The organism is Streptomyces kurssanovii (assembly GCF_040677245.1).
GTDB classification, from domain to species: domain Bacteria; phylum Actinomycetota; class Actinomycetes; order Streptomycetales; family Streptomycetaceae; genus Streptomyces; species Streptomyces kurssanovii.
Genome location: NZ_JBFAQK010000032.1, coordinates 1 through 55,131, shown reverse-complemented (window position 1 = coordinate 55,131; position 55,131 = coordinate 1). Strand labels below are relative to the sequence as shown.

The following is a 55,131-nucleotide window of genomic DNA, read 5'->3' as shown; positions in this document are numbered from 1 at the left end:
AGTGCGCGACCTGCATGTCGAGTTCCACACCCGTGACGGTGTCGCCAAGGCAGTCAACGGCGTCAACTACAGCGTCGACTCCGGTGAGACGCTGGCCGTCCTCGGCGAGTCGGGCTCCGGCAAGTCGGTCACCGCCCAGGCCATCATGGGCATCCTCGACATGCCGCCCGGCAGGATCCCGCACGGCCAGATCCTCTTCCGCGGCCAGGACATGCTCACCATGAGCAACGAGGAGCGGCGGAAGATCCGCGGCCGGAAGATCGCGATGATCTTCCAGGACGCGCTGTCCTCCCTCAACCCGGTCCTCTCCGTGGGCTACCAGCTCGGCGAGATGTTCCGGGTCCACCAGGGCCTGTCCAAGAAGGACGCCAAGGCCAAGTCCATCGAGCTGATGGACAAGGTGAAGATCCCGGCCGCCAGGGCCCGGATCGGCGACTACCCGCACCAGTTCTCCGGCGGTATGCGCCAGCGCATCATGATCGCCATGGCCCTGGCTCTCGAGCCGGACCTGATCATCGCCGACGAGCCGACCACGGCGCTCGACGTGACCGTCCAGGCGCAGGTCATGGACCTGCTCGCGGAGCTCCAGCGCGAGTACAACATGGGCCTGATCCTGATCACCCACGACCTCGGCGTCGTCGCCGACGTCGCGGACAAGATCGCCGTGATGTACGCGGGCCGGATCGTCGAGACCGCCCCCGTGCACGAGCTGTACAAGCGGCCGGCGCACCCGTACACCCGGGGTCTGCTCGACTCGATCCCGCGCCTGGACCAGAAGGGCCAGGAGCTGTACGCGATCAAGGGTCTGCCGCCCAACCTGCTGAAGATCCCGACCGGCTGCGCCTTCAACCCGCGCTGCCCCAAGGCGGACGACATCTGCCGTACGGAGATCCCGGCGCTGGCTCCGGTGACCGAGCAGGACGGCAGCGATCTGCCCGGCCGCGGCAGCGCGTGCCACTTCTGGAAGGAGACGATCCATGGCTGAGCTCAAGAAGACGAACGAGGCCGTGGACGCGACCCCGAACGTGACCGAGGTGGAGACCGTCGAGGTCACCTCCGAGGAGGCGGCCGTCGCGGCGCTCGACGCCACGGTGGAGCGCGGTGAGCCGATCCTTCAGGTGCGCAACCTGGTCAAGCACTTCCCGCTGACCCAGGGCATCCTGTTCAAGCGTCACGTCGGCGCGGTCAAGGCCGTGGACGGGATCTCCTTCGACCTCTACCAGGGCGAGACGCTCGGTATCGTCGGCGAGTCCGGCTGTGGCAAGTCCACCGTCGCCAAGCTGCTGATGACGCTGGAGAAGGCGACGGCCGGCGAGGTCTTCTACAAGGGCCAGGACATCACCAAGCTGTCGGGGCGCGCGCTCAAGGCCGTGCGCCGCAACATCCAGATGGTGTTCCAGGACCCGTACACCTCGCTCAACCCGCGTATGACGGTCGGCGACATCATCGGCGAGCCCTTCGACATCCACCCCGAGGTGGCCCCGAAGGGTGACCGGCGCCGCAAGGTGCAGGAGCTGCTGGACGTCGTCGGTCTCAACCCGGAGTACATCCACCGCTATCCGCACCAGTTCTCCGGCGGTCAGCGCCAGCGCATCGGCATCGCCCGCGGCCTCGCGCTCAACCCGGAGATCATCATCTGCGACGAGCCGGTCTCCGCGCTGGACGTGTCCGTCCAGGCGCAGGTCGTCAACCTGATGGAGAAGCTGCAGGACGAGTTCAACCTCTCCTACGTCTTCATCGCCCACGACCTGTCGATCGTCCGGCACATCTCGGACCGGGTCGGCGTGATGTACCTCGGCAAGATGGCCGAGATCGGCACCGACGTGCAGATCTACGACCACCCGACGCACCCCTACACCCAGGCGCTGCTGTCGGCGGTCCCGGTCCCGGACCCCGAGGCGCGCGAGGGCCGGGAGCGGATCATCCTCACCGGTGACGTCCCGTCGCCGGCGAACCCGCCCTCGGGCTGCCGCTTCCGCACCCGCTGCTGGAAGGCGGAGGACAAGTGCGCCACCGAGGTTCCGCTGCTCGCGGTCCCGGAGCGCTTCAAGGGCCAGGACACCCCGGCCGCTCACGAGTCGGCGTGCCACTTCGCCGAGGAGAAGGACGTCGTCCACGCGGCGTAGTCCCCTCCGTCCGGCGCGAGGCGCCCGTTCCCCCCGGGGAGCGGGCGCCTTCGCCGTGCCCGGCGGGAAGCGGCGGAAAGCGGCGGAAAAGACTTTGCGCCCGCGCGGGCCGGCACCGGAAGGTGTCCGGATGGAGCACTTGACCGACCGGACCGGCCGCCGCATCACGCTGTGCCCGGTCGACGACGACAACTGGCGGGCCGTCGCGGACATCGCGCCGCGTGACGAGCAGCGGACCTTCGTGGCGGCCCTCGCCGCCCGGTACCTCCTGCTGTCGATGCGCGGCGGCGTCTGGACCTCGCTGGGTGTCCTCGCCGACGACACGGTGGTCGGCCATGTCATGTGGGCGTACGACGACGAGGACGGGACCCACTGGGTCGGGGGCCTGATCGTCGACGCGGACGAGCAGGGCAGGGGCGTGGGCCGGCAGGCGATGACCGCGCTGATCAGGATGCTGTCCGAGCGCCCGGACTGCAGGGAGATACGGCTGTCCTTCCACCCCCGCAACACCGGCGCGGCGAAGCTCTACAGCGCCCTCGGCTTCATCCCGACAGGGGCGTTCGAGGACGACGAGACCGTCGTCGGCCTCGCGGTCCGGCAGAGCGCCGCCGGCTGAGTCTCGCGGCGGCGAAATTCCGTTGCGAGGGCGGGGCCGGGGCGCGAACAGTGGCGGCATGCCACTCACCGTCCGGCCCGCGACCCTCGCGGACGCACCCTTCATATGCGCCCTGCTGAACGCCGTCGACATCGCAGAGATCGGCCGGGCGGACACCGCACTGCACACGGTCGAGACCGACCTCGCCCACCCCGAGGTGGATCTCGCCCAGGACTCCTGGCTGGTGCACGAGGGCGGCGACCTCGTGGCGTACGGGATCCTCTGGAGCGATTCCGGCGACGGTGACATCGGCGTCGACCACTACGTGCTCCCCGGCCGGCCGGACGCTGCCGTACTCGTGCTGGAGCGGATCGAGGAGCGCGCGGCGGCCAAGGCGGCGGCGGCCGGCGCGGCACGGGCGGTGCTCCATCTGAATCTCACCGTCCGGACCACGCTGGACACCGCCCTCCTCGACGCCCGCGGCTGGCGCACCGTGCGCCGCCACCAGGTCATGACCCGGCCGCTGAGCGAGGCCGACCGGTTGCCGGAGCCGCCCGCCGGTGTGAGCCTGCGCGACTGCGTGGCCGACGCCGACCACCGGATCGCCCACGCCCTGGTGGAGGAGACCTTCGCGGAACACTTCGACCACCACCCGCGGACCTACGAGCAGTGGCTGGCCGACACCGGGCCACGGGACCGGTCGCTGATGTGGATCGCGAGCATCGAGGGCGAGGGCGACGTGGCCGTCCTGCTGACCAGGGACGACAAGGACGCCATGGGCTGGATCGGGAACCTCGGCGTACGGAAGCAGGCGCGCGGCCGTGGCCTCGGCAGCCATCTGCTGCGCCATGCCTTCGGCACGTACGCCGCCCGCGGCCGGGACACCATCGGCCTGGCCGTGGACACGCAGAACGAGAGCCGCGCCCTGTCCCTCTACGAGGCGCACGGAATGTCCCTGCTCTATGGGATCGACACCTGGGAGCTGGTCCTGACGGTGCCTCCGGCCTCCGGCCGGGTGTGCTGAAAGTGCGTTAGATCCTTTATGGGGTGATATTGGGCCCAAGTCTGACTTGGGATCGAGGAGGCACTCCATGCGCGGAGCCACCCACGCGAAGTGGGCCGCATACGCGATCGCCGTCGCCCTCACGGCGGCGGCGTGCGGCGGCGGAAGCGACAGCGGCGGCAGTGGCGCCGACGGGATCGTGAGTTCCTCCTGGGGCGACCCGCAGAACCCCTTGGAACCCGCCAACACCAACGAGGTGCAGGGCGGCAAGGTGCTCGACATGATCTTCCGGGGGCTCAAGCGGTACGACCCCAAGACCGGCGAGGCCAAGGACATGCTCGCCGAGAGCATCGAGACCAAGGACTCGGTCAACTTCACCATCACCGTCAAGCCCGGCTGGAAATTCAGCAACGGCGAGGCGGTCACGGCCAGATCCTTCGTGGACGCCTGGAACTACGGCGCCCACCTGAAGAACAACCAGCGCAACGCGTACTTCTTCGGCTACATCGACGGGTACGAGCAGGTCCACCCGGAGAAGGGGCAGGCGAGCGCGCAGACGATGTCCGGACTGAAGGTCACCGGTGACCGGACGTTCACCGTCAAGCTGTCGCAGAAGTTCTCCACCTGGCCAGACACCCTCGGCTACGCGGCCTTCGCCCCGCTGCCCAGGGCCTTCTTCGACGACCACGACGCCTGGGTCGCCAAGCCCGTCGGCAACGGCCCCTACGTCGTCGACTCCTACGCCAGGGGCTCCCAGATGTCCCTGCGCCGCTGGGACGAGTACAACGGGCCCGACAAGGCACAGAACGGCGGCATCGACCTCAAGGTCTACACCGACAACAACACCGCCTACACCGACCTGATCGCCGGCAACCTCGACCTGGTCGACGACGTGCCCGCCTCCCAGCTGAAGAACGTGAAGGCGGACCTGGGCGACCGGTACATCAACACCCCCGCCGGCATCATCCAGACCCTCGCCTTCCCCTTCTACGACAAGGCGTGGAACACGGCGGACGGGGCGAAGGTCCGCACCGGTCTGTCGATGGCGATCAACCGCAAGCAGATCACCGACACCATCTTCCAGCAGACCCGCACCCCCGCGAAGGACTGGACCTCGCCCGTGCTCGGCGAGGAGGGCGGCTTCGACCCGACGCTGTGCGGCAAGGCCTGCGAGTACGACCCCGCCGAGGCGAAGCGGCTGATCGCCGAGGGCGGCGGCCTGCCGGGCGGCCGGATCACCCTCACCTACAACGCGGACACCGGGTCGCACAAGGACTGGATCGACGCCGTCTGCAACTCCATCAAGAACGCCCTCGGCGACGACAGGGCCTGCGTCGGCAACCCGATCGGCACCTTCGCCGACTTCCGCAACCAGATCACCCAGTCCAAGATGCCGGGCCCCTTCCGGGCCGGCTGGCAGATGGACTACCCGCTGATCCAGAACTTCCTCCAGCCGCTCTACTACACCAACGCCTCCTCCAACGACGGCAAGTGGAGCAACAAGAAGTTCGACGACCTCGTCGACAAGGCCAACGCGGAGGCCGACCCGGCCACGGCCGTCGAGACGTTCAAGGAGGCGGAGAAGGTCGTCAGGGACGAGATGGCCGCCATCCCGCTCTGGTACCAGAACGGCAGCGCCGGCTACTCGGAGCGCGTCTCGAACGTCGCACTGAACCCGTTCAGCGTTCCCGTCTACGAAGAGATCAAGGTCAACTGACGGCCGAAGGCACCCGGCCCGGCGCGCCCGCAGCGCCGGGCCGCACCCCTTCCCACGACCCCCGGAGCCCTTCATGGGACGTTATGTGATCCGGCGTCTGCTGCAGATGGTCCCCGTCTTCTTCGGCGCCACCCTGCTGATCTTCCTCATGGTCAACGTGATGGGCGATCCCATCGCCGGCCTGTGCGGCGAGCGGCAGTGCGACCCCGCGACGGCCGCACAACTGCGCAAGGAGTTCGGGCTCGACAAGCCCGTGTGGCAGCAATACGTGACCTACATGGGCAACGTCTTCACCGGGGACTTCGGCACCGCCTTCAACGGGCAGGAGGTCACCGAGCTGATGGGCGAGGCCTTCCCCGTCACGATCAGGCTCACCCTGGTGGCCGTCTTCTTCGAGATCGTCATCGGCATCGCCCTCGGAGTCGTCACCGGCCTGCGCCGCGGCCGGCCGGTGGACAGCGGCGTGCTGCTGCTCACCCTCGTGGTCATCTCGGTGCCGACGTTCGTCACCGGCCTGCTGCTCCAACTGCTGCTCGGCTACAAGTGGGACATCATCGACCCCTCCGTCTCCACCGACGCACGGCTCGACGAACTGATCGTCCCCGGCCTGGTGCTCGCCTCCGTCTCACTGGCCTACGTCACCCGGCTGACCCGCACCTCCATCGCGGAGAACAGCCGCGCCGACTACGTCCGCACCGCGAAGGCCAAGGGCCTGCCCAGGGGCCGGGTCATCCGCAAGCACCTGCTGCGCAACTCCCTCATCCCGGTGGTCACCTTCATCGGGACCGACGTCGGCGCCCTCATGGGCGGTGCGATCGTCACCGAACGGATCTTCAACATCCACGGCGTCGGCTACCAGCTCTACCAGGGCATCCTGCGCCAGAACACGCAGACCGTCGTCGGCTTCGTCAGCGTCCTCGTCATCGTCTTCCTGGTGGCGAACCTGCTGGTGGATCTCCTCTACGCCGTCCTGGACCCGAGGATCCGGTATGCCTGAGCCGCAGCAGAATCCGCACTTCGACGACCCCGCGCACTCCGCCGTCGCGGCCACCGGAGCGGGCGGGGCGGCCAACCTCGCGATGGCCGAGGGGGAGACGCTGGAGCAGGCCCCCGGCGGGCCCGACGGCACCGGCCCCGCCGACAAGCCGCGCAGCCTCTGGTCGGACGCCTGGCGGGACCTGCGGCGCAACCCCGTCTTCATCGTCTCCGCCCTCGTCATCCTCTTCCTGATCGTCATCTCCCTGTGGCCCTCGCTGATCGCCTCCGGCAACCCACAGAGCTGCGATCTCGCCAAGGCACAACAGGGCTCACAGCCCGGTCACCCCTTCGGCTTCAACGGGCAGGGCTGCGACGTCTACACCCGTACGGTCTACGGCGCGCGGGCCTCGGTCACCGTCGGTGTCTGCGCCACCGTCGGTGTGGCGCTGCTCGGTTCCGTGCTCGGCGGACTGGCCGGCTTCTTCGGCGGTGCCTCGGACGCCGTGCTGTCCCGGCTCACCGACGTCTTCTTCGGCATCCCCGTGGTGCTCGGCGGCCTGGTGCTGCTGTCCGTCATCACCAGCAGCACGGTCTGGCCCGTGGTCGGCTTCATGGTGCTGCTCGGCTGGCCGCAGATCTCCCGCATCGCCCGCGGTTCCGTCATCACCGCCAAACAGAACGACTACGTGCAGGCCGCCCGCGCGCTCGGTGCCTCCAGCTCACGGATGCTGCTGCGGCACATCGCCCCCAACGCGGTCGCACCCGTGATCGTCGTGGCGACCATCGCCCTGGGCACCTACATCTCGCTGGAGGCGACGCTGTCCTTCCTGGGCGTCGGGCTGAAGCCGCCGACTGTCTCCTGGGGGATCGACATCTCGTCGGCCTCCCCGTACATCCGCAACGCCCCGCACATGCTGCTGTGGCCCGCCGGAGCGCTGGCGATCACGGTGCTGGCCTTCATCATGCTCGGCGACGCGGTACGCGACGCCCTCGACCCCAAGCTGCGCTGACCGCCCAAGGAGCCGCCATGCCCGCCACGTCCTACGAGGCCGTGATGTCCGCGGAACCGGACACGCCAGGCCGACTGCTCGACGTACGCGACCTGCACGTGGAATTCCGTACCCGCGACGGCGTGGCCCGAGCGGTCAACGGCGTGAACTACACCGTCGACGCGGGCGAGACGCTCGCGGTGCTGGGCGAGTCGGGGTCGGGCAAGTCGGTCACCGCCCAGGCCGTCATGGGCATCCTCGACATGCCGCCCGGCAGGATCACCGGCGGCGAGATCCTCTTCAGGGGCCAGGACCTGCTGACGATGCGGGAGGACGAACGGCGGAAGATCAGGGGCGCCGGAATGGCCATGATCTTCCAGGACGCCCTGTCCTCCCTCAACCCCGTCCTGAGCGTGGGGGACCAGCTGGGGGAGATGTTCATCGTCCACCAGGGCCTGTCCCGCAAGGACGCGAAGGCCAGGGCCGTCGAGCTGATGGACCGGGTTCGCATCCCCGCGGCCAAGGAGCGCGTCGGCCAGTATCCGCACCAGTTCTCCGGCGGGATGCGCCAGCGCATCATGATCGCGATGGCCCTCTCGCTGGAACCGGACCTGATCATCGCCGACGAGCCGACCACCGCGCTGGACGTGACCGTCCAGGCGCAGGTCATGGACCTGCTGGCCGAGCTCCAGCGCGAACTGGACATGGGGCTGATCCTGATCACCCATGACCTCGGTGTCGTCGCCGACGTCGCGGACAAGATCGCGGTGATGTACGCCGGGCGGATCGTGGAGACCGCCCCCGTCCACGACATCTACAGGGCGCCCGCCCACCCCTACACCAAGGGCCTGCTCGAATCGATCCCGCGCCTGGACCAGAAGGGGCAGGAGCTCTACGCCATCAAGGGCCTGCCGCCCAACCTGATGCACATCCCGCCCGGCTGCGCCTTCAACCCGCGCTGCCCGATGGCCCAGGACGTGTGCCGGACCGACGTACCGCCGCTGTACGAGGTGAACGAGCAGCGCGGCAGCGCGTGCCACTTCTGGGAGGCGGCGATCCATGGCTGAGGCGATCCTCGAGGTGCGCGACCTGGTCAAGCACTACCCGCTCACCCGCGGCATCCTCTTCAAGAAGCACGTCGGCGCGGTCAAGGCGGTCGACGGCGTCGACGTCGAACTGTTCGCGGGGGAGACCCTCGGCATCGTGGGGGAGTCGGGCTGCGGCAAGTCCACGCTGGCCAAGATGCTGGTCCACCTGGAGCGGCCCACGGCGGGCACCATCCGGTACAAGGGCGAGGACATCACCACCCTGTCGGGGCGTGCGCTGAAGGCCGTGCGCCGCAACATCCAGATGGTGTTCCAGGACCCGTACACCTCGCTCAACCCGCGGATGACGGTCGGCGACATCATCGGTGAGCCGTACGAGATCCACCCCGAGGTGGCCCCCAAGGGCTCCCGCAGGCAGAAGGTCCAGGAACTGCTGGACGTCGTCGGACTCAATCCCGAGTACATCAACCGCTATCCGCACCAGTTCTCCGGCGGCCAGCGCCAGCGCATCGGCATCGCCCGCGGGCTCGCCCTGCGGCCCGAGGTCATCGTCGCCGACGAGCCCGTCTCCGCGCTCGACGTGTCCGTCCAGGCGCAGGTCATCAATCTGCTCGACAAGCTGCAGAGCGAGTTCTCGCTCAGCTATGTCTTCATCGCCCACGACCTGTCGATCGTCCGGCACATCTCGGACCGGGTCGGCGTGATGTACCTGGGACGGATCGTGGAGATCGGCAGGGACGCCGAGATCTACGACCATCCCACGCACCCCTACACCCAGGCCCTGCTGTCCGCCGTGCCCGTGCCCGACCCACAGGCGCGCGAGCACCGGGAGAGGATCATCCTCACGGGTGACGTGCCGTCGCCCACCAACATCCCGTCGGGCTGCCGCTTCCGCACCCGCTGCTGGAAGGCTCAGGAACGGTGCGCGCGGGAGGTTCCGCTGCTCGCCGTGCCACCGCACCTGGAGTCGGTCGAAGGGCCGGCGCGGCACCCGTCGGCATGCCATTTCGCGGAGGAGAAGCATGTGGTGCCGAACGGCCCGGCCGCAGGTGACGGCGGCACCGGAGGCACGAAATCGCTGTGAAGGGCCGCCAGTTCATTTAACACCGACGCAACTCGGGCGTCGCCGGTCCGATATACGGACGCCTCACGCTGAGGAACGTACGGCCGTGCGGGTGCCGTAGACCGGCCGGGACCGCGCCATGCGGACCCGGCCGGTCCTCCCGCGCACCGGCGCCGGTTGTCCTGAACTGTCCGGTCCCCGCCTTGTCCCGCCCATCGCCGCGAATGCAGGATCGTCGATGTGACTCTTACGCGGGGGGCCAGGATCACGGGAGCGGCGCTGAGCGGCGTGCTCGCCCTGATCACGGGAGCGTGGATCGTCAGGGACATCTCGGTGTCCGGCGGGCTCGAGGGCCTGTGGCGCTACTGGGCCTCCGACCCGCGGCGGGAGTGGAGGATCGCCCCGCAGGCCACCTCGCCCCTCGACGGCACGCTCTTCGCGGTGTACGCGGGTGTCGGCGTCGCCGTGCTGCGCTCGTCGGTGGCGGCCTCCGCGCTGGTCGCCGCCGCGCTGTTCACCCTCGCCGTCCGGCTGCCGAGCCTGTGGGTCCTGACCGCCTCCTGGGCGTACCTCCGGCCCACCGACTCGATTCGCACCCGCGCGCTGTTCACCACCTTCGCCGTGCTGGGGCTGGCCGTAGGGCTCGTCATCACCGCCGTGGCGGGACGGCGCCCGGCCGAGGCCGGCGACGAGCAGGGCCCGCGCGCCGCCCGGCACCGCCGGACGCCCACCAGGCCGACCGTCGTGGTGGCCTGGCTCTCGGCCGCGTTCCTGCTCCTGGAGGCCGCCCTGATCACGGCCTGGCAGCTCCGCTTCGGCTACCAGGTCGGGGCAGAGGTGTACCTCGACAGCCTGGTGGGCGGCGAACGGGTCGGACAGCGGCTGCTGGCGCCGCCCCCGGGCTGGCTGGCCGCCACGACCGTCGTCCTCGGCCTGGCGGCGGGCGTGGGCCTGCTCGCCAGGGCCGTGTTCTCCCGCCCGCTGGGAGCCGTCGTCGCGGTGGCCGTGTCCGCCTCCGGAGCGGTCGGCGTGGACGCTGCCGTCCGGCTGCGGATCCTGGAGCACTTCGGGCAGGCGCCACTGGAGTACCAACTGCTCGTCGCGACCTCGCTGTTCGAGCTGGTGGCGGGACTCCTGCTGATCGTCCTGCTGACACGTCGCGGCGAGGACGGACCGGCGGGCGGGCCGGACGGCGCGTACGGGCCGCCGTCGGGTTACGGGTATCCGCAGCCCGCTTCCGGTTACGGCTACCCGCCGGCCCGGCCCGGATACGGGTATCCGCCCTCCGCGCCGCCGGGGTACGGCCACCCCGGGCCGGCCGCACCGCCCGGTTCACCGCCCGGTTCACGGCCCGGCGGCGGGTTCGGCCCGCCGCCGCCGTCGTCACCGCCGCCGAACTGGTAGCCCCTGCTTCACCCGAGGCCCAACGAGCGCTTGAGGAAGTCGACCTGGAGCAGCAGCAGGTTCTCCGCGATCTGCTCCTGCGGCGTCATGTGCGTCACCCCGGTCAGCGGCAGCACTTCGTGCGCCCGGCCGGCGGCCAGCAGCGCCGACGAGAGCCGCAGCGTGTGGGCCATCACCACGTTGTCGTCGGCCAGGCCGTGGACGATCATCAACGGCCGGGCCGGGCCCTCCGCGGACGTCAACCCGCCGTCCGTGACCAGCGAGTTCGCCGCGTATGCCGCGGACTGTGTGTCCGGGTCGCCCAGATAGCGCTCCGTGTAATGGGTGTCGTAGAGCCGCCAGTCGGTCACCGGGGCGCCCGCCACCGCCGCGTGGAAGACGTCGGGGCGGCGCAGCACCGCCATCGCCGCCAGGTAACCGCCGTACGACCAGCCGCGGATCGCCACCCGGTCGAGGTCGAGCGGGAAGGATCCGGCCAATGACCGCAGCGCTTCGACCTGGTCGTCCAGCGTCGGCGTGAAGTCGCCCACGACCGTCTTCTCCCAGCCGGGCGAGCGCCCCGGAGTGCCCCGGCCGTCGGCGACGACCACGGCGAAACCCTGATCGGCGAACCACTGCGAGGTCAGATAGGGATTGTGCGCCGCGAGCACGCGCTGGCCATGAGGTCCCCCGTACGGGTCCATCAGTACCGGCAGCGGACCGTCCGACTCCCGGTGACCCGACGGCAGCAGCACCGCGCACGGGATCCGGCGGGCACCCGCCTCGGTCAGCGCCGGACGGGCACGCAGCACCGGCTGCTCGGCGTACGAGGCCACCACCGCGATCTGCTTGCCGTCCCTGAGCACCTGGACGAGGGCGCCGCTGGCGTCCGTACGCGACGAGGCCAGGACCGTCACCCCGCCGCCCCGCACCGCCGCATGCACTCCGGGGCCGTCGGAGACGCGCTCGACGCCCAGCTCGTTCACCCGGTACACATGGATCTCGCCGGTCTCCGGCTCCCTGGAGTCCGCACCCGCCGACGCGGAGACCAGCACATCGCTCTCGCCGATGTCGACCACCGCGCGCAGGTGCAGTTGCGCGCCGGTCAGCACCCGGTCGCCGACGGCGAGCACCCGCGCTCCGCCCTCGTCCGCGATGCGCACCAGCCGTCCGCCGCCGAAGCCCTGCTCGTAGGACGATTCCGGGGCCCAGGCGGGAACGCCGGAGAAGAGTTCCAGCCACGCGTCGTCCTCGTCCACGTGCACGGTCCGGGTCGTGCCGGTCTCCGGATCCACGGCCAGATACAGCTGGGTGCGCTGGTCCCGCGACTGCACGAGCAGCAGCGGAGGACCGGCGGCGGACCAGTGCGCCCGCGCCAGATAGGGATAGCGCTCACGGTCCCAGGTCACCTCCGTGCGGTTCCCGTCCAGGGCGACGAAGAACAACCGGACAACGGCGTTGGGCGTCCCGGCGGCCGGATAGGCGACCTGGGCGGGCTCCCGGTCCGGATGCGCCGGATCCGCGAGCCACCAGCGCCGCACGTCCCGCTCGTCGGCGCGGGCGACCAGCAGCCTGTCCGAATCCGGTGACCACCAGAAGCCGCGCGAACGGCCCATCTCCTCCGCCGCGATGAACTCCGCGAGGCCGTAGGCGGTGTGCTCGTCCTCCGGCTCCGCGAGGGCACGGTCACCCTCGCCCTCCGCGCCCGTCACGCGCAGCGCGCCGCCGGCCACGTAGGCGACGAGCCGGCCGTCCGGGGACGGCCGCGGGTCGAGCACCGGCCCCGGCGTGGGGAGTTCACGCGCGGTGCCGGCCCGCAGCTCCGTGGTGAACAGCCGTCCCGACAGGGTGAAGGCCGCCAACTCGACCGCCCGGTCCACCGCGTAGGCGACGATCCCGGCCGATCCTTCCCTGCTGCGCTCGCGCCGTGCCCGCTCCTCGGCGGAGAGCTCTTCGGCCGAGCCGCCCAGCAGCTCCCGCGGATCGGCGGCAGGCCGCTCCTGCGGCGGGCCGTGGCCGTCGAGATCGAGCACCCACAGCAGTCCCGAACGGTCCGTTCCGGAGGCCGAGCGCAGAAACACCACGCGTGAGCCGTCCGGCGACACCGTGAAGGCGCGGGGGGCGCCCAGCGTGAAGCGCTGCGTCCGCGCGGACTGACGCGGGAAGGAGAGCGGTTGCGTCGACGTCATGCGACCGAACCTTAGGGGGTGTGCGCCCCCATGTGCTGCCGTGCACCGATCGATGCACAGGCACGGATAGTTATGATCCGTAGCGCAAGGTGGGTATGAACCTCCTGGCACATGTCCTGGCACATGCAACCGGCCCGTCCCGACCGAATATCTGTGGAGGTGAACCGCCGTGGCACTCTCGATTTCGGCGGTGGTGCTGCTGGCGATCGTCGTCTTCCTGCTGATCCGGAAAGCCGGGCTGAAGGGGGGACATGCGGCGGTCTGTGTGTTGCTCGGGTTCTACCTCGCCAGCTCGTCGGTCGCGCCGACCATCACCGAGCTGACGACCAACGTCGCCGGGATGCTGGGGGGCATCAAGTTCTGACCGCCCGTTCTAGGGTGTCCTGTATGAAGGATCTCCCCGACCGCCGTCTGCTCCTCGTGCACGCGCATCCGGACGACGAGTCGATCAACAACGGCGCCACCATGGCCCTGTACGCGGCCACCGGCGCCCAGGTCACGCTGGTGACCTGCACCCTCGGAGAGGAGGGCGAGGTCATTCCGGACGATCTCGCCCATCTCGCTCCCGACCGGGAGGACCGGCTCGGTCCCTACCGGGCCGGGGAGCTGGCCGCGGCCATGAAGGAGCTCGGTGTCACCGACCACCGCTTCCTCGGAGGTCAGGGGTGCTTCCGGGACTCCGGGATGATGGGGCTCGAGCAGAACCACCGCGAAGGGGCGTTCTGGAGCGCGGACGTGGACGAGGCCGCCGCGCATCTCGTCGAGGTCGTCCGTTCGGTGCGTCCGCAGGTGCTGGTGACGTACGACCCCGACGGGGGATACGGGCACCCCGACCACATCCAGACCCACCGGGTGGCCATGCGCGCCGCCGCCCTCGCCGCCGAGCCCGGCTTCCGGCCGGATCTCGGAGACCCCCACTCGATCGCCAAGATCTACTGGAACCGCGTCCCGCGCTCGGTCGCGGAGGAGGGCTTCGCCCGGCTGCGTGCCGCCGGGGCGGACTTTCCCGGTGCCGCCGACATCGGTGACGTCCCCGGTGTCGTGGACGACGCGGAGATCACGACGGAGATCGACGGCACCGCCTACGCGGACCGCAAGGCGGCCGCGATGCGGGCGCATGCCACCCAGATCGTGGTGGACGGACCATTCTTCGCACTCTCCAACGAACTGGGGCAACCTCTCTTCACCACCGAGTACTACCAGTTGGTGGCCGGGGAGTCGGGGGCACGGCCCGGCGAGCGCGAACACGACCTTTTCGCGGGGGTTTCGGCATGAGCAGCGCACCCGGGTCCTGGCTCACCCGCTCCCCGAAGCCCCCGAGGCCCGGCCGCCTCGTGGCGTACGTCGCCCTGGTGATCCTCGGAGCGATCGTCGGCACGGCCGGCTCTCTCGTCCAAGCGGCGTGGCTGCCGGGCGGGTTGGCGCTGGCTCTGCTCGCCTCCGCAGGCCTGTTCATCGGCTCGCGGCGGGCGACGGGCACCCAGCTCGGCGTGGTCTGTTCCGCCGTGGGCTGGCTTGCGGCGATCGTCGTACTGAGCACCGGACGGCCCGAAGGGGACGCCATGTTCGGCGCCGGGATCGGACCGCTCGTCTTCATGCTCGGCGGCATGGCGGTCGCTGTGATGTGTGCCACCATGTCGCGGGCGCCGCAACCGGGCGGCGGCTCGGGCCGACTTGGCGGATAGAACAACGCAGGACCCCAGCAAGCACCCGGTGCGACCGGCCCCCTAGGGTGGGTCGACCCACGGAGTGGGAAGCCCTCGAACTGACCATGCCCGTACGGTCGGCGGAAGGCCGCTTCCCACAGTCCCGGGGTGTTCGTCGGCGGCGGCCAGTATGGTGGTGCGCGCCGCCGAGCCGCCCGCAGCAGTAGCTATCCAGTAAGAAACGGGCGGCGAAGCCAACCGGGAGAACCTGCTTTGAGTCGTGAAACTGACAGTTCGTCCTCCGGCCCCCAGGGGCGCGGTGGAGCCGCGTACCCCTCCGGGACACCGCCGTACGGATCGCGCCAGTATCCGTCGCTGCACCCGCAGGACGCTCCGGAAGAGGCCGCGGAAGCTCCTGAGCAGCAGTCGGAAGAGCCCAGGACCGAGACGACGCTGACCACGCGCATCCGGATCAACATCCCGGGTTCCCGGCCGATCCCGCCGGTCGTGATGCGTACGCCGATGAGCGACGTCGACGCCCGGCCCGCCTCCGGCGGCTCCGGCACGTCGGCGGGCTCCGGCGGGACCGGTGCGCCGGGCGCCTCGGGTGCGCCGGGTGCGTCCAACGGTTCGGGCGGCGCGGGTGCCGCGGAGCGGGAGAGCGAGCGCACGGGCAGCACACCGCGCCCCGGAGCGGCCCGTGAGAGTGGACCGGCGGCCGAGGAGAAGCCCGCCACCAGCGACTGGTTCGCGCCACGCAAGCCGGCCGCGGGTGCGACGCCGGCGGCCGGTACGCCGACGCCGGGCGCGGCCTCGCAGGGTTCGCCGGGTGCGGGTGGCGGTCCGGGACCGTCGCCGGCGCCGGGCAGCGGCCCCGACGGCAACGGCGGTGCGGGCGCTCCGGGTCCGGGCGGTGCCGGTTCGCGCGGGGCCGGTTCCGGTCCGCGTTCGGGCCTCGCGGCCCTCGCGGAGCAGGCAGGTTCCGCCGGCACGCCCTCCGGCCCCTCGGCCCCACGTCCCGGCGCGTCCGGCGGCGGCCCCGGTGCGCCCGGCCAGGGCAACGGGTTCGCCCCCGGTCGCAACACGCCTCCGCTGGGCGTCCGTCCGCCGGGCGCGCCCGGCGGAAGCGGCGGACCGATGGGCCCGACGTCCGGCCCGGCCACCGGCAGCATGCCGGTCGGCCCGCGCCCCGGCGCACCGGTGCCCGGCATCGACATGCCCCGGATGTCCGACGACACCGCGGTGCTCACCCCGCAGAAGCCCGCGCCCGAAGGCGACGGCGGCCATGGTCATGTCTCCGGTGACACGCTCACCAGCGGCATCCCCGTGGTCCCGGGCGGCGGGCACCGCTCGCCCTTCCCGCCGCCGGGCGGACTGCAGACCGGCCCCGGGACGGGTCCCAACCCGATCCTCTCCCAGCCCGGCCCGCAGGCCGGTGACGGCGACTTCTCCGTCCCCGAGTTCCCGGCCGGTCCGGGCGGCGTCGGCGGCCCTGTCGTGCCCGGCCCCTCGGCCGAGCCGGCTCCCCGGCCCGCACCCCGGCCCGCTCCGGCCAAGAAGGGCCGCTCCAAGCTGGTGCTCGTCGGCGCCGGCGTGGTCGGCCTGCTGGGCATCGCGTACGGCGCCGGACTGCTGCTGAACCACTCCGACGTGCCCAAGAGCACCACGGTCCTCGGTGTCGACATCGGCGGAGGCACGAGGGACGAGGCCGTCAACAAGCTCGACGCCACGCTGGGCGAGCGGGCCAAGGCGCCGCTGCAGCTCTCCGTGGGCGGCAAGAAGGCTGAACTCCACCCCGACAAGGCCGGTCTGTCCCTGGACAGCCAGGCCACCGTCCGCGCCGCCGCGGGCAGCGACTACAACCCGGTCTCCGTCATCGGCTCGCTCTTCGGCGGCGAGCGTGTCGCCGAGCCGGTGATCGTCGTCGACGAGGAGAAGCTGAGCGTCGCCCTGGCCGACCTCGCGGGCACCGCGGGATCCTCCAGCGACGGCACGATCCGCTTCGAGCCCAACAAGGCCGTCGCCGTGCCCGGGAAGCCCGGGGAGACGCTGGACGTCGGCCGCTCCATGATCTCGGTCAAGGACGCGTACCGCGCCCAGGTGCAGACCGGACAGCCGGACCTGGTCGAACTCCCGGTCGCCACCCGGCAGCCGACCATCACCCAGGCCGAGCTGGACCGGGCGATGAAGGAGTTCGCGGAGCCCGCCATGTCCGACCTGATCACGATCAAGGCGGGCGGCAAGTCGATCCAGTTCGGCCCCGCGAAGTCGCTGCCCAAGATCCTCTCCATGAAGCCGATCGACGGCAGGCTGGTCGAGGTGTACGACAAGAAGGCGATCGAGGAGCTGCTCGACGGCGTCTTCGACGGCATCATGATCACCAAGGGTGACGGCAAGAAGCACGAGGTCTCGGCGGACGACGTGGCCCAGGCGATGGGCCCGGCACTGCGCGGCAAGACCCCGGCCGAACGCACGGCGGTCATCGAGCTCGACCCGAGCTGAGTCGCTTCACCGACGTGGCCCCCTGCCCGGACCGGGCGGGGGGCTTCGTCATTCACGCCGCGCCTGCGGCACCGGATCTCGTTCGCCGCCGCCGTTCCCGTCCGCACCGGCAAGCGCGCCGCGGGCCCGTCGGTCGCCTTCGGCCGGCCGATCCGGCCTTCCGGCATCACAGGCCGGTCGGAAACACCGTGGCCGTCCGGCGGTGCGCGGGCTATCGTCCGGGCTCACGTCCAGCACGCCCGACTCCTGAGAGTGGATCATGACCAGCCGGCAGCACGCCTCCGTCCCCACCACGACCCTGTGGCGCCCCACCGGCCCCGTCGAGCTGGGGCTCGTGCGGGAGTCGGGGTGGCGTGCGTGGCCGCCGAGGCTGCCGGAGCAGCCGATCTTCTATCCCGTGCTCAACGAGGACTACGCGATCCGCATCGCCCGGGACTGGAACGTCAAGCACGACGGCGCCGGCTTCGTGACGCGGTTCGACGTCGAGTCCGCGTTCGTCGCGCGGTACCCCGTGCAGCAGGCGGGCGGGAAGACGATCCTCGAGCTCTGGGTGCCGGCCGAGGAGCTCGACGAGTTCAACGCGCACATCGTCGGCGAGATCCAGGTCGTGCACGAGTTCCGGTAGGCGCGGAAGCAGACGTCCTCGCTGGGCCCGGGAGCAGGCCGTTCCGGCGTGGCCTCCCGGCAGGCCGGGAGGCAGGCCCCGTTCGCAGGGGCATCGACGGGCCCGGCGGCGGGCTCAGTTGAGCATGGCCCGGGCCGCCCGGGCCCGCCCCCGGATCTCCTCCGCCGCCGTCGGCTCGACCGCGTCCACGACCTCCGCGTACGCGTCCATCTCCGTCGCGCCCGTCAGGAAGTCACCGCGCTGGACCAGCAGTTGGGCACGCTCGAAGCGGAGGCGGGCCGGGTGGGAGGGGAGGAGGAGCAGGAGGTCGAGCGCCCAGAGGGCGACCGCCGAGTGTTCCGGGCGCTGTGCCGCCCAGGCGCGGATGTTGTTGAGGATGCGGGAGATCACCGCGAGCGGATCCGCGGGCGTCAGCATGGACGGGGTCACGGACGTGCCGACGGCGCTCGTGACGAGGAGGTCGGCGTCCGCGCCCGAGAGCACCCGCCCGGCCGCGAACGGGTCGGCCAGGACCTGCCCGGCCGGGTCCTCCGGGTCGCCGAAGCCGACCACGAAGTGGCCGGGAAGGGCCACTCCGTAGACATGGGCGCCCGCGCGGCGGGCGACCTCGGTCCAGACGACGGAGAGCAGGATCGGCAGGCCACGACGGCGGCGCAGGACCTCGTGGAGGAGCGAGGACTCCAGGTGCTGGTAGTCGCCGGCCGTGCCGTGGAAGCCCTCCCGGCCGCCCAGCAGGTCGGCGACGGCCGCCGCCCACGCGTGCGGGTCCCGCAGCCCGTACGGGAGCATCCCGGCCAGGCGGTCCAGCTCGATCTGGGCCGCGTCCATGCCGGCCTCGCCGAGCGACGGGTCGGCCTCCGCGCCGATGAGCAGGCAGAGCAGGGCCACGTCGGGTCGCTGCGAGCGGGCCTCCTGCGCGAAACGGGACCGCCGGTCGTTCTGGTGCATGTGCTCGTACCCCCGGCCTACATCGCCCGGTAGTGGTGGTAGTGGTGATGGACCCGGAAGCCCATACCGGCGTACAGGGCACGCCCCCCGTCATTGTCCGACTCGACCTGGAGCCAGGCAGCAGAGGCGCCCTCTTCGAGGGCCCGGCGCGCCAGGGCGGCCATGATCGCCTTCGCGAGCCCCTGCCGCCGGTACGCCGGGTCCACCTCCACGGCCATGAAGCCCGCCCAGCGCGAGTCGACCACACATCGGCCGATGGCCGCAGGGGTCCGACCCTCTCCGGCTATGGAGGCGAACCACACGGAAGGGCCGCTGCCGAGGACCTTCAGTACATGTGGTCCCGGCACACCGGAGCGCTGGTAGCGCCGTAGCCACGCCTCGTCGAACGAGCGGGACAACGTGACACGGGAAACGTCCGCGTCCAGGTCGCCCACCGCCGCCAGGCCCCCGACCTGTACCTGAGCCGAGACCTCGGCGCGCCAGTCCCGCGCCTCCAACTCGGCGCAGAGCTCCTCCTGCGTGCCGGCGGCGCCTGTCGCTGTCTGCACGTACGCCGGAAGGCCGCGAGCCGCGTACCAGTCCCGCACCCGTGCCAGCGCGTCGTCCAGCGGCATGCCCGGATCACCGAGGGGGAGGACCGAGTTCGCCCGCCTGGTGAAGCCCGCCGACGCCCGCAGTTCCCACTCACCGAGCCGCTCGCTCTCCACCGGCTGCCAGGCGCGCGCCGTGACCCTGCTCAGCTCCTGGAAATCGGCCGCGGGGCCCCGGCGACGGGCAGGCTCGGCGGGTACGACCTTTCCCGCGACGAGAGAGGATTCCGGGATGCGGACGCTCTCGCCCGTCCGGCGTGTGATCACCAGCACACCCCCGGTCCATGATGTGAGAACACCGACCGTGTCGGTGAACTTCGCGACCGGTGCTTCAGCGTCGCTCAAGCGACGGACCGATACGCGTTTGCCCACGTCAGCGGGGCTGATCCTGATTTCGAGCCGTCCGCCCGCAGTGAATTCCACAGCTCTGTGAGCCCCTCCTGTTCGGATCGTTACCAAGAACGGAGATACTAGGGGCGGGCATCGACGACGCCGCGCTCCCGCGCAAGCCAGCCCTTATCGAGGAGGAACGACAGCGTGACCTACGTCATCGCGCAGCCTTGTGTCGACGTCAAGGACAAGGCGTGCATCGAGGAGTGCCCCGTCGACTGCATCTACGAGGGCTCCCGGTCCTTGTACATCCACCCGGACGAATGCGTCGACTGTGGTGCTTGTGAGCCGGTCTGCCCGGTCGAGGCGATCTTCTACGAGGACGACACTCCCGAGGAGTGGAAGGACTACTACAAGGCGAACGTCGAGTTCTTCGACGAGCTCGGTTCGCCCGGTGGCGCTTCCAAGCTCGGCCTGATCGAGCGTGACCACCCCTTCATCGCCGCCCTGCCGCCGCAGAACGGCTGATCCCGTCCGCATGTCCCCGGTCCCGTACGGTTCGTCGTCCGTACGGGACCGAGGCGTTTGACGAAGCGGCCGACACGCCGGGCGACGCACTCGGCCGGCGTATCCGGCCGACACGCCCGGCCGTCGCCGGAAACCGTGTGCGACCCCGCCGTCCGACGCCGTGACCGAAGCCGGAAACGACGCCCGTACCCGAAAGTGAGCGCCGCCGTGCCCGCAGTCTCCTCGCGACTCCCCGTCTTCCCCTGGGACAAGCTCGAGCCCTACAAGGCCACGGCCGCGGCCCACCCCGACGGCATCGTGGACCTCTCCGTCGGCACCCCGGTCGACCCCGTGCCCGAGCTGATCAGGAAGGCCCTCGTGGCGGCCGCCGACTCGCCGGGCTACCCGACGGTCTGGGGCACGCCCGCGCTCCGCGACGCGCTCGTGTCCTGGGTCGAGCGCCGGCTCGGCGCGGCGAACGTGGCGCACACCAACGTCCTGCCGGTCGTCGGTTCGAAGGAGCTGGTGGCCTGGCTGCCGACGCAGCTTGGCCTGGGCGCCGGTGACCGGATCGCCTACCCGCGTCTCGCCTACCCCACGTACGAGGTCGGTGCGAGGCTCTGCGGCGCGACGCCCGTCGTCTACGACGACCCGACCGAGCTCGACCCGGCGGGCCTCCGGCTGCTCTGGCTCAACTCGCCGTCCAACCCGACCGGACGGGTGCTGGACAAGGACGAGCTGACCCGGATCGTCGCCTGGGCGCGCGAGCACGACGTGCTGGTCCTCAGTGACGAGTGCTACCTGGAGCTGGGCTGGGAGGCCGAGCCGGTCTCCGTCCTGCACCCGGACGTCTGTGGCGGCTCGTACACGGGCGTGGTGGCCGTCCACTCGCTCTCCAAGCGCTCCAACCTGGCCGGCTACCGCGCCGCCTTCGTCGCGGGCGACGCGGACGTGCTCGGCGAGCTGCTGAAGATCCGCAAGCACGGCGGCATGATGACCCCCGCCCCCGTCCAGGCCGCCACGGTCGCCGCGCTCGGCGACGACACGCACGTCACCGAGCAGCGCGCCAGGTACGCGGCCCGGCGCACGGCCCTGCGGACGGCGCTGGAGTCGCACGGCTTCCGGATCGAGCACAGCGAGGCCAGCCTCTACCTGTGGGCCACCCGCGACGAGCCGTGCTGGGACACGGTCGCGTACCTGGCCGGTCTGGGCATCCTGGTCGCGCCCGGCGACTTCTACGGGGAGGCGGGCGAGCGTTTCGTGCGCGTGGCGTTCACCGCGACCGACGAGCGCGTCGAGGCGGCGGTCAAGCGTCTCGGCTGAGCGCAGGTCTCACGCGGCCACGGTCGCGGTCCGGTCACGGCACGGCACGGTCCGGTCGCGGGCACGGTCCGGTCACCGCGCGGTCCGGCACCGCACGGTCCGGATACGAAAGGGCCCGGCCACGGGCGCGGTCCGGCACCGCACGGTCCGGTCACCGCACGGGAAGGGCCCGGGAGCAGCAGCTCCCGGGCCCTTCCCGCGCAGGTGTGCCGTGTGTCAGCCGATCGGCAGGCCGCCGCCCAGCGCACCGGTGGGCAGGCCCCCGCCGGTCAGCGAGTCGGTCGGCAGGCCGCCCTCGCCGGCGCCGCCGACCAGGTCGCCCGCCTGCCCGGTGGTGTCACCGGCGGCCTTCGTGGCGACCGGCGTGGCCGTCTTGGCCGCCTTGCCGACGGTCTTGGTCGCCACCGGGGCGGCCTTCTCCGCGGTCTTGCCGCCGACCTGGCCGGCCACCTTGGTGGTCTCCTTCGAGACACCGTCGACCGTGGAGTCGACGTTGTCCGCGTCGAGGGCGGAGAGGCCGCCGACCGGGGCCTGCGGGAGTTCAACGGCGCCCGCGGAGCCGGCCGCACCGACCACGGGAGCTGCTCCCGCCGCGATGAGCAGCGCGGCACGGGCGATCCGACGGGTCAGGGGGAGGGACATGATGCTCCTTGAGACGAGAGGACGTTCGGAATGCTGCGTGTCCGGCGTTCGGACGTCCTGACAACCGGGGGGAGCGGGGGGGAAGTTGCGGTGACCCAAGGTAAAGAGTTGGTAATGCGTCGCATTATCGTTCTCGGATAAAAACGGTCAAACGCTGCATAGTGAAGGCACCTGGCGAACCGTCACTTCCCGTTGCTTTCAAGGGGAATCGGCGTGCTCGTCCTGGGGTGGTCCGGTGCCCGGAAGAGGGTGTCCCGGAGGGGAACGGACTGCCTCGTTCGAGGGAGGCGGTGAACTAGCGTGCGATGCGGATGCGTACGTCGTCCGTGCCGCTGTCCTCGTCGCCCGCCGGACGCCAGCCCTCTTCCGACTCCTCGGCGCTCCACACCCGGCCCGCGTACGAGACCTCCTCGATGCGCAGCTCTTCGGCCCGGGCCACCGCCCAGTGCGCGAGCTCCCAGCCGCGCTCGCCGCCCCGGCCGCGGCCGCCGCCGTGCGCGCCGGTGCCGCCGTCCGTCTCTGCCGAGCCGACCGTCGCCTGCACGGGAACGGACACCTCACGCGAGGCCGCGTCGCCCGCGCGCCCCCGGCCGCTGCCGCCCTTCGGCAGCACCTCTGGCCCGAAGGCCCGCGTCAGCTCGGTCCGGATCCGCGCCGGGTCGCCCGGCCCGCCGCCGCTCTTCACGTCGCAGGTCAGGGTCGCGGAGGCCCGGCCGGTGAGGGCCGCGGCCAGCAGCGCGGCGTCCGGCTCGTGCTTCGCGTACGCCTGCGGGAAACCGCTGCGCTGGACGCGCTGCGCGGCCACCGTGAGCGGCAGCCGGGAGTATCCGGGCACCTCGGCCAGACCGTCGTAGAACTTCCCCGAGGCGTAGACGGGGTCCAGGATCTGCTCGGGCGTCCCCCATCCCTGCGAAGGGCGCTGCTGGAACAGGCCGAGGGAGTCCCGGTCGCCGTGCTCGATGTTGCGCAGCGCCGACTCCTGGAGCGCGGTCGCCAGCGCGATCGTCACCGCCCGCTCCGGCATCCCACGGGTCGTGCCCACAGCGGAGATCGTCGCGGCGTTCCCCGCCATCTCGGCCGTCAGCTCGTACGACGGGCCGTCGCCCTCGGCCGTACGGACGACACAGCGCGGGGGCCCGCCGCCGGTGACGTACTGCACCGCGACGTAACCGATGAGGGCCAGCAGCACGAGGGACGCGGCCGCGAAGCGCAAGAGGCGGCCGCGCCGGACGGGAGAGGCGGTCTCGGACACCCGCCCACCGTACTGGAGCCCCCGGAGCGCCCCCGGGGGGTGTGCCGGTCAGGACCCGCCGCCGACCGCTTATCGTCGGAGCCATGCCTGAGACCGCGCTTGACCTCACCCTCGACGCACCCGCGCTCACCGCAGCCCTGGTCGACTTCCCGTCGGTCAGCGGCACCGAGAAGCCCCTCGCCGACGCCATCGAGGAAGCGCTGCGCGGGCTGCCGCACCTCACCGTCGACCGGCACGGGAACAACGTCGTGGCCAGGACCCGCCTCGGCCGCTCCGAGCGCGTCGTGCTGGCGGGGCACATCGACACGGTCCCGATCGCCGACAACGTGCCCTCGCGGCTCGACGGCGACGGCATCCTGTGGGGCTGCGGCACCAGTGACATGAAGTCGGGCGTCGCCGTCCAGCTGCGGATCGCCGCTACCGTCCCGGAGCCCAACCGTGACCTCACCTTCGTCTTCTACGACAACGAAGAGGTAGCCGCACACCTCAACGGACTGGGGCATGTGGCAGAGGCCCACCCGGACTGGCTCGTCGGAGACTTCGCGGTCCTGCTGGAGCCCTCCGACGCCCAGGTCGAGGGCGGCTGCCAGGGGACGCTCCGGGTCCACCTGCGCACGAAGGGGGAGCGGGCACACTCCGCGCGCAGCTGGATGGGGTCCAACGCCATTCACGCCGCCGTCCCGATCCTGACCCGCCTCGCGTCGTACGAGCCGCGCCGGCCGGTCATCGACGGGCTGGAGTACCGGGAGGGCCTCAACGCCGTCGGCATCGAGGGAGGTGTGGCCACCAACGTCATCCCCGACGAATGCACCGTGGTGGTCAACTACCGCTACGCCCCCGACCGCAGCATGGCCGAGGCCGAGGAGCATGTCCGCGAGGTGTTCGCCGACTGCGGTGTGAGCGAGATCGTGGTGGACGACCACACCGGCGGGGCCCTGCCCGGTCTGTCGCACCCCGCCGCCGCCGCGTTCATGGAGGCGGTGGGCGGCACCGCGCAGCCCAAGTTCGGCTGGACGGACGTCTCACGCTTCAGCGCCCTGGGAGTGCCCGCGGTCAACTACGGCCCCGGCGACGCGCTCTTCGCCCACAAGCGGGACGAACACGTCGCCGTGGACAAGATCACGCACTGCGAGGACCGGCTGCGTGAGTGGCTCACTTCCTGACATCGCATCCTGGTGGATCGCCCCGATTTCGCCATTCGTCACGTCGGCCGACCTACCCTGAGCCAAAGCAGATGATGTTCGGCGGAGGGAGCAGGTCATGAGCAACCCCGAGGGATTGCGGGCGCTGGAGGAGCAGCGGCTGGGACCGGTACTGCGCCGCAGGGAACAGATCCGGCCGGGCACCACCGATCAGCGGCTGCTCGACACCGAGGGCGACTCCCAGTGGGTGCACACCGACCCGTGGCGGGTCATGCGCATCCAGTCCGAGTTCGTCGAGGGCTTCGGCGCCCTCGCCGAACTGCCCAGTGCCATCAGCGTCTTCGGTTCCGCCCGTACCCCGGCCGGCACACCCGAGTACGAGGTGGGCGTCGAGCTCGGCAGGGCGCTGGCCAAGGCGGGCTTCGCGGTGATCACCGGCGGCGGTCCCGGAGTCATGGAGGCCGCGAACAAGGGCGCGAGCGAGGCCAAGGGGATCTCGGTCGGCCTCGGCATCGAGCTGCCCTTCGAGCAGGGCATCAACCCGCACGTCGACATCGGGGTGAACTTCCGCTACTTCTTCGTCCGCAAGACGATGTTCGTGAAGTACGCGCAGGGCTTCGTGGTGCTGCCGGGCGGACTCGGCACGCTGGACGAACTGTTCGAGGCGCTGACCCTCGTCCAGACCCGCAAGGTGACGCGCTTTCCGATCGTGCTCTTCGGTACGGACTACTGGAGCGGCCTGGTCGACTGGCTGCGCGACACCGTCATCGCCCAGGGCAAGGCATCGGAGAAGGACCTGCTGCTCTTCCACGTCACGGACGACGTGGAGGAGGCGGTGGCCATGGTCTCCAAGGAGACGGGCAGGTAGCCGCACGCAGCCGCTGCGGGGGCCCCGGACGAGCGTCCGGGGCCGTCCCCTGGCCGCGCCGTCCCCGACCGGGCCTCGTGCGCGTCCGGCTCCGGTCGTGCCTCCGGCCGGGGCTCTCAGGCGAGACCGCGACGGGCGACCGCCGGCGGGCGGTGGCCCGCGATCGAGGCCACCATGTCCAGGACCTGCTTGGTCTCCGCCACCTCGTGCACGCGGTAGACCTGCGCGCCCAGCCAGGCGGACACCGCCGTGGTCGCCAGGGTGCCCAGCACCCGCTCCTTGACCGGCTTGTCGAGGGTCTCGCCGACGAAGTCCTTGTTCGACAAGGACACCAGCACCGGCCAGCCGGTCTCCGTCATCTCCCCGAGCCGGCGGGTCGCCTCCAGGCTGTGCCGGGTGTTCTTGCCGAAGTCATGACCGGGATCGATCATGATCCCGTCCCGGCGGACGCCGAGCCCGACCGCCCGCTCCGCCAGCGCGAGCGTCACGCGGAGGATGTCCGCCATGACGTCGTCGTACGCCACCCGGTGCGGACGCGTGCGCGGTTCGGCGCCGCCCGCGTGGGTGCACACCAGACCGGCCCCGTACCGCGCGGCGACCTCCGCCAGCTTCGGGTCCACGCCGCCCCACGCGTCGTTCAGCACATCGGCGCCCGCCTCGCAGACCGCCGCGCCCACGTCGTGGCGCCAGGTGTCGACGCTGATCACCACGTCCGGGTGGCGTCGCCGCACCTCGGCGACGAAGCCGACCGTGCGCCGCGCCTCCTCCTCGGCGGACACCTCCTCGCCGGGTCCGGCCTTCACCCCGCCGATGTCGATGATGGCGGCGCCCTCGGCCACCGCCTGCTCGACGCGGGACAGGGCGGGTTCGTCCCGGAACGTCGCGCCCTGGTCGTAGAAGGAGTCGGGCGTCCGGTTCACGATCGCCATGATCACCGGCTCGTGCGCGTCGAACTCGCGCCGTCCCAGCCGCAGCATCCGCTGTTTCCTCCTCAGGTCGTTCGCCTGCGACCCTAGCTGTCGGTGCCCCGTGGCACGATCAGCGGTGGACGGTTTTCCGCTCGGGTAAGTTCCCCGGGGACGTACGGGAAGTTCGGGGAGAGGGTCGATCGTGTTCTGGTTCTTGCTGATCGCGATGGTCGTGGTCATCGCGGCGGTCACGCTCGCGGTGGTCGGCGGCAGTGACAGCGCGGCACTGCCGGAGGCCCCTCCGGAGCAGCTGGTGGACCCGCTGCCGCCCGGGCGCCCCGTCGGCCGTGCCGACGTCGAAGCCCTCCGCCTCCCCGTCGGCCTGCGCGGCTACCGGATGGCGGACGTGGACGAGGTGCTCGGCCGCCTCGGCGCGGAGCTCGCCGAGCGGGACGCGCGCATCGCCGACCTGGAGTCCGCGCTCGCCGGGGCCCAGGCCACCGCGGTGGGCAGGCAGGACATGTTCACCAAGCCCGGAGAGGAGCCGGGCCGGTGACCGTGGTGACCGGCGCCGCCGTGCCCGGACCGGACGGCGGGCTCCGGTGCCCCTGGGGGCTGTCCACCGCCGACTACGTCACGTACCACGACGAGGAGTGGGGCCGCCCGGTCCACGGCGACGACGCCCTGTTCGAAAGGCTCTGCCTCGAGGCCTTCCAGTCCGGGCTGTCCTGGATCACGATCCTGCGCCGCAGGGAAGGCTTCCGCAGCGCCTTCGACGGCTTCAAGATCTCCTCGGTGGCCGCCTTCACCGAGGCCGACGAGGAGCGCCTGCTCGCCGACCCCGGCATCATCCGCAACCGCGCCAAGATCCGGGCGACCCTGGCCAACGCGCGGGTGCTCGCCGACTGGCCCGCCGGCGAGCTCGACGACCTGATCTGGTCGTTCGCGCCCGGCCCGGCGCGGTCCGCACCCCGCACGATCGCCGACGTGCCGGCCGTCACCGACGAGTCCACCGCTCTGGCCAAGGCGCTCAAGAAGCGCGGCCTGCGCTTCGTGGGCCCGACGACCGCGTACGCCCTGATGCAGGCCTGCGGGCTCGTCGACGATCACCTCGCCGACTGCGTGGCGCGCGGCGGCGGCCGCTGACGCCACGCAGGCCGGACGGGCTCAGCGGCCGAGGTACTTGGGTGTCTCCTTGGCCAGGAACGCCTGCACCGCGATCGCGTGGTCCTCGGAGGCGCCCGCCTTCGCCTGCAGCTCCTCCTCCTTGTCCAGCGCCTCGCTCAGCGAACGGTCCGCGCCGTAGGCCATCGACTCCTTCAGCGCTGCGTAGGCGAGCGTGGGCCCGTCGGCCAGCGCGCGGGCCACGGCGGCGGCCTCCGCGGCCAGCTCGTCCGCCGGGACTAGCTTGTTCGCGATGCCCCAGTCGTACGCCTCCTGCGCGGAGAACGAGCGGGGGAAGAGCAGCAGGTCGGCGGCGCGGCTCTGCCCGATCAGGCGCGGCAGCGTCCAGGACACGCCGGAGTCGGCGGTGAGCGCCACACCGGCGAAGGAGGTCGTGAACTTGGCCGTGTCGGCGACGACCCGGTAGTCGGCGGCCAGCGCGAACCCGAGGCCGGCGCCGGCGGCCACGCCGTTGACCCCGGCGACGACCGGCTTCTGCATCCCGGTCAGCGCCCGGACGATCGGGTTGTAGTGCTCGCGCACGGTGCTCATGGTCCCGCCGCTGCCGGACTCACGGTCGGCCGCGAGGAGAGACACGTGCTCCTTGAGGTCCTGCCCGACGCAGAAGGCCTTCCCGGTCGCGGTCAGCAGCACCGCGCGTACCGCCGTGTCGGCGGCCGCGGCCTGCACGGCGTCGCGCAGAGCGACCTTAGCGTCGACGTTCATCGCGTTCATGGCCTCGGGCCGGTTGATCGTGATCGTCGCGAGTCCGTCGTTCACGTCGTACAGCACGGAGTCGGCCATGGCGGGTCCCCTTTGGTGGTTCTGACGGCAGTGTCGAGGCCAGCATGACGGAGATCATCGGGTGTGCACATGTGACCTGCGTCAAACAAACTCCGTGGGGCGCCTGGGGAGCGGCGGCGAAGTATCGCAGGCACATCGCCGAATTGGGTGGTTTTGAGAGAGCGCGTTGCGCAAGCGATGCCGACTGATGTTGGTCTTTGGGTCCCGCCATGCGGGATAATGACCTGGAAGCAATGTGTTCGATGCCGGTGACACAGCACCTCTCACGGGGCCGCCGGCTGCGATGAGCTGGTTTCAGGAAGGGGAACGAGCATGGCGGCCATGAAGCCGCGGACGGGCGACGGCCCGCTCGAGGTGACAAAGGAGGGGCGGGGCATCGTCATGCGCGTTCCGCTCGAAGGCGGCGGTCGGCTTGTCGTCGAACTGACTCCGGACGAAGCCGATGCACTCGGTGACGCCCTGAAGAAGGTCGTCGGCTGACGCGCCCTGATTTTCCACTGCCCCGGCACGGTTCGTGCCGGGGCAGTGTGTGTTTCGGGGGCGGTACGTGTTTTCGGGGGCGGTACGTGTTCCAGGGGGTGCGGCGGACCCGGCACGTATGTTCCAGGGGGTGCGGCGGACCCGGCCCCCGTTCCCCGGGCGCGGGGGTACGGAGGCGGAGCTCCGGAAAACCTCGCCGGGTGCCGGCTCAGGCGCGGCGGACCGCGCAGAGGAGTCCGTCGCCCACCGGCAGCAGCGTCGGCAGGAGTTCATGGCTCTCGCGGACCGCCCGCAGCAGCTCACGCACCCGGAGGACCTCCGCCGGCTGAGCGGCGGAGTCGACCGTACGGCCGTCGGCGAACACGCCCTCGAAGCAGACGAGTCCGCCCGGCCTCAGCAGGCGCAACGATTCAGCGAGGTAGTCGAGGGACTCGGTGCGGTCGCCGTCGCAGAACACGAGGTCGTATCCGCCGTCCGCGAGCCGCGGCAGGACGTCGAGCGCGCGGCCGGGGATGAAGCGGGCGCGGTTCCCGGCGAAGCCGGCCGCGCGGAAGGCCTCCCGGGCGAACTGCTGGCGTTCCGGCTCGAGGTCCACCGTGGTCAGGACGCCGTCCGGGCGCATGCCGTGCAGCAGGTAGATGCCCGAGACTCCCGTCCCGGTCCCGATCTCGGCCACCGCTTTCGCGTCGGCGGTCGCGGCCAGCAGTCGCAGGGCGGCGCCGGTGCCCGGGGACACCGAGGGCAGCCCTGACTCCCGGGCCCGGTCCCGGGCCCAGCGCAGAGCGTCGTCCTCGGCGACAAAGGCGTCGGCGAACGCCCAGCTCGTCTGCTGGTTGGCGGTGATGACCCTCTCCTGTCCCCGTAGTTGGCGCGACGCTGACTGTATCCGCTGGACCCGGGAACCCGCAGATGGGACCGGTCGTTGTTGAGGCAGAGGGAAGCGCGTGGACGCGGGCCCGGATGCCGGTTCCAAATCCACGTAAAGATTCTTATCCGGAGCTAACGGGCGAGGTGGCTATGGTAGGGGCTCCGCTGGACACCACCAGAGCCGACAGGGGAGGTGCGGCTGCACCTGCGGATCGGGGAGGAGTGCTGAGGCGCCTTCTCAGGTCGGTGGGTGAGCCGAAATCCGTGACCAACACTGCTGACCGTTCTACGCCCTCCGACTCCGTCACCACGGCGACCTTCGCATCGGATGCGGAATCGCAGGCCTGGACCCCTCCCACGTGGGAGGAGATCGTCAGCACGCACAGCGCACGGGTCTACCGCCTCGCGTACCGCCTGACGGGTAACCAGCACGACGCGGAGGACCTCACGCAAGAGGTCTTCGTCCGTGTCTTCCGCTCCCTGTCGACGTACACGCCCGGCACCTTCGAGGGCTGGCTCCACCGGATCACCACGAACCTCTTCCTGGACATGGTCCGCCGCAAGCAGCGGATCCGCTTCGACGCCCTCGGCGACGACGCGGCGGAGCGTCTCCCCAGCCGGGAGCCGTCGCCGCAGCAGGTCTTCAACGACAGCCACTTCGACGCGGACGTGCAGCATGCGCTGGACACCCTCGCGCCCGAGTTCCGCGCCGCCGTGGTGCTCTGTGACATCGAGGGCCTGTCGTACGAGGAGATCGCCGCGACCCTGGGCGTGAAGCTCGGCACCGTCCGCAGCCGCATCCACCGCGGCCGCTCCCACCTGCGCAAGGCACTGCAGCACCGTTCACCGGAGGCGCGTGCCGAACAGCAGCGCTCACTGGCGGGTGCCGTGGGCCTGGCGGGGGAGGGTGGACCGGCGTGAGCGGCACAGGTCCGACTCCTGCGGAACAGCATCTCGGGGACCGGCTGGCCGCACTCGTCGACGGTGAGCTGGAGCACGATGCCCGGGACCGGGTCCTCGCGCACCTGGCGACGTGTCCGAGATGCAAGGCCGAGGCCGATGCTCAGCGCCGCCTCAAGAACGTCTTTGCCCAGGCCGCACCGCCGCCGCTCTCCGAGGGGCTGCTCGCGCGGCTCCAGGGGCTGCCCGCGGGCCCCGGCGCACCCGGCGACGACGACGAGCCCGGCCCCTTCGGCGGCGGACGTGCCGCCGGCGGGGTGTTCGGAGCGCTGAACCCGTCCGCGGGAAGACCGCGCGACCCTCGCGGGGAGACGTTCGGCTACGTCCCCGGCGGGGCCCACGCGGCCGTTCTGCCCGGTGGCGGCAGCGGCTTCCGGATCCACGAGGTCGGCCGCGCGGAAGCTGAGCGCTCGCCGTGGCGCGGCAGGCGGTTCGCCTTCGCGGCGGCCAGCGCCGTGTCCTTCGCCGCCATCGCCCTGGGCGGTGCCGTTCCGCTCGACGCCTCCGGTGACTCCGGTGCGCGCGGGCAGGGCGGCGGCAACAAGGTGACACCGCTGCGCACCGCGGCGCCGACGACCGCCGCGAACACCACGACCCCGGGATCCGGTGGCGGTGCCACCGCGTTCCGCGGCACGGAGGGCGACCGGCGCCGGGGCGGGAGCGGCCAGACCAGGCCCGGCTCCGGGCCGGTGATCGCCGCGGTGCCCGGCGAGCCCGCGGGTCAGGCGCTCAACCGTCACCTCGGTGTCTCGCCGCTGGCCCACGCCTCCTCGACGACGCCGCTGATACGTCCGACGGCAGCACCTCTGCAGTTGGCCGCCGCCCCGGCGATCGGTCCTGTGGCCACTCCGGTGCCCAGGCATCTGGCTGCCCCGTCGCAGCCTGTCCCGCCGCCTTCGCACTGACCGGCACCGGGCACCTGAGCAGGACCCGACCAGGACCCTGCGCACGGATTCGCAAACCTGGTTGAATCTCAGCGGGTGCCCGCGGGGGCGCCGCAGCGGCCGGCAGTTTGCGGGGAGAGCATGGACGACGGGAAGCCCACCGGACCCAAGGCGAAGTGGTGGAGCCGCCCCGACAAGGGGCGCGCGGTCCCCTCCGGGCAGGAGGCGCACGCGCCGGAAGAGGCTCCCGGGGCCCGGGACGCTTCATCGGCGGACGCGTCACCGTCCCCGGAAACGGACCGGGCGGACGCCCGGACGCACGCGCAGCCGGACCAGGTGACGGACCAGGCGCCCGCCGGGACGCCCGCGCCGGCGTCCTTGGAGGTGCCCGGGCAGGCCACGGTGCCCGCGCCCGCGTCCTCCGAGCTGTCCGGGCCGGTGGAGGCCACGGTGCCCGCCCCGGCGTCCGTGGAGGTGCCTGAGCCGGTCGACGTCACGGTGCCCACGCCGGCCGCCGCGGCGGTCGCCGCGACCCCGAGGCCCCAGCCGCTGCACGACCCCGATCCGTACGGCACCCCGCCGTACGGCGGACCCGGCCCCTGGGCGCCCGCCCCTCCCGTGCAGCGCCCGGTGGCGACACCGGCCCACGGCACGCCGCTGCCCGCCCAGTACGCGACGGCAGGCACCGGGAGCGGCGGCTACGCGCATCCGCATCCGCAACCCCACCCGGACCAGCAGCACCAGCCCTCGCTTCCGCACCCGCCGCATCCACAGCCCGACCCGGCGGCGCCGCCGGCCCCGCCCACCCTGGCCGGTCCGCCTTCCGCCCCGGAGCGACCGCAGCCGCTGTCCTCCGTCTGGCTCCAGTACGACCCGTGGAGCGCGCCGGGAGCGCCGCTCACCCACCCGGGGGAGCCGGCCGCCCCCCGCAGGCGCCGGCGCGGCCCGCTGCTGATCGGTGCCCTCGTCGTGGCGCTCGTCGCGGGCGGTACCGGCGGTGTGATCGGCGCCTATGTGGAGCGCAACGGCGGTGTGACCCGGATCGAGCTTCCGCAGGCCGGCCGGGAGAGCGCCGACCGGGCCCCCGACAGCGTCGCCGGCATCGCCGCGAGCGCCCTGCCGAGCGTCGTCACCCTGCACGTCAGCGGCGACGCGGAACAGGGCACCGGCACCGGCTTCGTGCTCGACGAACAGGGCCACATCCTCACCAACCACCATGTCGTCGACCCGGCCGGCGCCTCCGGCGACATCTCGATCACCTTCAGCGGCGGCGAGACGGCCAAGGCCACCCTCGTCGGCAAGGACAGCGGCTACGACCTGGCCGTGGTCAAGGTGACCGGGGTCAGCGGCCTGAAGCCGCTGCCGCTGGGCAACTCCGACAACGTCCGGGTCGGCGACCCCGTCGTCGCCATCGGTGCACCGTTCGACCTCCAGAACACGGTCACCTCGGGAATCATCAGCGCCAAGGAGCGGCCGATCACCGCCGGCGGCGACAAGGGCGACGGCAGCGACATCAGCTACGTCGACGCCCTGCAGACCGACGCACCGATAAACCCCGGCAATTCGGGCGGCCCGCTCGTGGACGGCAAGGCCCAGGTCATCGGGATCAACAGCGCCATCCGTGCCGCGGACACCGGTGCCGGCACCGACGGGGCCCAGGCGGGCTCCATCGGGCTCGGCTTCGCGATTCCCATCAACCAGGGCAAGCGCGTCGCGGAGGAGCTGATCAACACCGGCAAGGCCACGCATCCGGTGATCGGGGTCAGCCTCGACATGAAGTTCGCCGGTGACGGGGCCCGCGTCGGTGACAAGGGCCAGGACGGCTCCCCCGCCGTCACGCCGGACGGTCCCGCCGCCGAGGCGGGCGTCAGGCCGGGCGATGTCATCACCGAGGTCGACGGCCGGCGGGTGCACAGCGGCGAGGAGCTGATCGTGAAGATCCGCGCGCACCGCCCGGGTGACGAGCTGGAGCTGACGCTGCGTCGCGGCGGGGACGAGCGGACGGTGACGCTCGTGCTCGGCTCCGCGGACAGCTCATGACCATCTCGGCGCTGCCCGGAAGGTACCGGGCCGACAGTTTCGCCGGGTACCGTGGACCGGACCCGGATTCCGGCCGGTCCGCGGACCGTGGCGGGCACGGGCCACGCAGCGGGCACGGAGAACACGAGGAGCAGCAAGGTGTTCAATGACATAGGCGCACTGGAGCTGGTGGCGCTCGTGGTTCTCGCCGTGCTCATCTTCGGCCCGGACAAGCTGCCGAAGGTCATCCAGGACGCCAGCCGCTTCATCCGGAAGGTCCGCGCGTTCTCCGAGAGCGCGAAGGAGGACATCCGCAGCGAGCTCGGGCCCGAGTTCAAGGACTTCGAGTTCGAGGACCTGAACCCGAAGGCGTTCATCCGCAAGCAGCTCGCGGAGAACGAGGATCTGAAGGATCTCAAGGAGCTCCGCAGCAGCTTCGATCTCAAGAAGGAGATCAACGAGGTCGCCGACGCCGTCAACGGAACGGAGCATTCCGGTGTGTCGGACGGTTCCGTGCCCGCCGCGGTGAACGGTTCCTCCTCAGGCGGCCCCGACCTGCTCAAGAAGGGCGAGAAGCCCGCCCGCGACGACCGCCCGCCGTTCGACGCAGACGCCACCTGAGGACTGTCAATCCCTGCGAGCGGGGACAGGGTGGCTATTCTCCATCTGTCCGGCAGTGAGGACGCCCGAGGGGGGCGGGTCCGCTGCAGGTGTGAAAGACGGAGAGGCGGCCGGGTACATGTCGACGACGAGCCGGGTGACGGAGCAGCAGGGGACGGCTGGGGAAACGCCGGACCAGAGCGGCTACAGATCCCGCACGGCGCAGGGGGACACGGCTGCCCGGCGTGCGGCGGAGGGATTCAAGAACGCCGCCTTCCCCTGGTACGCGCTGGACGAGGCCTTCACCGGCCCCCGGCGCCTGATGCAGGTGGGCACCGCCGCCGACGGGACGGTCCAGCACGGCGCGATCGGTCACGGCGACGAGCCGACGATACGGTCCGAGACGGCAGGCACCGAGAAGGAGCGTTTCGCCGTCGTGGTGACCGTCGCGGCGAACCCGGTCAGGCGCACCGGCGACGGCACGGGCGTGCTGGAGGCCACCACGGTCTCCTCGGCCGCCTGGCTGGCCGGCTCCGGCCTGCTGGCCCACACCTGGCCGGAGAAGCTCGACCACTCGCTGCGTGACGACTGGCTCGACCAGCAGACGGAGACCGCGTTCGAGCTGGCGGACGATCTGACCGGCCCCGAGTGGTCGACCCTCTCGCTGCCGGTGGACGGGGTGCCGACGTCCTTCCACTACCGCGAGTCGGAGTTCGGCTGGGTGCTGGCCGGCACGACCGGGGCGGGAGTCCACATCGGCGCGTACGGGCGCGGGATGAGCGCGTACGGCCTGGGGTTCGCGGTGGTCGCCAACCCGGCCGCGTACGTGCGCTGACCCACTGGGCGGGACGACCGCCGTACGTGCCCCACGGGCCGTACGGACCCGAAGACGGACCGAGGGCGCCGCTCGAGCGAGCGGCGCCCTCGGTGCCGGTGAGGGCGAGTGCCCCTCCGGTCAGAACTTGTTGCGGGGTGTGATGCCCAGCGACATGCCCGACAGGCCGCGCTGACGGCCCCCGAGCTTGCCCGCGATCGCGCGCAGCGCCGAACCCGCGGGGGAGTCCGGGTCGGTGATGACGACCGGCTTGCCCTCGTCGCCGCCCTCGCGGAGCCGTACGTCGATCGGGATCGAGCCCAGCACCGGCACCGTCGCGCCGGTCGTCCTCGTCAGGCCCTCGGCGACCCGCTGGCCGCCGCCGCTGCCGAAGACGTCGACCATCTCGTCGCAGTGCGGGCACGGCAGGCCCGACATGTTCTCGACGACACCCACGATCTTCTGGTGCGTCTGCACCGCGATGGAACCGGCCCGCTCGGCCACCTCGGCGGCGGCCTGCTGCGGAGTGGTGACGACGAGGATCTCCGCGTTGGGGACGAGCTGGGCGACGGAGATCGCGATGTCGCCCGTGCCCGGCGGGAGGTCGAGCAGCAGGACGTCCAGGTCGCCCCAGTACACGTCGGCGAGGAACTGCTGCAGCGCCCGGTGGAGCATCGGGCCGCGCCACACCACGGGCGCGTTGCCGGGCGTGAACATGCCGATGGAGATGACCTTCACGCCGTTCGCGGACGGCGGCATGATCATGTTCTCGACCTGGGTCGGACGCCCGTCCGCACCCAGCATGCGCGGCACGCTGTGACCGTAGATGTCCGCGTCGACGACGCCGACCTTCAGCCCGTCCGCCGCCATGGCCGCCGCCAGGTTCACGGTCACGGACGACTTGCCGACGCCGCCCTTTCCGGACGCCACCGCGTACACACGCGTCAGCGAACCCGGCTTGGCGAACGGCACCTCGCGCTCGGCGGTGGTGCCCCGCAGCGACGCCGCGAGGTCCTTGCGCTGCTCGTCGCTCATCACGTCCAGCGTGACCTCGACCCGCGAGACGCCTTCGACGCGTGCGACCGCCTCGGTCACGTTCTTGGTGATCGTCTCGCGCATCGGGCAGCCCGAGACGGTGAGGTACACCGTGACGGCGACCGTGCCGTCGTCCCCGATGTCGACCGACTTCACCATGCCCAGGTCGGTGATCGGTCGGTTGATCTCGGGGTCGTTCACCGTCGCCAGTGCCTCAAGCACCGCGTCTTCCGTAGCCATACGGAGATGGTACGGCTCCGGCCACCGCCTGCGGAAAGGTCGTCAGCGGTCGTCTTCGTCACTACCGCGTGCGCGCTCGTGCGGGGACGGGACCCGCTGCTCGTCCATCGCCCGCACCAGATCCTCCAGCTCGGAGCGGATCCAGTCCCGCGTCGGCACCTCGCCGAGGCCCATCCGCAGCGCCGCGACCTCCCGGGTCAGGTACTCCGTGTCCGCGATCGAGCGCTCGTTCTGCTTGCGGTCCTGCTCCAGATTGACCCGGTCGCGGTCGTCCTGCCGGTTCTGCGCCAGCAGGATCAGCGGCGCCGCGTACGACGCCTGGAGCGACAGCGCGAGGGTCAGGAAGATGAACGGGTACTCGTCGAAGCGCAGCTGGGCGGGGGCGCTGACGTTCCACACCACCCAGGCGATGATCGTCAGGGTCATCCAGACGAGGAAGCGGCCCGTCCCGAGGAACCGTGCGATCTTCTCGGAGAGACGCCCGAAGGCCTCCGGGTCGTAGTCGGGCAGCAGACTGCGGCGCGGTGCCCGCGGCAGGTCGAGCCGCACCCGGGTCCGCGGGGCGGCGCTCGCTCCCGCCGGCATGCGGCCCTGCTGCTCGAACCGGTCGGGCGGCCCCGTCTCGCCGCTACCCATGGGCGGATTCCTCGAACTCGGTCTCGCGCCAGTCGTCCGGCAGCAGGTGGTCCAGTACGTCGTCGACCGTCACGGCGCCCAGCAACGACCCGCCCTCGTCGACGACCGGCGCCGCCACCATGTTGTAGGCGGCGAGGTGCTGGGTGACGGTCCGCAGCGGGGTGTCCGGCGACAGCGGCGGCAGGTCGCTGTCCACGATCGAGCTGACCAGAGCGAACGGCGGGTCCCGCAGCAGCCGCTGGAAGTGCACCGTCCCCAGGTACTTCCCCGTCGGCGTCTCGTCGGGCGGCCGGCACACGTACACCTGAGCCGCGAGCGCGGGGGAGAGGTCCTGCTGGCGCACCCGTGCCAGCGCGTCGGCCACCGTGGCGTCGGGGCGCAGCACGATCGGCTCGGTCGTCATCAGACCGCCCGCGGTGCGCTCCTCGTACGCCATCAGCCGCCGTACGTCCGCGGCGTCGTCGGGCCGCATCAGGGTCAGCAGCCGTTCCTTGTCCGCCTCCGGCAGCTCGGACAGCAGGTCGGCGGCGTCGTCCGGGTCCATGGCCTCCAGGACGTCGGCCGCCCGTTCCTCCTTGAGCTTGCCGAGGATCTCCACCTGGTCGTCGTCGGGCAGTTCCTCCAGCACATCGGCGAGCCGGTCGTCGTCGAGCGCCGCGGCCACCTCGGCACGCCGCTTGGGCGACAGATGGTGCAGCACATTGGCAAGGTCGGCCGGACGCAGCTGCTCGAAGGTGGCCAGCAGGTTCTCCGCGCCCTGTCCGTGCTCCTCGAGCGAGAAGCCGGTGACGGCGGACCACTCGAGGGTCAGCGTCTCGCCCTTGCGGCGCAGCGCCCCGCCCTTGCCCCGGCGCACGAAGACCTTGTCGATCTCCCAGTCGCGGCGGGCCGGCAGCTGCTGGATCGCCACGTCGAGCACGGTGACCTCCTCGCCGCTCTCCACGAGACGTACCCGCCGGTCCAGGAGCTCGCCCAGCACCAGCCGCTCGGTGGGACGCTGCTCGAAGCGGCGGACGTTGAGGACACCGGTGGTGATGACCTGGCCCGACTCGATGCCCGTCACCCGCGTCATGGGGAGGAAGATCCGGCGGCGGCTGATCACCTCGACCACCAGGCCCAGCAGCCGCGGCGGGCGGCGGCCGACGCGCAGCATCGCGACCAGGTCGCGTACGCGCCCCACCTGGTCACCGTTGGGGTCGAAGACGGGCACGCCGGCGAGGTGCGAGACGAAGACCCGCGGGGCGCCTGCCGCCATGTTCGCCCCTCCTCCACAGCCGGTCACTTCTGCGCCGGAATGCTGGTTCCGGACCGTTTCAGGCTAGCCGGTACCGATCCGGGACGCTCCTGGCCGACGGCCGTACGGCTGCCTGCTTACCCGTGCACCGGGCACGGGTACGCTGCGGTCTGCCATTCCCCACAGATGAGAGGCAGTGCGCTTGTGACTCCCCTCCCTCCGGCCGGCCGAGTGCGCCGTGCCGGGCTCTCCGCGGTGCTGTGTGCCGGGCTGACCATGGCCCTCGGTGCGTGCGGTGAGGATCCCGACGCGGGGACGAACGGGATCGGGAAGCTGTCGGCGGAGGAGATCGAGACCAAGGCGCGGACGGCGGCCGACGCCGCGGCCTCCGTCCGCCTCTCGGGCACCCTCGTCAGCAAGGGCGGGACCTACAAGCTGAACATGCGGCTCAAGCACGACGGCGGCACCGGCTCGCTCACGTCCAAGGAGAACGCCTTCGAGCTGATGAGGATCGGCGACACCCTCTTCCTCAAGGCCGACGCCGGATTCTGGAGCCACGCCGACGGTGACGAGGAGAAGGAGCCGAGCGACTCGGACCTCGAGGCGGCGAAGAAGCTCGCCGACAAGTACGTGAAGGTCCCCAAGGGCGACCCTTCGTACAAGCAGTTCCGCGGCTTCACCGACATGGACGTGCTGCTCGACGGGCTGCTCGGGATGGAGGGCAAGCTCAGCAAGGGCGACCGGACCCGCGTCGGCGGGGTGCGCACCATCAAGGTCACGGCCGGCGAGGGCGGCCGGGGCGGTGTCCTCGACGTGTCGCTGGAGGGCAAGCCGTACCCCCTGCAGTTCACCCGGGCCGGCGGCGCGGGAGTGCTCACGCTGGGCGACTGGGACAAGGACTTCCCGCTGGCGGAACCCTCGAAGGACGAGACGGTCGACTACGGCAAGCAGCTCCCGAAGTCCTCCGAGCAGAGCTCCTGACCTCCGAGCAGAGCTCCTGACCTTCGCGCGGAGCTCTTTGACGCTCGGCCCGCGGGGCGTGATCGCCGCTCAGGTCCTGGACCTGAGCGGACGGATCAGCCGCGGCGCTTGCGCCGCTTCAGCAGCAGCCTCGGCAGTGCCGCCGGAGCAGGCCGGCGGGTCGTCGCGGCGGTCGGCAGCGGCGCGGCCGCCAGCGAGCCGTCGGGCAGGTCGGTGACCGCGTCCCGCGGCTCGAGGCGCAGCACCCGGCATTCACGCGCCCAGCGCTCGGTCATCCGTTCCGCGTCCGGCGCGTTCAGCCGCTTGCCCTTGAGCTCGCCTACGGCGGCATCCCACGCCTGTGAGTGCGGGGCGAGTTCGCTCACCCGGGCCGACCAGGCGACGAGCCTGCCGCCCTTGTCCTTGCTGCGGACGGTGACCTCCGCCTCCGCGCCGTCCACGAGACCCGGCAGCGGCTGCTCGCCGGGCCCGTCGCCGACGATGTACGCGGCTCCCTCGTGCCAGACGTGCCACAGGGCACGCGCGGGGCCGTCGCCACGCACCCAGATGAGGCCCGACTTCTTGGTGGCCTCCTCGACGAGCGCCCGGCCGAGCAGATGCGATGTCATGCGGGCAGCCTATCCACCGGCTCCCGTACTACAGCCAGCCGTTGCGCTTGAGCGTGCGGTGGATGGCGAAACAGACCACCGCGATGCCCGTGAGTACCAGGGGGTAGCCGTACTTCCACCTCAGCTCCGGCATGTGATCGAAGTTCATGCCGTAGATCCCGCAGACCGCCGTGGGGACGGCGATGATCGCCGCCCATGAGGTGATCTTGCGCATGTCCTCGTTCTGGGCGACGGTCGCCTGGGCCAGGTTGGCCTGGAGGATGGAGTTCAGCAGCTCGTCGAAGCCGATGACCTCCTCCTGTACCCGTGCGAGGTGGTCGGCGACGTCGCGGAAGTACTTCTGGATGTCGGGGTCCACGAGCCGCATGGGCCGCTCGCTCAGCAGCTGCATCGGACGCAGCAGCGGCGAGACGGCGCGCTTGAACTCCAGCACCTCGCGCTTGAGCTGGTAGATCCGCCCCGCGTCGCCGCCGCGCGGGCTGCCCTTGGCGGGCGCCGAGAAGACGTCGATCTCCACCTCGTCGATGTCGTCCTGCACGGCCTCCGCGACCGCGATGTAGCCGTCGACGACATGGTCGGCGATGGCGTGCAGCACCGCCGACGGGCCCTTGGCGAGCAGCTCGGCGTCCTTCTGCAGCCCGTGCCGCAGCGCGCGCAGCGAGCCCTTGCCGCCGTGCCGCACCGTGATGACGAAGTCCCGGCCGGTGAAGCACATCACCTCACCGGTCTCCACGACCTCGCTGGTGGCGGTCAGCTCCGCGTGCTCGACGTAGTGGATCGTCTTGAAGACGGTGAACAGGGTGTCGTCGTACCGCTCCAGCTTGGGCCGCTGGTGGGCGTGGACGGCGTCCTCGACGGCCAGCGGGTGGAGCCCGAACTCCGCGGCGATACCGGCGAATTCGGCCTCCGTCGGCTCGTGCAGTCCGATCCAGGCGAAGCCGCCGCCCTCCCGCACCCGCAGCATCGCCTCGTGGGGTGTCAGGCACGCGGTGCTCTCCAGGCGCCGGCCGTCACGGTAGACGGCGCAGTCGACGACCGCGCTGGAGGCGGAGGGGTCACGGGTGGTGTCGTAGCCGCTGTACGGGGTGCTGCTCTTGCGCAGCGAGGGGCGGACCGCTGCGCGCAGGTCACGGATCATCGACATGGCTGGCTCCTTCACGGAGAGGCCGTCGGCGGTGGCGTGGCACAGCCCGGAATGGGGACGTGAGTCGTACGTCCGCAAAGCGGGCGGCACCGCGGGAGCGCGGTGACGGCGTTCGCTACAGACAGGCAAAAACGAAGTGCTCGCGCTCTTCCGTCGTGCGAAAAGCCGTGGGGCCCCGTGCGGGAAAGGCCTCAGTACACCGAAATCCGGTTCGTCGGGTCAGGACCGGCGAAGGGAACGGTGCCGTGCGGAAGAGCTGCTGGTACTGCACGATCGACTTCGATCCACCGCAGCCTCACCTCCTCCGGCCGGTCCCCCGTGAGGGACGACGTGTCGTCAGGACTTGAAGGCAACACTTCTGTGTCCGTCCCGACCAGCGGCCAAGCCTATCAGCCGACTACGGGTCAATCCCTGTGTTTGCCCGCTCCTTACGCGTTTTATGCTCGCGACATGGAAGACGTTCTTGCTCTTGTCGAAGCCCGGCTGCGCAGCGCCCTCGGGGAACCGGACGCCCGCGCCGCGGTGACCTTCCTGGGCACCGACCGCATCGAGGTGCTGCGTTTCCGGGACCGTGACGGTGACAAGGACATCGTGCGCTACGCCACTCTCGGCATGTCCGCCCACCCGATGACCGACCCCACCGCCGCCCTCGCCGATCCGGTGAAGGGCCCCCGCGCCGAGCTGGTGCTGACCGTGCGGGCCGGCCTGGCGGACACCGACAAGGTGCTGCGTCCGCTCGCGGTGCTGGCCGCGTCCCCGCAGGTGGAGGGCGTGGTCGTGGCGCCGGGCGCCTCTCTCGACGTGGGGGACGCCCTGTGGCCCTCCGCGCCGTTCAGCTCCGTGCTCGTCGCGGAGCCGGGCGGGCTGGTGGAGGACCTCGAGCTCGGTGACCCGATGGACCCGGTGCGCTTCCTCCCACTGCTGCCCATGACGTCGAACGAGGCGGCGTGGAAGCGGGTGCACGGTGCGGCGGAACTCCAGGAACGCTGGCTGACGCACGGGACGGACCTGCGCGATCCGCTGCGCCGGTCCGTGCCGCTGGACTGAACCACCCGGCGGGTTCAGGGAGGTTGGCGGAGAGGCGGGCGTGTGACGCGGTTTCAGTTCATCCCTCGGGGCGCGCGCCGCACCTCGTCCGTCCGGCTCGCTCGGAGCGCGGGTCGTTGCTCCGATCGGGTGACTTCCGCCCGGCCGGGCCGTTGGGCACCGGCAGGACGTCACATGGCCTGATAGGTGATCTGTACATTTATTTCCACCGGGCCACAGGCGCGCTCCGGACGGGTGATCGTCCTTGACGCGGCGTCCACCGGAGAGGACCGTTGACCCTTATGAGGGGCGAACCCAGTTGCCCGAAGTGCGGTGGCCGGGTGAGGGCGCCCGGTCTCTTTGCCGACTCCTGGCAGTGCGATGTGCACGGCGCCGTGCACCCGCTGCAGCCGGTGATCCCGCCCAGTGTCGAGGCCCTCGGTGTCGTCGTGCACCGCGCGCAGGTCCCCGTGTGGATGCCCTGGCCGCTCCCGGTCGGCTGGCTCTACACCGGCGTCGCCTATGCGGGCGACGATCGCAGCGGCGGCCGGGCGACGGCCGTCGCGTGTTCCGGGCCCGGGCCGCTCGGCGGCATCGGAGAGCTGCTGTTGATCGCCGAGGAGCTGGGCGTCGGCCTCGGTTCCCGTTACGCCGGTATCGACGGGCCGGATCCCGGGCCGCACATCGAGGTGGACAGACCGCCGCAGGCCAAGGTGCTCGCCGCCGGCCGGCCCACCCCGCTGTGGCACGTCAAGGGCGCCCCGGACGACCGGGCGGTCTTCGCCGGCGAAGCGCGGGGCCTCTGGCTCTGGGCCGTGGTCTGGCCGGAGCAGTCAGGACTGCTGATGTACGACGAGCTGGTGCTCACGGACCTGCGGGACGCGGGCGCGGAGGTCGAACTGCTGCCGTGCGGGGCCCTGTCGCCGAGACTCCTCTCGTAGCGGGCCGTCTCCCCGGGCGGCCGGGGGGAGCTCTGCCGGGGGCCGGGGCGCGCTTGTGCGGCAGTTATCCTGAGGTGTCCCCTGTCCCGCCCCGAGCCCCGGAGTCACGCGTCGTGCGCATCGACCTGCACACCCACTCCACGGCCTCGGACGGCACGGACACCCCGGCCGAGCTGGTGCGCAACGCCGCTGCCGCCGGTCTGGACGTCGTCGCGCTCACGGACCACGACACCACTCGCGGCCACGCGGAGGCGGCCGCGGCCGTCCCGGCGGGAGTGACTCTCGTCACCGGAGCCGAGCTCTCCTGCCGCCTCGACGGCATCGGCCTCCACATGCTGGCGTACCTCTTCGACCCCGAGGAGCCCGACCTGCTGCGCGAGCGGGAGCTCGTGCGCGACGACCGCGTGCCGCGCGCCCGGGCGATGGTCGGCAAGCTCCAGGACCTCGGCGTGCCCGTCGAGTGGGAGCAGGTCGCCCGTATCGCCGGGGACGGCTCCGTCGGACGGCCCCACATCGCCGAGGCGCTCGTCGAGCTGGGCGTGGTGCCCTCCGTCTCCGACGCCTTCACGCCCCAGTGGCTGGCCGACGGCGGCCGGGCGTACGTGGAGAAGCACGAGCTCGATCCCTTCACGGCGATCCGTCTGGTCAAGGCCGCCGGCGGCGTCACCGTCTTCGCCCACCCGCTCGCCGTGAAGCGCGGCCGCGTGGTTCCGGAGGCCGCCGTCGCGGAGCTCGCCGCGTGCGGCCTCGACGGCATCGAGGTCGACCACATGGACCACGACGAGGAGACCCGCGCCCGGCTGCGCGGCCTCGCCCAGGACCTCGGGCTGCTGACGACCGGCTCCAGCGACTACCACGGCAGCCGCAAGACCTGCCGTCTCGGCGAATACACCACCGATCCCGAGATCTACGGCGAGATCACCCGCCGCGCCACCGGGGCTTTCCCGGTGCCGGGCACGGGCGGAGCCGTTTCCTAGGGCGTTCCCGCCCCCGGCCGTCCTGACGTCCTCGATCACGCGGGACGCGCCCTCACCCCCGCTTGCCCACCTCGTACGACCCTCTCCCGCAAGGCCCTCACTGTGTTCGACGCTGCCGTTTTCGGCTCCCTGTTCCTGACCCTCTTCGTCATCATGGATCCCCCCGGGATCACGCCGATCTTTCTCGCCCTCACCTCCGGGCGCGCCACCAAGGTGCAGCGCCGGATGGCGTGGCAGGCCGTGGCCGTCGCCTTCGGCGTGATCACCGTCTTCGGCATCCTCGGTCAGCAGATCCTCGACTATCTGCATGTCTCCGTCCCCGCGCTGATGATCGCCGGCGGCCTGCTCCTGCTGCTGATCGCCCTGGACCTGCTCACCGGCAAGACCGACGAGCCCAAGCAGACCAAGGACGTCAATGTGGCGCTGGTACCGCTGGGCATGCCGCTGCTGGCGGGGCCCGGCGCGATCGTCTCCGTGATCCTCGCCGTGCAGCACGCGGACGGGGCGGGGGAGCAGGCCTCCGTGTGGGCGGCGATCGTCGCCATGCATGTCGTGCTCTGGCTGACCATGCGCTACTCGCTGGTGATCATCCGCCTGATCAAGGACGGTGGCGTGGTCCTGGTGACCCGGCTCGCCGGCATGATGCTCTCCGCGATCGCCGTGCAGCAGATCATCAACGGCGTCACCCAGGTGATCCAGGGCGCCTGACCGCCCGGGCGGGACGCAGCACGCCCCCGTACGGTTCGTCCGTACGGGGGCGTCGTGCGTCGTCGAGCTGGTCAGGCGTTATGAAGCAGCGTCGGTGTCGGCGGGCCGGATGTAGATGCGCTGGCCGGTGTAGGCGGCCTGCTGCACGATCCGATTGACGGAGGCGGCGTCCACGACCGTACTGTCGACAGCCGTGCCGTCGATGTCGTCCAGTCGCATGATCTCGAAGCGCAAGCGCTTCTCCCTTCGTCTGATCCTCCTGCAGGAGAACTGAGTGGCTGGCAGACGGATGCCTCCGTCTGTGTACACAGGTGCCAACGGGATGCATCCTGCAAACATTCCCTACGCTAAGGAAATTTTTCGGATGCCTAACTACTGGCGGGTAGCGCTCCGGACACGGACAATGAGCTCCGTATGAACGACGCAGAGATCAACCAGATCGCCGGCCGCCTGGAGCGCACCAATGAGCTCCTGCAGCGGATGCTCGCCGAGGTCGCGAAGACTCCCTCCACCCATGCCATCTTCGTCGACGCCGGTTACGTCTATGCTGCGGCCGGGTTGCTGGTGGCGGGCACGGAGGACCGGCGCTCCTTCGACCTCGACGCCGAAGGGCTGATCGAAGCCTTCATCGACAAGGCGCGCACGATCTTCGCCGACAGCCGGCTGCTGCGGGTCTACTGGTACGACGGCGCCCGGCGCCGTATCCACACCTCCGAGCAGCAGGCCATCGCGGAGCTGCCCGACGTCAAGGTGCGCCTCGGCAACCTCAACGCCAACAACCAGCAGAAGGGCGTCGACTCCCTCATCCGCACCGACCTGGAGTCCCTCGCCCGGCACCGCGCCATCAGCGACGCGGCGCTCGTCGGCGGCGACGAGGACCTGGTCTCCGCGGTCGAGGCGGCCCAGGGATACGGCGCGCGGGTCCACCTGTGGGGCATCGAGGCGGGGGAGGGCCGCAACCAGGCGGAGCCGCTGCTGTGGGAGGTCGACAGCCAGCGCACGTTCGACCTCGACTTCTGCCGTCCCTACATCACCCGCAGGCCGGTGACCACCTACGAGAACGAGGGCTCACCGCCGCCCTCGCGTGACGAGGTGCGTTTCGTGGGCGCGCAGATCGCCGCGACCTGGCTGGTCGAGCGCGGTCGCGCGGAGCTGGCCGAACTGCTTCCGGGTCACCCCTACCTGCCCGGCTCCGTCGACCAGGACCTGCTCATCGAGGCGGAACGGCGGCTCCAGCGCTCGCTGCGCGGGCACGCGCTGCTCCGGCGTGCGCTGCGTGACGGCTTCTGGCAGCACCTCCAGGCCCAGTTCTGACGGCTGCTCCGGGAACCGTCCGGAACCGGTGACCGGTCCCCGGGTCCGGCCTCAGTGCTGATCCCAGAACCGGACGAGCGCCGCGGCGGTCTCCGCCGGCCGGTCGGTGTTCGGGGAGTGCTCCGCGCCGGCCACCACCGTCCGGTGCGCGCCCAGCCGCTCCGCCATCGCGTCCAGCAGCGGCACCGGCCAGGTGTCGTCACGTTCGCCCGACAGCACATGCGTGTGCGGCGGCCGTACGGCGGCGAGTTCGGCGACCCTGTCCGGTTCTGTCATCAACTGCCGCCCCGTAGCGAGGAGCTGGGCCGGGTTGTGCAGCAGCCATCGCCGCCGCAGATCCTCACGGTCCTCCGTGGCTTCCTCAGCCGCGTCCTCCGGCGCGTCGAAGGCGAGGATCGCCTCCCACACCTGGTCCATCGGCATCACCGCGAGCGCGTCGCTCAGCAGCTTCACCCGCTGCTGCTGGGCCGGACTGATCTGCGCCGGACCGGACGACATCAGCGTCAGCGTCACGAACGGTGAGGCGTCCATGAGGACGGCGGCGCGGGCGATCTGGCCGCCGAGCGAGTGCCCCACGAGGTGCAGCGGACCGCCCAGTGCCGCCGCCTGGGCCAGCACGTCCCGGGCCAACTCGTCCTGGGCATAGGCGACTTGATCGGCAGAGCCGGCCGTCTCGTACTGGCCGCGGCCGTCGACCGCCACGGCGCGATAGCCGGCCGCCGTCAGCGGCTCGAGCAGCGCGATGAAGTCCTCCTTGCTGCCCGTGTACCCGGGCAGCAGCAGCGCGGTGCCGCGCACGTCGCCGGACGGCCGCGCGTCGAGCACGGCGAACGCGCCGCGCGAGGTGGAGAGCGCACGGGGAAGCGCGCAGGCGGGCGGAACGAAGGTGGGCGGCCGGCTCATGCGGACGAGGCTAACGCGGGGGAGGCGGTTCGGGGGCGGGCGGGGCCGTTGCGCGGGGCGTGTTCCGCCACCCCGCCCCCTTCCCGGACCCGGGCCCCGAACACCGGCGAGGCCACAGCTCCCGGCTCGGGGTGGTGCCGGTGGTCCGTCGGAGGAGATACCGAGGGCGATACCGGCTCCCCGGCGGGGGCCAGGACCCGGGAAGGGGCGGGGCGCGGGAAACACAACGGCCCGGCCCCTTACCGGGGCCGGGCCGTGATGAGTTGCGTGGGCGTCAGCTCTCCGGCTGCGCCACAGCCTTGCGCGTGCGCGTCCGACGCGGCTTCGCCTCCGGCTCCACCGCGGTCTCTGCCGCCACCGCCACCTTGGGCTCCGCGGCCTTGCGGGCGCGGGTCCGGCGGGGCTTGGCCTCGGTGTCGGCCTCGAGGGTCTTGTCGGCCTCGACCGGGTCGGCGGTCTTGCGGGCGCGGGTACGGCGCGGCTTCGTCTCGGTGTCCGCCTCGACGGTCACGGCCGCCTCGGCGGTGTCGCCGGCCTTGGCCGCACGCGTCCGCCGGGGCTTCGCCTCGGTCGCGGGGGCTTCGGCGGTGTCGACCGCCTTGACCGCACGCGTCCGGGTCCGGCGCGGCTTGGTCTCGACGACCGCCTCCGCCTCGACCGTCCCGGTGCCGGCTTCGACGGTGTCGACAGCGTCGACCGCCTTCGCGGCACGGGAGCGGCGACGGGGCTTGGCCTCGGGCTCGGGCTCGGCCGCGGTCTCCGCGACCGCGACGACCGCCTCGGCCTCGGCGACGACAGCCTGCGCGGCACCGCGCGTACGGCGGCGGCGCGGCTTGGACTCCGCCTCCGCCTCCGCCTCGACGACGGGAGCGGCCTGTTCGACCGTCTCCACGACGGCCGTCGCCTCCGCGGACGCCTGCGCGCCCACCCGGGTGCGACGGCGGCGGCGCGGCGTGCGCGGCTCCGCGGACGCTTCGCCGGCGGCCTGATCGGGAACGACTGCCTCGACAACGGCCGTCTCGGCCGTCGTCTCCCCGCCGCGGGTGCGGCGACGCTGACGCGGCGTGCGCGTACGGGCCGGACGCTCCTCGCGGACTGCCGGGGCCGACGCGGCACGGCGGCCGCGGCCGCCGGTCTCGCCGAGGTCCTCGACCTCTTCCGCGGACAGACCGGCGCGCGTGCGCTCGGCGCGCGGCAGGACGCCCTTGGTGCCGGCCGGGATGGACAGCTCCTCGAACAGGTGCGGCGACGTGGAGTACGTCTCCGGCGGGTCCGGGAAGCCCAGGTCCAGCGCCTTGTTGATGAGCTGCCAGCGCGGGATGTCGTCCCAGTCGACCAGCGTCACGGCGGTGCCGGACGCTCCCGCGCGGCCCGTGCGGCCGATGCGGTGGAGGTAGGTCTTCTCGTCCTCGGGCGACTGGTAGTTGATGACGTGCGTGACGCCCTCGACGTCGATGCCCCGCGCGGCGACGTCGGTGCACACGAGCACGTCCACCTTGCCGTTGCGGAACGCGCGCAGCGCCTGCTCACGGGCGCCCTGGCCCAGGTCGCCGTGGACGGCTCCGGAGGCGAAGCCGCGACGTGCGAGCTGGTCGGCGATGTCCGCCGCGGTCCGCTTCGTACGGCAGAAGATCATCGCGAGCCCGCGGCCTTCGGCCTGCAGGATGCGCGAGACCATCTCGGGCTTGTCCATGGAGTGCGCGCGGTAGACGCGCTGGGTGGTGTTGCGGACGGTCGCGCCCTCGTCGTCGGGCGAGGTGGCGCTGATGTGCGTGGGCTGCGACATGTAGCGGCGGGCGAGACCGATGACGGCGCCCGGCATGGTCGCGGAGAACAGCATGGTCTGGCGCTTGGCCGGCAGCTGCTGGATGATCTTCTCGACGTCCGGCAGGAAGCCCAGGTCGAGCATCTCGTCGGCCTCGTCGAGGACCAGGGCGCGCACGTGCGAGAGGTCGAGCTTCCGCTGGCCCGCCAGGTCCAGCAGACGCCCGGGCGTGCCGACGATCACGTCGACGCCCTTCTTGAGCGCCTCGACCTGGGGCTCGTACGCCCGGCCGCCGTAGATGGCGAGCACACGGACGTTACGGACCTTGCCGGCGGTCAGCAGGTCGTTGGTGACCTGGGTGCACAGCTCGCGGGTGGGGACGACGACCAGTGCCTGGGGGGCGTCGGTCAGCTGCTCGGGCTTCGCCCGGCCGGCCTCGACGTCCGCGGGGACGGTGACGCGCTCCAGCAGCGGCAGGCCGAATCCGAGGGTCTTGCCGGTGCCGGTCTTGGCCTGGCCGATGACGTCGGAGCCGGAGAGCGCGACGGGGAGCGTCATCTCCTGGATGGGGAAGGGGGAAACGATGCCGACGGCCTCGAGGGCTTCGGCGGTCTCGGGGAGGATCCCGAGATCCCGGAAAGTCTGCGTAGTCAGGGTGTTGCCTCTTCTGTGAGACGCGGCGCGAGGCGAACGCTGGGGGTCGTACCGCACCTGGGTACTGGACCGGCCGTGGATTGGCCGGATGGCGCGGGACCACTGCCGTCGCTCGAGCGCTCGTACCGCTGAGGGGGCCCCTCATCTGCGGTCCTGCGCAACTGTGCGCATGATCCACGTGGAGGGCGGTCGGGGTCGGAGCCGATCGGGCCACCGACCGGGCATCCTCATTCATCAGACGGCCTACCGAGGACACAGAAATACTCTGACGCTCAGCAGGCGCATTACCACTGTACCCCGGATTCGCGCATGTGTGTTGGGTGAATTCACGAGAACTGTGTTCCCGGCATGGCTGACCAGGCCCTTCCCCTGCGTGGCGGGCGGGCTATTGTGCCGTTCATGGAGACGCCTGACAACGCCACTGAATCCACCGGTCACACCGGGATCGCCGCCCAGGACTGGGCTGCGGCGTCCGCGGAACCGCAGTATCGTGCCGCCGTCGTGGACCTGCTCGGGGCACTCGCCTACGGCGAGCTGGCGGCATTCGAGCGGCTCGCGGAGGACGCCAAGCTGGCGCCGTCGCTCGGCGACAAGGCCGAGCTGGCGAAGATGGCCTCCGCCGAGTTCCACCACTTCGAGCGGCTGCGCGACCGGCTCACGGCCATCGACGCCGAGCCGACGGCCGCGATGGAGCCGTTCGCCCAGGCCCTGGACGACTTCCACCGGCTGACCGCGCCGTCCGACTGGCTGGAGGGCCTGGTCAAGGCCTACGTGGGCGACTCGATCGCCAGCGACTTCTACCGCGAGGTGGCCGCCCGGCTGGACAGCGACACCCGCGCCCTGGTGCTCGCCGTGCTCGACGACACCGGCCACGGGAACTTCGCCGTGGAGAAGGTCCGCGCGGCGATCGAGGCCGACCCGCGGGTCGGCGGCCGGCTGGCCCTGTGGGCGCGGCGGCTGATGGGCGAGGCCCTGTCCCAGGCGCAGCGTGTCGTGGCGGAGCGGGACGCGCTGTCCACGATGCTCGTGGGCGGTGTGGCGGACGGCTTCGACCTGGCGGCCGTCGGAGAGATGTTCTCCCGGATCACCAAGGCGCACACCAAGCGCATGGCCGCCCTGGGTCTGGCGGCATAGGAACGGCTTTCGCCGGCCCGGGGGACATGCTTCGGGAAAGGGCCTAAGACGCGTTTCCCGGGGCCTTGCGTCCCGGCATCGCCGCCAGGGTCCGGCCCGTCGCCCGGTCGTCCGCCCGGTTCGTCGCTTGGTCGTCCGTCCGGTCCGTCGTCCGGTTCGTCGCCGGGCTCGTCCTCCGGCCGTCCTCGGGGCGGCCGGACGTCGTGCGGGCTCAGAAAGGGAACGCGCGGCGCAGTCTGCGGGTGGACGGGCGGATCAGAAGCGAGAGCAGCACCGCCCCGATCGCCACGGCCCCCAGCAAGGTCGCGAGGAAGTGACCGGGCCCGAGGGCCACATGCGTCACGTACGCGCCGAAGAGCGCCCCCACCGCGCCGGTGGCGAAGACCGCCCTGCGGGAGGGGAGCCGGTCACCGAGGTGGTGGACCGCCGCCCAGGAGAGTGCGAGCCCGAGCAGGACAGAACCGAGCGATTCCAAGAGCACTGCTGATCTCCTCACGGACGCCGGGCGGGGGGTCTGGGACGGTCGTAGCCCGTACTACCCGGCGTGCACGGAACGCAACCCTCCTACCGGCGGTTCGGAGCAGCCCTGAGCAGCGGAAGAGGGCCCGGCGGTCGTCCCGCCGGGCCCTCTTCCGAAATGCTTCACCACGCTCGCCCGGACACCGCCCGTGGCGTGCGCCGCCGTCGCGCTACAGCGCGCCGAACCCCACGCGCCGCGTCGTGGACTCGCCGATGTCGACATAGGCGAGCCTGTCGACCGGCACCAGGACCCTGCGGCCCTTCTCGTCCGTGAGGCTGAGCAGCTGCGACTTGCCGGCCAGCGCTTCTGCCACGACGCGCTCGACCTCCTCGGCGGACTCCCCGCTCTCCAGAACGAGCTCCCGGGGCGCGTGCTGCACGCCGATCTTGACCTCCACGGCTATGTCCCTCCGAACGGTCAGTGCGTTGCGCGGTCAGCCGCGCCGTACGCAGCACACATTAGCCCCAAGCCGGCAGCCGTCAGGCGCCGCCCGGAAACGCCAGGAGCGAACAGCCGGACGCCGGGCCCCCCGGCCGGGGGCCCGGTCTCAGTGCTGCTGGTCGGTGCCGTGCAGCGGGAAGCCCGCGATACCGCGCCAGGCCAGCGACGTGAGCAGCTGCACCGCGGTGTCGCGCGGGATGGCCGAGCCGCTGGAGAGCCAGTACCGGGCGACGACCTGGGAGACGCCGCCCAGACCCACCGCCAGCAGCATCGACTCGTCCTTGGACAGGCCCGTGTCCTCCGCGATCACGTCGGAGATGGCCTCGGCGCACTGCAACGACACCCGGTCCACACGCTCACGGACGGCGGGCTCGTTGGTCAGGTCCGACTCGAAGACCAGCCGGAAGGCGCCGCCCTCGTCCTCGACGTAGGCGAAGTAGGCGTCCATGGTGGCGGCGACGCGGAGCTTGTTGTCCGTCGTCGAGGCGAGCGCACCGCGGACGGCCTGGAGCAGCGACTCGCAGTGCTGGTCCAGCAGCGCGAGGTAGAGCTCGAGCTTGCCCGGGAAGTGCTGGTAGAGCACGGGCTTGCTGACTCCGGCACGCTCGGCGATGTCGTCCATCGCCGCCGAGTGGTAGCCCTGAGCCACGAAAACTTCCTGGGCGGCGCCCAGGAGCTGGTTTCTACGGGCTCGGCGTGGCAGGCGCGTGCCCCGCGGGCGCGCCGCCTCTGTCTGCTCGATGGCTGTCACGCCGCCTCCCAATGTAAGAACAAGCACAGTTCTGACAAGCACAGTTCGGGCGGACATTTCTTCGAACAAGAATTGTCCGGCCCGGCGCGGGACTCCGCGCGCGCTGTGCGCCGCGCCCGCCATCGTACTTTTGGGTAACCCGGCTGTGCGTCGTGCGGACGCAGGATTTCACGGACCGGACGGTCTCGGAAGCTGCCGGTTCCCGCACCTTGCCCGGACATACCGGGGCAACGGGCGGCAGGTCACCGGTAGTCGTCCTCGTCGAGCTTGACCACACGGGTCTGTTCGACGGCGTCCGCCTCGTTCGCGGCGGCCGGGTCGACGTGGTTCATCGGGTCGTCGCGCTCGGCGCGCACGTCGGTGTGCTGCTCGGCGGCATCGGCCTCGGGGACCTCTTCCGCACGCGTCCCGCTGTTCTGGTTGTCGTCTTCCTCGAAGGTCTCGGGATCGGTCGGATCGACTGACATGCGGCACCGCTTTCGATGGAGAGCGCGCTTTTGGTACGAGCCTATGAGGTACTGATTCATGTCGCTACGTGGTGATTCGGTGACGAGGTCCGGGTGCCCGGTAGGACGCGAGTGATGTGTGACGCCGAACACATCAAGCACCGCGTGATCGTCTCGTAACATTGCCGCATGTCTTCGACCGAGCTGCCGGGAGCCCGCGCCCTCAGTGCCGCGATGGCCCCGAAGGTCGCGACGGTGCACGTCGCCGATGGCGAGAAGCTCCGTTCCGTGTCCCTTCCCGGGCTCACCCTGACGGTCCGCTCCAGGCCTCCGGCGCGCGCCGGGCTGGCGCCCGCGCTGTACGTGCACGGGCTGGGCGGCTCCTCGCAGAACTGGTCGGCGCTGATGGCGCGGCTCGAGGACGTCGTGGACGGCGAGGCGATCGACCTGCCCGGCTTCGGGGACTCCCCGCCGCCGGACGACGGCAACTACTCGGTCACCGGTCACGCCAGGGCGGTGATCCGTTTCCTCGACGCGAGCGCCCGCGGCCCCGTCCATCTGCTGGGCAACTCCCTCGGCGGTGCCGTCTGCACCCGCGTCGCGGCCGTCAGGCCCGACCTGGTGCGCACCCTGACCCTTGTCTCGCCCGCCCTTCCCGAGCTTCGCGTGCAGCGCTCCGCCGTGCCGACCGCCTTGCTCGCGGTGCCGGGAGTCACCGGGCTCTTCGCGCGGATGACCAAGGACTGGACCGCCGAACGCCGCACGCGCGGGGTACTGGCGCTCTGTTACGGAGACCCCTCACGGGTGACGGACGAAGCCCTCCGCCACGCCGTCGAGGAGATGGAACGGCGGATGGGCCTCCCCTACTTCTGGGACGCGATGACCAGGTCGGCGCGGGGGATCGTGGACGCCTACACCCTCGGCGGACAGCAGGGGCTGTGGCGCCAGGCGGAACGTGTGCTCGCCCCGACCCTCCTCGTCTACGGGCGCAAGGACCAGCTCATCTCGTACCGTATGGCGCGCAAGGCGGCAGTGGCGTTCCGGGGTTCCCGGATGCTGACGCTCCCGGACGCCGGGCACGTTGCGATGATGGAGTACCCGGAAGCGGTCGCCCAGGCCTTCCGGGAGCTGCTCGACGACTGCGGTAGGAGCTGATCCGGGGCGTGGGACGACACAGCCGTAAGGGCCCCCTGCCGAAGGGAGCCCGCACCGGCACGGACGGTGGACCGGACTCCGGTGAACGGGAGGCCGTGACCGCCGTACCCGGGAACGGCCGACGCAGGCTCGCGGCCGGACAGGGTGCCGGTCCCGGGTGGAACGCTCCTGGTCACGGCGGCGATCACGGGACGCCGCCCGCCCGCGGCGGGCACCCGGAGCACCGTGAGCCGGGCGGCGGGTGGGGGGACTGGCAGGGCGCCCCGCCGGCACAGGGCGCGCAGCGCGTCCAGTCGCCTCAGCCGCGCACCATGACCGGCGGGCCGCGTATACCGGGCCCGCGCCGGGAGTACGTCGAGGCCTTCGACCAGGCCCCTGACCCGCGCCCGCCGCGCCCTGACCGGTACTCGTCCGACCACCCCTATGACTCCGTCACCGACTGGGACCCGGGGTACGGGCGGCCGCCCGAGATCGCGGCGGACACCGAGGCCGAGGGTGTTCCCGACCCGGACGCCGCTCCGGCCGGGGAACCGCCGGCCAAGGGCGGCAAGGGCCGTACGTTCACGGGGATCGCGGCCGCCGCGGTGACCACCGTGCTCGCCGTGGTGGTGGCCGGGCAGGTCGCGACGGACCGGACGGGCGAGATCGGCTCGCAGGCGTCCGGCGAGGAGCGGGGGGCGCAGCAGCGGCCCGACCGCTCGGAGGGCAGGGCCACCCCGCCCCAGGCCGCGAAACCGCCGGCCGCGGCCCCGACCTACCAGCAGCTCATGACGCGGCAGTTCCCGATCGACCCGGAGCTCAAGGCCTCCGGTGACTTCGAGGCCGTTCCCGGCTTCGACAAGGCGCCCGGCAAGGGCCGCAAGGTCAAGTACCGCATCGACGTCGAGAAGGGCCTCGGGCTGGACGCCGGCCTCTTCGCGAGGGCCGTGCAGGAGACACTGAACGACGACCGCAGCTGGGCGCACGGCGGGGCCATGACCTTCGAGCGGATCTCGTCGGGCGAGGCCGAATTCGTCATAACGCTGGCCAGTCCCGGGACGACCGCCGTCTGGTGCGCGAAGTCCGGGCTCGACACGACGGTGGACAACGTCTCCTGCGACTCCGCCTCGACCGAGCGCGTGATGATCAACGCGTTCCGGTGGGCGCAGGGCGCGGAGACCTACGGCGACGACGCGATGCTGGCGTATCGCCAGATGCTCATCAACCACGAGGTCGGGCACCGCCTCGGCTACAACCACGTGAACTGCACCACGCCGGGCGCGCTCGCGCCCGTGATGCAACAGCAGACCAAGACGCTGGACGTCGGCGGCGTCAAGTGCCGGGCCAACCCCTGGGTGCACCCCGGCGATTGAGCCACCCCTCTCACGTGCTGGCCGTAGCCTGACCGTCTGTAGGCGAGTCGCAGCGTAGCGCGACAGAACGCCCCCCGGCTGCGAAAGTTACGTGCATTCACCCCTTCCGGTGGCGCGACGGACAACCGTCCGTCGTCGCCTCCATCAAGGAGTTCTTCGGCACCAGCCAGCTGTCGCAGTTCATGGACCAGAACAACCCGCT

56 protein-coding genes (1 of these 56 only partly in view) are annotated in these 55,131 nt (G+C 71.4%); 36 read left to right on the top strand and 20 right to left on the bottom strand.

Annotated features, from left to right (window positions below):
- From AB0K36_RS22110 to AB0K36_RS22065, 10 genes are all read left to right on the top strand, one after another.
- Positions 1 to 985: the 3' portion of an ABC transporter ATP-binding protein gene (locus tag AB0K36_RS22110; RefSeq protein WP_364596995.1), read on the top strand. 74 nt of this gene lie to the left of the window's left edge; 985 of the gene's 1,059 nt are visible here — the last part of the coding sequence; its start codon lies beyond the left edge, outside the window; the stop codon is at positions 983 to 985.
- Positions 978 to 2,126: an ABC transporter ATP-binding protein gene (locus AB0K36_RS22105; protein WP_037773826.1), complete on the top strand. Its 1,149-nt coding sequence runs from the start codon at positions 978 to 980 to the stop codon at positions 2,124 to 2,126. Before AB0K36_RS22110 ends, AB0K36_RS22105 begins: the two co-directional genes overlap by 8 nt.
- Before the next feature lie 130 nt (positions 2,127 to 2,256).
- Positions 2,257 to 2,742 (top strand): GNAT family N-acetyltransferase, encoded by a 486-nt coding sequence (locus AB0K36_RS22100; protein ID WP_364596992.1) that lies wholly within the window; start codon positions 2,257 to 2,259, stop codon positions 2,740 to 2,742.
- A gap of 58 nt (positions 2,743 to 2,800) precedes the next feature.
- A complete protein-coding gene (locus AB0K36_RS22095) occupies positions 2,801 to 3,745 on the top strand; it encodes a GNAT family N-acetyltransferase (protein ID WP_364596990.1) in 945 nt (314 codons plus the stop codon).
- Between the two features lie 67 nt (positions 3,746 to 3,812).
- The gene (locus tag AB0K36_RS22090) at positions 3,813 to 5,441 is read left to right on the top strand and encodes a peptide ABC transporter substrate-binding protein (RefSeq protein ID WP_364596987.1); all 1,629 of its coding nucleotides are present in this window, start codon (positions 3,813 to 3,815) and stop codon (positions 5,439 to 5,441) included.
- Positions 5,442 to 5,514: 73 nt separating this feature from the next.
- Complete coding sequence (locus AB0K36_RS22085) at positions 5,515 to 6,438, top strand: ABC transporter permease (RefSeq protein ID WP_364596984.1); 924 nt, start codon at positions 5,515 to 5,517, stop codon at positions 6,436 to 6,438.
- The gene (locus AB0K36_RS22080; RefSeq protein WP_364596982.1) at positions 6,431 to 7,429 is read left to right on the top strand and encodes an ABC transporter permease; all 999 of its coding nucleotides are present in this window, start codon (positions 6,431 to 6,433) and stop codon (positions 7,427 to 7,429) included. The genes AB0K36_RS22085 and AB0K36_RS22080 overlap by 8 nt, the downstream gene beginning before the upstream one ends.
- 44 nt (positions 7,430 to 7,473) lie before the next feature.
- Entirely contained in the window at positions 7,474 to 8,475 is a 1,002-nt protein-coding gene (locus AB0K36_RS22075; RefSeq protein WP_364597022.1) for an ABC transporter ATP-binding protein, read from the top strand.
- Complete coding sequence (locus tag AB0K36_RS22070; RefSeq protein ID WP_364596980.1) at positions 8,468 to 9,538, top strand: ABC transporter ATP-binding protein; 1,071 nt, start codon at positions 8,468 to 8,470, stop codon at positions 9,536 to 9,538. The genes AB0K36_RS22075 and AB0K36_RS22070 overlap by 8 nt, the downstream gene beginning before the upstream one ends.
- Before the next feature lie 219 nt (positions 9,539 to 9,757).
- Positions 9,758 to 10,921, top strand: coding sequence for a hypothetical protein (locus tag AB0K36_RS22065; protein ID WP_364596979.1), 1,164 nt, complete (start codon positions 9,758 to 9,760; stop codon positions 10,919 to 10,921).
- An 8-nt stretch (positions 10,922 to 10,929) separates the two neighbouring features.
- Here the strand turns inward: AB0K36_RS22065 and AB0K36_RS22060 are convergent, their stop codons facing one another.
- Entirely contained in the window at positions 10,930 to 13,089 is a 2,160-nt protein-coding gene (locus tag AB0K36_RS22060; RefSeq protein ID WP_364596976.1) for a prolyl oligopeptidase family serine peptidase, read from the bottom strand.
- A gap of 169 nt (positions 13,090 to 13,258) precedes the next feature.
- On the opposite strand from AB0K36_RS22060, the gene AB0K36_RS22055 reads away from it, so the two are divergent.
- The 5 genes from AB0K36_RS22055 to AB0K36_RS22035 all read left to right on the top strand — a co-directional run bounded on the left by AB0K36_RS22055 (position 13,259) and on the right by AB0K36_RS22035 (position 17,862).
- A complete protein-coding gene (locus AB0K36_RS22055; protein ID WP_005312422.1) occupies positions 13,259 to 13,453 on the top strand; it encodes a hypothetical protein in 195 nt (64 codons plus the stop codon).
- Positions 13,454 to 13,476: 23 nt separating this feature from the next.
- The gene (gene mshB / locus AB0K36_RS22050) at positions 13,477 to 14,364 is read left to right on the top strand and encodes an N-acetyl-1-D-myo-inositol-2-amino-2-deoxy-alpha-D-glucopyranoside deacetylase (RefSeq protein ID WP_364596973.1); all 888 of its coding nucleotides are present in this window, start codon (positions 13,477 to 13,479) and stop codon (positions 14,362 to 14,364) included.
- Positions 14,361 to 14,774: a DUF6113 family protein gene (locus tag AB0K36_RS22045; protein WP_364596970.1), complete on the top strand. Its 414-nt coding sequence runs from the start codon at positions 14,361 to 14,363 to the stop codon at positions 14,772 to 14,774. Before mshB ends, AB0K36_RS22045 begins: the two co-directional genes overlap by 4 nt.
- Before the next feature lie 234 nt (positions 14,775 to 15,008).
- On the top strand, positions 15,009 to 17,237 hold the full coding sequence (locus AB0K36_RS22040; RefSeq protein ID WP_364596967.1) for a hypothetical protein: 2,229 nt from the start codon (positions 15,009 to 15,011) through the stop codon (positions 17,235 to 17,237).
- Between the two features lie 259 nt (positions 17,238 to 17,496).
- Positions 17,497 to 17,862, top strand: a complete 366-nt coding sequence (locus tag AB0K36_RS22035) for a hypothetical protein (RefSeq protein WP_364596964.1) — start codon at positions 17,497 to 17,499, stop codon at positions 17,860 to 17,862.
- Positions 17,863 to 17,976: 114 nt separating this feature from the next.
- On the opposite strand, the gene AB0K36_RS22030 is transcribed toward AB0K36_RS22035, so the two are convergent.
- Positions 17,977 to 18,810, bottom strand: coding sequence for a transglutaminase-like domain-containing protein (locus AB0K36_RS22030; protein WP_364596961.1), 834 nt, complete (start codon positions 18,808 to 18,810; stop codon positions 17,977 to 17,979).
- Between the two features lie 17 nt (positions 18,811 to 18,827).
- Positions 18,828 to 19,823, bottom strand: coding sequence for a GNAT family N-acetyltransferase (locus AB0K36_RS22025; RefSeq protein ID WP_364596958.1), 996 nt, complete (start codon positions 19,821 to 19,823; stop codon positions 18,828 to 18,830).
- A 114-nt stretch (positions 19,824 to 19,937) separates the two neighbouring features.
- On the opposite strand from AB0K36_RS22025, the gene fdxA reads away from it, so the two are divergent.
- Complete coding sequence (fdxA, locus tag AB0K36_RS22020) at positions 19,938 to 20,258, top strand: ferredoxin (RefSeq protein WP_003985062.1); 321 nt, start codon at positions 19,938 to 19,940, stop codon at positions 20,256 to 20,258.
- Between the two features lie 207 nt (positions 20,259 to 20,465).
- Positions 20,466 to 21,560, top strand: a complete 1,095-nt coding sequence (gene dapC / locus AB0K36_RS22015) for a succinyldiaminopimelate transaminase (protein WP_364596955.1) — start codon at positions 20,466 to 20,468, stop codon at positions 21,558 to 21,560.
- A gap of 216 nt (positions 21,561 to 21,776) precedes the next feature.
- Here the strand turns inward: dapC and AB0K36_RS22010 are convergent, their stop codons facing one another.
- Both AB0K36_RS22010 and AB0K36_RS22005 read right to left on the bottom strand, forming a co-directional pair.
- Entirely contained in the window at positions 21,777 to 22,202 is a 426-nt protein-coding gene (locus tag AB0K36_RS22010; protein WP_364596952.1) for an ATP-binding protein, read from the bottom strand.
- A 295-nt stretch (positions 22,203 to 22,497) separates the two neighbouring features.
- On the bottom strand, positions 22,498 to 23,454 hold the full coding sequence (locus AB0K36_RS22005; RefSeq protein WP_364596949.1) for a VldE C-terminal domain-containing protein: 957 nt from the start codon (positions 23,452 to 23,454) through the stop codon (positions 22,498 to 22,500).
- An 83-nt stretch (positions 23,455 to 23,537) separates the two neighbouring features.
- On the opposite strand from AB0K36_RS22005, the gene dapE reads away from it, so the two are divergent.
- Both dapE and AB0K36_RS21995 read left to right on the top strand, forming a co-directional pair.
- On the top strand, positions 23,538 to 24,617 hold the full coding sequence (gene dapE, locus AB0K36_RS22000; protein ID WP_364596946.1) for a succinyl-diaminopimelate desuccinylase: 1,080 nt from the start codon (positions 23,538 to 23,540) through the stop codon (positions 24,615 to 24,617).
- 97 nt (positions 24,618 to 24,714) lie between these two features.
- Positions 24,715 to 25,464, top strand: a complete 750-nt coding sequence (locus tag AB0K36_RS21995) for an LOG family protein (RefSeq protein WP_189466198.1) — start codon at positions 24,715 to 24,717, stop codon at positions 25,462 to 25,464.
- Between the two features lie 116 nt (positions 25,465 to 25,580).
- Here the strand turns inward: AB0K36_RS21995 and folP are convergent, their stop codons facing one another.
- Positions 25,581 to 26,441: a dihydropteroate synthase gene (folP, locus tag AB0K36_RS21990; protein WP_307708136.1), complete on the bottom strand. Its 861-nt coding sequence runs from the start codon at positions 26,439 to 26,441 to the stop codon at positions 25,581 to 25,583.
- 133 nt (positions 26,442 to 26,574) lie between these two features.
- Between folP and AB0K36_RS21985 the strand changes: the two genes are divergently transcribed.
- Together AB0K36_RS21985 and AB0K36_RS21980 are read left to right on the top strand one after the other, a co-directional pair.
- Positions 26,575 to 26,928: a DivIVA domain-containing protein gene (locus tag AB0K36_RS21985; protein ID WP_189466195.1), complete on the top strand. Its 354-nt coding sequence runs from the start codon at positions 26,575 to 26,577 to the stop codon at positions 26,926 to 26,928.
- Between the two features lie 5 nt (positions 26,929 to 26,933).
- Complete coding sequence (locus AB0K36_RS21980; protein ID WP_364597019.1) at positions 26,934 to 27,518, top strand: DNA-3-methyladenine glycosylase I; 585 nt, start codon at positions 26,934 to 26,936, stop codon at positions 27,516 to 27,518.
- 21 nt (positions 27,519 to 27,539) lie between these two features.
- On the opposite strand, the gene chcB is transcribed toward AB0K36_RS21980, so the two are convergent.
- A complete protein-coding gene (gene chcB / locus AB0K36_RS21975; protein ID WP_364596941.1) occupies positions 27,540 to 28,340 on the bottom strand; it encodes a 2-cyclohexenylcarbonyl CoA isomerase in 801 nt (266 codons plus the stop codon).
- Between the two features lie 312 nt (positions 28,341 to 28,652).
- On the opposite strand from chcB, the gene AB0K36_RS21970 reads away from it, so the two are divergent.
- On the top strand, positions 28,653 to 28,820 hold the full coding sequence (locus tag AB0K36_RS21970; protein ID WP_003966491.1) for a DUF3117 domain-containing protein: 168 nt from the start codon (positions 28,653 to 28,655) through the stop codon (positions 28,818 to 28,820).
- Positions 28,821 to 29,028: 208 nt separating this feature from the next.
- Here the strand turns inward: AB0K36_RS21970 and AB0K36_RS21965 are convergent, their stop codons facing one another.
- The gene (locus AB0K36_RS21965) at positions 29,029 to 29,706 is read right to left on the bottom strand and encodes an O-methyltransferase (protein ID WP_078535486.1); all 678 of its coding nucleotides are present in this window, start codon (positions 29,704 to 29,706) and stop codon (positions 29,029 to 29,031) included.
- A 131-nt stretch (positions 29,707 to 29,837) separates the two neighbouring features.
- Between AB0K36_RS21965 and sigE the strand changes: the two genes are divergently transcribed.
- From sigE to AB0K36_RS21940, 5 genes are all read left to right on the top strand, one after another.
- Complete coding sequence (gene sigE, locus AB0K36_RS21960) at positions 29,838 to 30,608, top strand: RNA polymerase sigma factor SigE (RefSeq protein WP_182327991.1); 771 nt, start codon at positions 29,838 to 29,840, stop codon at positions 30,606 to 30,608.
- Positions 30,605 to 31,552: an anti-sigma factor family protein gene (locus tag AB0K36_RS21955; RefSeq protein ID WP_364596938.1), complete on the top strand. Its 948-nt coding sequence runs from the start codon at positions 30,605 to 30,607 to the stop codon at positions 31,550 to 31,552. Before sigE ends, AB0K36_RS21955 begins: the two co-directional genes overlap by 4 nt.
- Positions 31,553 to 31,672: 120 nt before the next feature.
- On the top strand, positions 31,673 to 33,571 hold the full coding sequence (locus AB0K36_RS21950; RefSeq protein WP_364596935.1) for a S1C family serine protease: 1,899 nt from the start codon (positions 31,673 to 31,675) through the stop codon (positions 33,569 to 33,571).
- A gap of 138 nt (positions 33,572 to 33,709) precedes the next feature.
- Entirely contained in the window at positions 33,710 to 34,171 is a 462-nt protein-coding gene (locus tag AB0K36_RS21945) for a sec-independent translocase (RefSeq protein ID WP_364596932.1), read from the top strand.
- Positions 34,172 to 34,289: 118 nt separating this feature from the next.
- Positions 34,290 to 34,985, top strand: coding sequence for a hypothetical protein (locus AB0K36_RS21940; RefSeq protein ID WP_229834707.1), 696 nt, complete (start codon positions 34,290 to 34,292; stop codon positions 34,983 to 34,985).
- Between the two features lie 120 nt (positions 34,986 to 35,105).
- Here the strand turns inward: AB0K36_RS21940 and AB0K36_RS21935 are convergent, their stop codons facing one another.
- From AB0K36_RS21935 to AB0K36_RS21925, 3 genes are read right to left on the bottom strand one after another with little or no spacing between them, the layout of a single operon-like run.
- The gene (locus AB0K36_RS21935) at positions 35,106 to 36,239 is read right to left on the bottom strand and encodes an Mrp/NBP35 family ATP-binding protein (protein WP_364596928.1); all 1,134 of its coding nucleotides are present in this window, start codon (positions 36,237 to 36,239) and stop codon (positions 35,106 to 35,108) included.
- Positions 36,240 to 36,281: 42 nt separating this feature from the next.
- Entirely contained in the window at positions 36,282 to 36,875 is a 594-nt protein-coding gene (locus AB0K36_RS21930; protein WP_364596925.1) for a DUF1003 domain-containing protein, read from the bottom strand.
- The gene (locus AB0K36_RS21925; RefSeq protein WP_364596922.1) at positions 36,868 to 38,130 is read right to left on the bottom strand and encodes a magnesium transporter MgtE N-terminal domain-containing protein; all 1,263 of its coding nucleotides are present in this window, start codon (positions 38,128 to 38,130) and stop codon (positions 36,868 to 36,870) included. The genes AB0K36_RS21930 and AB0K36_RS21925 overlap by 8 nt, the downstream gene beginning before the upstream one ends.
- A 183-nt stretch (positions 38,131 to 38,313) precedes the next feature.
- Between AB0K36_RS21925 and AB0K36_RS21920 the strand changes: the two genes are divergently transcribed.
- Positions 38,314 to 39,090 carry a hypothetical protein gene (locus tag AB0K36_RS21920; RefSeq protein WP_364596919.1) on the top strand — a complete coding sequence of 259 codons (777 nt, stop codon included), beginning with the start codon at positions 38,314 to 38,316 and terminating at the stop codon, positions 39,088 to 39,090.
- A gap of 95 nt (positions 39,091 to 39,185) precedes the next feature.
- Here the strand turns inward: AB0K36_RS21920 and AB0K36_RS21915 are convergent, their stop codons facing one another.
- Positions 39,186 to 39,698, bottom strand: a complete 513-nt coding sequence (locus tag AB0K36_RS21915) for a hypothetical protein (protein ID WP_189466175.1) — start codon at positions 39,696 to 39,698, stop codon at positions 39,186 to 39,188.
- Between the two features lie 28 nt (positions 39,699 to 39,726).
- Positions 39,727 to 40,842, bottom strand: coding sequence for a magnesium and cobalt transport protein CorA (locus AB0K36_RS21910; protein WP_189466173.1), 1,116 nt, complete (start codon positions 40,840 to 40,842; stop codon positions 39,727 to 39,729).
- Positions 40,843 to 41,292: 450 nt separating this feature from the next.
- Here AB0K36_RS21910 and AB0K36_RS21905 point away from each other — a divergent pair, with 450 nt between their 5' ends.
- The 4 genes from AB0K36_RS21905 (at position 41,293) to AB0K36_RS21890 (ending at position 44,494) form a co-directional block, all read left to right on the top strand.
- On the top strand, positions 41,293 to 41,889 hold the full coding sequence (locus AB0K36_RS21905; protein ID WP_364596916.1) for a suppressor of fused domain protein: 597 nt from the start codon (positions 41,293 to 41,295) through the stop codon (positions 41,887 to 41,889).
- Positions 41,890 to 42,170: 281 nt separating this feature from the next.
- Positions 42,171 to 42,809: a DUF6758 family protein gene (locus AB0K36_RS21900; protein ID WP_364596913.1), complete on the top strand. Its 639-nt coding sequence runs from the start codon at positions 42,171 to 42,173 to the stop codon at positions 42,807 to 42,809.
- Between the two features lie 113 nt (positions 42,810 to 42,922).
- Positions 42,923 to 43,786, top strand: coding sequence for a PHP domain-containing protein (locus AB0K36_RS21895; RefSeq protein WP_364596910.1), 864 nt, complete (start codon positions 42,923 to 42,925; stop codon positions 43,784 to 43,786).
- A gap of 102 nt (positions 43,787 to 43,888) precedes the next feature.
- Positions 43,889 to 44,494, top strand: coding sequence for a MarC family protein (locus AB0K36_RS21890; protein ID WP_364596907.1), 606 nt, complete (start codon positions 43,889 to 43,891; stop codon positions 44,492 to 44,494).
- A gap of 78 nt (positions 44,495 to 44,572) precedes the next feature.
- Here AB0K36_RS21890 and AB0K36_RS21885 read toward each other — a convergent pair whose 3' ends face one another.
- A complete protein-coding gene (locus AB0K36_RS21885) occupies positions 44,573 to 44,728 on the bottom strand; it encodes a DUF8834 family protein (RefSeq protein WP_086025588.1) in 156 nt (51 codons plus the stop codon).
- Between the two features lie 180 nt (positions 44,729 to 44,908).
- On the opposite strand from AB0K36_RS21885, the gene AB0K36_RS21880 reads away from it, so the two are divergent.
- The gene (locus AB0K36_RS21880) at positions 44,909 to 45,808 is read left to right on the top strand and encodes an NYN domain-containing protein (RefSeq protein WP_364596904.1); all 900 of its coding nucleotides are present in this window, start codon (positions 44,909 to 44,911) and stop codon (positions 45,806 to 45,808) included.
- Positions 45,809 to 45,859: 51 nt separating this feature from the next.
- Here the strand turns inward: AB0K36_RS21880 and AB0K36_RS21875 are convergent, their stop codons facing one another.
- On the bottom strand, positions 45,860 to 46,711 hold the full coding sequence (locus AB0K36_RS21875) for an alpha/beta fold hydrolase (RefSeq protein WP_364596902.1): 852 nt from the start codon (positions 46,709 to 46,711) through the stop codon (positions 45,860 to 45,862).
- A 274-nt stretch (positions 46,712 to 46,985) separates the two neighbouring features.
- Positions 46,986 to 49,034, bottom strand: coding sequence for a DEAD/DEAH box helicase (locus AB0K36_RS21870; protein ID WP_364596899.1), 2,049 nt, complete (start codon positions 49,032 to 49,034; stop codon positions 46,986 to 46,988).
- Between the two features lie 495 nt (positions 49,035 to 49,529).
- Here AB0K36_RS21870 and AB0K36_RS21865 point away from each other — a divergent pair, with 495 nt between their 5' ends.
- Positions 49,530 to 50,264, top strand: coding sequence for a ferritin-like fold-containing protein (locus AB0K36_RS21865; protein ID WP_037773809.1), 735 nt, complete (start codon positions 49,530 to 49,532; stop codon positions 50,262 to 50,264).
- Between the two features lie 211 nt (positions 50,265 to 50,475).
- Here AB0K36_RS21865 and AB0K36_RS21860 read toward each other — a convergent pair whose 3' ends face one another.
- The 4 genes from AB0K36_RS21860 to AB0K36_RS21845 all read right to left on the bottom strand — a co-directional run bounded on the left by AB0K36_RS21860 (position 50,476) and on the right by AB0K36_RS21845 (position 52,443).
- On the bottom strand, positions 50,476 to 50,745 hold the full coding sequence (locus AB0K36_RS21860) for a hypothetical protein (RefSeq protein WP_189466161.1): 270 nt from the start codon (positions 50,743 to 50,745) through the stop codon (positions 50,476 to 50,478).
- Positions 50,746 to 50,953: 208 nt separating this feature from the next.
- Positions 50,954 to 51,181 (bottom strand): DUF3107 domain-containing protein, encoded by a 228-nt coding sequence (locus AB0K36_RS21855; protein ID WP_053556957.1) that lies wholly within the window; start codon positions 51,179 to 51,181, stop codon positions 50,954 to 50,956.
- A gap of 150 nt (positions 51,182 to 51,331) precedes the next feature.
- Positions 51,332 to 51,976 (bottom strand): TetR/AcrR family transcriptional regulator, encoded by a 645-nt coding sequence (locus tag AB0K36_RS21850; RefSeq protein ID WP_005312306.1) that lies wholly within the window; start codon positions 51,974 to 51,976, stop codon positions 51,332 to 51,334.
- A 242-nt stretch (positions 51,977 to 52,218) separates the two neighbouring features.
- Positions 52,219 to 52,443, bottom strand: a complete 225-nt coding sequence (locus AB0K36_RS21845) for an Rv3202a family protein (protein WP_364596894.1) — start codon at positions 52,441 to 52,443, stop codon at positions 52,219 to 52,221.
- A 168-nt stretch (positions 52,444 to 52,611) separates the two neighbouring features.
- Here AB0K36_RS21845 and AB0K36_RS21840 point away from each other — a divergent pair, with 168 nt between their 5' ends.
- Together AB0K36_RS21840 and AB0K36_RS21835 are read left to right on the top strand one after the other, a co-directional pair.
- Entirely contained in the window at positions 52,612 to 53,577 is a 966-nt protein-coding gene (locus tag AB0K36_RS21840; protein ID WP_364596891.1) for an alpha/beta fold hydrolase, read from the top strand.
- An 8-nt stretch (positions 53,578 to 53,585) separates the two neighbouring features.
- A complete protein-coding gene (locus tag AB0K36_RS21835; protein ID WP_364596888.1) occupies positions 53,586 to 54,929 on the top strand; it encodes a DUF3152 domain-containing protein in 1,344 nt (447 codons plus the stop codon).
- The last annotated feature ends 202 nt before the right edge of the window (positions 54,930 to 55,131 follow it).

What these genes read in the sequence shown, in the direction of transcription:
- AB0K36_RS22105 (WP_037773826.1), top strand. Translation starts at nt 978, where the DNA reads ATGGCTGAGCTCAAGAAGACGAACGAGGCCGTGGACGCGACCCCGAAC.
- AB0K36_RS22100 (WP_364596992.1), top strand. Translation starts at nt 2,257, where the DNA reads ATGGAGCACTTGACCGACCGGACCGGCCGCCGCATCACGCTGTGCCCG.
- AB0K36_RS22095 (WP_364596990.1), top strand. Translation starts at nt 2,801, where the DNA reads ATGCCACTCACCGTCCGGCCCGCGACCCTCGCGGACGCACCCTTCATA.
- AB0K36_RS22090 (WP_364596987.1), top strand. Translation starts at nt 3,813, where the DNA reads ATGCGCGGAGCCACCCACGCGAAGTGGGCCGCATACGCGATCGCCGTC.
- AB0K36_RS22085 (WP_364596984.1), top strand. Translation starts at nt 5,515, where the DNA reads ATGGGACGTTATGTGATCCGGCGTCTGCTGCAGATGGTCCCCGTCTTC.
- AB0K36_RS22080 (WP_364596982.1), top strand. Translation starts at nt 6,431, where the DNA reads ATGCCTGAGCCGCAGCAGAATCCGCACTTCGACGACCCCGCGCACTCC.
- AB0K36_RS22075 (WP_364597022.1), top strand. Translation starts at nt 7,474, where the DNA reads ATGTCCGCGGAACCGGACACGCCAGGCCGACTGCTCGACGTACGCGAC.
- AB0K36_RS22070 (WP_364596980.1), top strand. Translation starts at nt 8,468, where the DNA reads ATGGCTGAGGCGATCCTCGAGGTGCGCGACCTGGTCAAGCACTACCCG.
- AB0K36_RS22060 (WP_364596976.1), bottom strand. Translation starts at nt 13,089, where the DNA reads ATGACGTCGACGCAACCGCTCTCCTTCCCGCGTCAGTCCGCGCGGACG.
- mshB (WP_364596973.1), top strand. Translation starts at nt 13,477, where the DNA reads ATGAAGGATCTCCCCGACCGCCGTCTGCTCCTCGTGCACGCGCATCCG.
- AB0K36_RS22045 (WP_364596970.1), top strand. Translation starts at nt 14,361, where the DNA reads ATGAGCAGCGCACCCGGGTCCTGGCTCACCCGCTCCCCGAAGCCCCCG.
- AB0K36_RS22035 (WP_364596964.1), top strand. Translation starts at nt 17,497, where the DNA reads ATGACCAGCCGGCAGCACGCCTCCGTCCCCACCACGACCCTGTGGCGC.
- AB0K36_RS22030 (WP_364596961.1), bottom strand. Translation starts at nt 18,810, where the DNA reads ATGCACCAGAACGACCGGCGGTCCCGTTTCGCGCAGGAGGCCCGCTCG.
- AB0K36_RS22010 (WP_364596952.1), bottom strand. Translation starts at nt 22,202, where the DNA reads ATGTCCCTCCCCCTGACCCGTCGGATCGCCCGTGCCGCGCTGCTCATC.
- dapE (WP_364596946.1), top strand. Translation starts at nt 23,538, where the DNA reads ATGCCTGAGACCGCGCTTGACCTCACCCTCGACGCACCCGCGCTCACC.
- AB0K36_RS21995 (WP_189466198.1), top strand. Translation starts at nt 24,715, where the DNA reads ATGAGCAACCCCGAGGGATTGCGGGCGCTGGAGGAGCAGCGGCTGGGA.
- folP (WP_307708136.1), bottom strand. Translation starts at nt 26,441, where the DNA reads ATGCTGCGGCTGGGACGGCGCGAGTTCGACGCGCACGAGCCGGTGATC.
- chcB (WP_364596941.1), bottom strand. Translation starts at nt 28,340, where the DNA reads ATGGCCGACTCCGTGCTGTACGACGTGAACGACGGACTCGCGACGATC.
- AB0K36_RS21970 (WP_003966491.1), top strand. Translation starts at nt 28,653, where the DNA reads ATGGCGGCCATGAAGCCGCGGACGGGCGACGGCCCGCTCGAGGTGACA.
- sigE (WP_182327991.1), top strand. Translation starts at nt 29,838, where the DNA reads ATGGTAGGGGCTCCGCTGGACACCACCAGAGCCGACAGGGGAGGTGCG.
- AB0K36_RS21950 (WP_364596935.1), top strand. Translation starts at nt 31,673, where the DNA reads ATGGACGACGGGAAGCCCACCGGACCCAAGGCGAAGTGGTGGAGCCGC.
- AB0K36_RS21940 (WP_229834707.1), top strand. Translation starts at nt 34,290, where the DNA reads ATGTCGACGACGAGCCGGGTGACGGAGCAGCAGGGGACGGCTGGGGAA.
- AB0K36_RS21935 (WP_364596928.1), bottom strand. Translation starts at nt 36,239, where the DNA reads ATGGCTACGGAAGACGCGGTGCTTGAGGCACTGGCGACGGTGAACGAC.
- AB0K36_RS21930 (WP_364596925.1), bottom strand. Translation starts at nt 36,875, where the DNA reads ATGGGTAGCGGCGAGACGGGGCCGCCCGACCGGTTCGAGCAGCAGGGC.
- AB0K36_RS21925 (WP_364596922.1), bottom strand. Translation starts at nt 38,130, where the DNA reads ATGGCGGCAGGCGCCCCGCGGGTCTTCGTCTCGCACCTCGCCGGCGTG.
- AB0K36_RS21915 (WP_189466175.1), bottom strand. Translation starts at nt 39,698, where the DNA reads ATGACATCGCATCTGCTCGGCCGGGCGCTCGTCGAGGAGGCCACCAAG.
- AB0K36_RS21910 (WP_189466173.1), bottom strand. Translation starts at nt 40,842, where the DNA reads ATGTCGATGATCCGTGACCTGCGCGCAGCGGTCCGCCCCTCGCTGCGC.
- AB0K36_RS21905 (WP_364596916.1), top strand. Translation starts at nt 41,293, where the DNA reads ATGGAAGACGTTCTTGCTCTTGTCGAAGCCCGGCTGCGCAGCGCCCTC.
- AB0K36_RS21900 (WP_364596913.1), top strand. Translation starts at nt 42,171, where the DNA reads ATGAGGGGCGAACCCAGTTGCCCGAAGTGCGGTGGCCGGGTGAGGGCG.
- AB0K36_RS21880 (WP_364596904.1), top strand. Translation starts at nt 44,909, where the DNA reads ATGAACGACGCAGAGATCAACCAGATCGCCGGCCGCCTGGAGCGCACC.
- AB0K36_RS21875 (WP_364596902.1), bottom strand. Translation starts at nt 46,711, where the DNA reads ATGAGCCGGCCGCCCACCTTCGTTCCGCCCGCCTGCGCGCTTCCCCGT.
- AB0K36_RS21870 (WP_364596899.1), bottom strand. Translation starts at nt 49,034, where the DNA reads ATGACGCTCCCCGTCGCGCTCTCCGGCTCCGACGTCATCGGCCAGGCC.
- AB0K36_RS21865 (WP_037773809.1), top strand. Translation starts at nt 49,530, where the DNA reads ATGGAGACGCCTGACAACGCCACTGAATCCACCGGTCACACCGGGATC.
- AB0K36_RS21845 (WP_364596894.1), bottom strand. Translation starts at nt 52,443, where the DNA reads ATGTCAGTCGATCCGACCGATCCCGAGACCTTCGAGGAAGACGACAAC.
- AB0K36_RS21840 (WP_364596891.1), top strand. Translation starts at nt 52,612, where the DNA reads ATGTCTTCGACCGAGCTGCCGGGAGCCCGCGCCCTCAGTGCCGCGATG.